Source organism: Pseudomonas sp. G5(2012) (assembly GCF_000408945.1).
GTDB lineage: Bacteria > Pseudomonadota > Gammaproteobacteria > Pseudomonadales > Pseudomonadaceae > Aquipseudomonas > Aquipseudomonas umsongensis.
Map to the genome: position 1 here is coordinate 1 of NZ_APIO01000111.1, position 57,671 is coordinate 57,671.

A 57,671-nucleotide genomic window follows, 5' to 3' on the forward strand; every position below is an offset into this window, starting at 1 on the left:
GGAACGCAGAGCGTCCCTGGCGGCATTCCTTTGCTGCGCGTGGGAACGATCAAACCCAATCTGTCGCATCGACCGGTTGAATTCACAATCAGGAGCGGCCCTTCGTGACACGCAAAAATCGGCCTTGGCAGTTGGTCGCAGGTGCTAACTGAATAAAATACGACCCAGGCAACGCGAGAGTCACTGGGTCTGGTTCGTCGGATAGAGACCGGCAAGCCGCGCTATCACCACGCCAACGTAGAAGACCCCTGAAAATTCCTCGACCATCACCAGTGAGCGGGCGTGGTTGGTCAACGGGAGCACATCACCGAAACCTGTGGTCGTGAGCGTCGTGAGGCTGAAATAGATCAGTTTGAAAAAAGTGCCGGGCTGTTCGAAGTCGAGGTGCGCAGGGCCGAATGAGCCAGCGCTGGAGATCTCGACCAGGGCATAGACGAAGGACCAGACGAAGGCCAGCATGATGTAACCCGCCAGCGCGCCATGCAGCTTGTCGGCTGTGATGGGGCCGCGCTTGAGGATATAGCGAAGCACTCCTGTGAACGAGACAGCAAGAGACGCCGCAAACACTATCCCGGCAACGAAAAGAATCGCGATACTTCCAGCCCACAACGCCGACCATTGAAGACCAACCCCAAGCAACGCCAGGCCCAGTTTGAGGATGAACCCCCGCCGCGTCTGCCTGGTGGCGAAAGCGCCCACGAGCAGCACGATTGAAAACAGAGTGCCGAGCAACGTGCGAGCAACTATGCCGTCCTCAAGAAAGGGAAACAGGAGGATCAATCCTAGTAGGAGCAGCAATAGATAGGTACAGGGTCCTCGCCCTATCACCATCTGACCTAAATCCTCGTCGGATTCGCCTTTATCTTGCGGATTCGTCATAGATGTTTCCCATGGACCGAAGCAACGCTCGAGACCTGTCGCTGCACGGTGGACAATCTGACCTGGCTTTTGGAGGGCCGACAGTGAAATTCTAGTCGCGAATGCCTGTGAGAGGCGTCAGCCTGACAGCTATGGGTTGATGCCTGCGGCTCGACAGAACTCGCCATTCAATCCCGGCAATCTTGTCATTTGCCAAGGCTTAGGGCAGGGTCGATACCAATGACATCTCTGCCAAAGGAGTCACTTCATGTCAAAGCTATATCCCAGTATCGATCCTGAGGGGCTGGTCGAGTACTCAGTGGTCTACACCGACCGCTCGCTCAACCACATGTCGCAGTCGTTTCAAGGCGTGATGAAGAACATTTCCAAGACCCTGAAACAGGTCTACAACGCCCAGGCTGTTGCGGTGGTCCCGGGCAGCGGCACATTCGGCATGGAGGCGGTGGCGCGACAGTTTGCCACCGACCAGCAGTGCCTGGTGATACGCAATGGCTGGTTCAGTTATCGCTGGAGCCAGATCCTTGAGATGGGCAACATCCCGGCAGCCACCACGGTGCTGAAAGCCCGACCGGTCGAGACGGGTCGCCAGGCTGCCTACGCCCCACCCCCTCTGGACGAAGTGCTGGCAGCCATTGCGGCGCAAAAGCCGCAGATTGTCTTCGCCCCCCACGTCGAAACCTCATCCGGGATTATCCTGCCCGACGACTACCTGCGGGCCGTCGGCGACGCCGTGCACGCGGTGGGTGGCCTATTCGTGCTGGACTGCATCGCCTCTGGCACGCTTTGGGTCGATATGCACAAATGCGCCGTCGACCTGCTGATCAGCGCACCGCAGAAAGGCTGGAGCGCGTCCCCTTGCTGCGCCCTGGTGATGTTCAGTTCCCTGGCCCTCGAGCGCATCGAGCAAACGCAAAGCAGCAGCTTCGCCTGCGACCTGAAAAAGTGGCTGCAGATCATGCAGGCCTACGAACAGGGCGGACATGCCTACCACGCGACCATGCCCTGCGATTCCCTGGCGCGATTCAACGAAGTGATGAAAGAGACGCAAGCCTACGGTTTCGACAAGGTCCGCGACGAACAACAGGCGCTGGGCGATCGGGTGCGCGCCATGCTGACCGGCAAAGGCATCAAGAGCGTGGCCGCAGCCGGCTTCCAGGCCCCTGGCGTCGTGGTGAGCTACACCGATGATGCCGACATCAAGAGCGGCAGGAAATTTGCCAACCACGGCCTGCAGATCGCCGCCGGAGTGCCGTTGCAATGCGACGAGCCGGCCGACTTCCAGACCTTCCGCATCGGCCTGTTCGGGCTCGAAAAGCTGAACAATATCGAGCGCACGGTCAATATCCTCGAGCAAGCACTGGACGAAGTGATCGTTAACTAAGCCCTCGCCTTGCCTGCAGCATTTACCGGTTTTGTGAATGCCAGGCAGTCATCCTGCCCTGGGCCCTGCCGGCCCAGGGCGTTGATCTTTGACCAATATGACCCTGTAACCCTGTGACCCTGGGCAGAAATCGGCCAGGAGCAGATTAATCTCGAGAAGCGTTACTTGCCGCTGGCGTCGAGATAAAAGGTGGCCGAGAGCAGGCACTTTGGTCACGACTTCATCTTAAAAACAAGTGTTTTAATGGATCACCCTGACATCCATCTGATACGGTTTATTTTCGACCCCCTGAGCCGTTTTTCATTAAGCAACAGTCTATAAAGTGCAAGCCCGATATACTTTAAAACAACAAAAAGCAGCCAAATGATTTTGGCGCTTGGGCACACTGACGCGCTCAAGAACTTAATTATCCAGGACCAACAATTGAACCCTGTTTCATCAGAAACAAATGGGAAAACTTACTATTCACCCAATGTGGAGAGAGTGCCGTGCGAAAGCTTGGCTTGGGCTTCCTGGTCACTGGCGTTTTTGGGCAACTATCAGTATTCCTATGGACCTACACGTCCACAGGACCCACTTGTCAAAATAACGTCGACAATTCCTACATCCAGCAAAAAGTGACAAAGCTCGAACAACTACTCGATGAAACCAGTCATAAAGTGGCGAAAGAGCTCAGTACAAAACAGTTCGATGAGCTCGCCCCCATTGCGAAAAACGGATTCGATATACCCGATTCAACGGAGGCTGACGCCTTACAGCCGTTGTTCGAAAAACCAGCCGAATCACCCGTACTTACGCTGCCTTCATTGCCCACACCGTCTCACAAATGGACGATTGTGCTCAGCGGCCTGATTACGTTTACCGGCCTGCTCCTGGCACTCTTCGCCCGCAAAAAAACGTTTGACCCGCAATGGCATGTCTTTCGCACCGTGCCAGGATCGCTGATCACGCTGGAACGACCGTGCTTGACTTGCGGCGGCTATATTTCCCACGCTGAAAAACCTGCCTTGGCCACGTCTTCATCCGGCCTGTGGGTGATTGAAATTGCGTTGAACACACCCAGCCGACATCGCGCCAAAGAAGCCATTCAACAGCTGGAGTTGCCGGTAGCGCGTAAAGAACACAACTTTGTAGTCATCGGCCCTTATAAACAGAAGCAGGACGCGGCCCGAGTCATGAAAGAGCTGAGTGAACATCATGGTGTGAGAGGATGGATGATGGCGGGAAATTGACAGCATTCTATTTAGCGCCTCATCGACCTCGAACAATCGGCTACTTATTTCAGGGCACAAGCGAGCATCGCAAAGGACGGTAGAGCCGAACTCGCCCGTGAAGAACTTCCTGACCGCCCATTACAAATTCAATTTGAACTCAGCGAGTCGAACTCCTGACTCGCTGAAAACTGCGAACACTCAGAATAAAACTTGAGTTGCAGCATGAAGAACACATAAATGAGATTGATGACATCCCGAATGAGTGGCAGACCCAATAACGCCTGCAACTATCCAAGCTACTAATCCTCAATATTAAAACCCAACTTCATCGCCGGAAAGATTACCCAAAATACCCACCACCCTCCTCCCGGTTCAAACCGGCGCGTAACAATCCACTACACGCCGATACTGGCTGGGAGAAGCACCAATATGCTGACGGAAAAACCGTGTGAAATGACCTTGCTCGGAGAACCCGAGATTCTCCGACAACAGGCCCAATGTTCCACTGCGCTCACGCTCAAGCCAGGCAAAAGCCCGGCGCATGCGCGCGTCGTTAAGCAGCAGCGTCGGTGTCATGCCGGTATCTTTCTTGAACAGCGCAAAGAAGTGCGCCCGGGACAGACCACAAGCCCGCGCGGCGTTGTCGATCGGGTTCGGATCTTCGAGGTGCTCAAGCAACCAGGCGGTGCCACGGCGCACGCGCGCGTCCCGGAACTCACCCGAGTTTGGCGCCCCTAGTTGCGACAAATGCCGCCAGCTGGAAAAGTCCTCGATCAGTTCGATTAGGAAGTCGAACAGCATGAATTCCAGGCGCTCTTTCGGCACGATCCCGCAGCCATGCGCTTCAGCGACCAGGATGTCGGCCAAGGTGCGATTACGGCTCGACAGCTCGATGCACGACTGGGCAAAAAAGTCCGGCCGACCACTTAGCGCCAACGATTGCTGGGCAGTGGCCAGCCAGGCGGGCTCGATGTAGAGCGCCAGGATCAAGGTGGCACCGGCCCCCGGCTGCGGATCGTAGAAATGCGGCTCCCAGGCGTTGACCAGTACCGCGGTGCGATCGCTGAGCGGAACCCGCCGACCGTTGACGTTGAAGTAAGTGTCCTCGCCCGACACTTTGACCAGCACATGGCATTCGGAATGGGTATGGGTGACCAGCGAATGATCCATATTCAGCAAGGCAACCCGCCCAAACCTGCCGTGGAAAACCCGTTGGGCTATCGACATCAGATTCCTCCGCTCGCTTGAAGCGATATCGTTATTGACCACAATGCAGGATCATCGCGGCATCTACCTGTTTGCGGACCCAGGCGATCACGAAAGGGTTCAGCAGCACCTGGCTGGCCACTATCGCCCGCGAATGACCGAGCGTCTACCTCGACTTTCGCAGCCCCCTCGTTCGTCGGAAAAACCGCCCTATAAGGCATGGCGTTCTTTGCCGTGATAAACGCGCAGGATATCGGCCACAACCGCCAGGGCAATTTCCGCCGGGGCCTTGCTGCCCAGATCGAGCCCGATGGGCATGTGCAAACGGGCGATCTGTTCATCCGTCAGACCACCGATGCGCTTGAGCCGCTCGGCGCGCTTGGCCGAGGTTGCCTGGGACCCCATTGCGCCGATGTAGAACGCCGGGGTGTGCACCGCTTCCATCAGCGCCAGATCATCGATTCGCGGATCGTGGGTCAGCGCCACCACCGCGGTCGCCGCGTGGCAACCTCCCGCGGCAATGAACATCGAGGGCAGCACGCGCTGCATCTCCACGCCTTCGAGCTGGACATGCAGCATCTCTTCCCGGGGGTCGCAGGCGATGACTTCGCAGCCGATGGCGCGGGCGAAACTGGCGCAGACTTCCGCGACCGGCGAGAGCCCTGCCAGAATCAGTCGCAAGGCCGGTCCAACGCTGATACGCACCCTTTCGTCGACGACTTGTACCCGTTCGCTGCCGTGTCCGGTGTCCGGGTCCAGGCGTAAGGCGCCGCTGCTCAGCTCGATGTGACGCAGCAGGCGTCGCTGACCCAGTAACGCCGCTTGCAGACTCTCCAGGTGTGCGATCCATTCGAGACTGGCAGCGCGGTGCTCGACCAGCACGATCAGCACACCCCCACAGGGCAATCGTAGACGGTGGCGTTGCTCGACGCTGTCGCCATAACTGACGATCTGCGCCGGTTCGCGTAATTCACCACGCGTCAGGCTTTCGAGAAACGCCTCTTCGACGCAGCCACCCGACAGCGAGCCGACGTGTTCACCTGCACCATTGGTCACCAGCATCGCACCCGGCGCACGCGGCGCCGAGCCATAGGTGGAGAGCACCGTGCACAGCCACTGGGCCTGTCCGGACCGTGCCCATTGCAGTGCCTGGTCGATCACCTGAACATCGAGATGGCGCATGTTTTCAGTACCTCAAGTAATGCGGGGTGCTGCATGCAGGGTTACGTTTACGGTAACCTGCGAGCAATCCTGTTCAATTGTTGGTTCAACATGTCGCCACAACAATTTTTGCAACTTGGGCCAGTGCAGCTGGAATATCGCCATCTGCCTGGGGCTGACCCATCGCGACCGACGCTGGTGCTGTTGCACGAAGGCCTGGGCAGCGCCAGCCAATGGAAAGACTTTCCCCTGCGCCTGGCCCAGGCGAGCGGTTGCGGTGTGGTCACTTACAGCCGTCAGGGTTATGGGCAATCGAGCCCGGTGACCCTGCCGCGTCCGCTGGACTACCTGAGCAGCGATGGCCCTCGTGAACTGCGGCAATTGCTCGATGCCTTGCAACTGCCGCAAGTGGTCTTGCTCGGTCACAGTGACGGTGCATCCATTGTCCTCGCCTATGCCGCCGCCAACGATCCGCGCGTGTTGGGCAGCATCGCACTGGCGCCTCACGTGATTGTCGAGGCGCAGAGCCTCGATGGTATTCGCCACACCACTGAGGTCTGGCACCAGGGCGAATTGCGCGAACGCCTGGCACGCCACCACGGGACCAATGTCGACGGCGCTTTTCACGGTTGGAGCGACAGTTGGTTGCACCCGGACTTTTCCCTGGTCGATCTCGAAGCGCAGTTGGCTTGTATCGAAAAGCCGCTGCTGGTCATTCAAGGTCGCGAAGACCACTACGCCACACCCGAGCAACTGGTGGTCATCGAGCGACAGGTGCCTGGGCCGTGCCGTTGTGTGTTGCTGGATAACTGCCGACACTTTCCCCAGACCGAAGCAACCGAGCGGACCTTGCAGCTGATCTGCGAATTCCTGGAGCGCCTCCCCGCCTGAATGCACCGAGCGTGACTTAATCATCGACCACCTCATCCAGCGTTGCTACGCGCTCCGGCAGTTCGCGCCAGCGACGCACGACCCCCAGTTCGATATCGAACATGTCCAGCACCCTTCCTACAGTGTGATCGACCATGTCTTCCAGGCTGGTCGGCCTGGCATAGAACGCTGGCACTGGCGGAGCGATCACTGCGCCGAGTTCAGATAACTCGGTCATGCTACGCAGGTGATTGCGGTGCAATGGCGTCTCGCGAACCATCAACACCAGGCGCCGGCGCTCCTTGAGCACCACGTCGGCGGCGCGGGTCAGCAGTGTCGAGGTCACGCCGCTGGCGATCTCCGACAAGCTGCGTATCGAACATGGCGCGATGATCATGCCCATGGTCTTGAACGAGCCGCTGGCAATGGCCGCGCCGATGTCTTGATTGACGTAGCTGACGTCAGCAAGGGTCTTGAGCCGAGACCAGGACATCTCGGTTTCATGGGCCAAAGTAATCAGCGCTGACTTGCTGACCACCAAATGGGTTTCAATCGGCGTGTCGCGCAACAGCTCCAGCAGACGCACGCCATAAACGGCGCCAGAGGCACCGGAAATTCCTACGATCAGCCGCTGCGGCCGGCTACTTCCCGGAGCGCCCATGGTCGCCCTCCTCTATCGGACCTTCTTTGTAGAAATGGATGGTGTCGAGCGCGGTGGTCATGGTTTTGCCGATCATCTCGATGAACAACATTGCCGCCGGGGTCAGTGGTCGACGCGCGTCGTGCACACACACCATGCGCCGGCTGATCCCGGGTGCGGCCAGCGGATAGGCGCGCAACGCGCCTTCGTGCAATCCGCGATGCAGGACGGTTGCCGGCAGCACGCTGACCCAGTCGCTGCGACGCAAGAAGTCCTCGATGACCGCCAGATCATCCACCTCCAACTGCGGGGTGACTTCAACGCCTTGGGCGGCAAGGTGTTGGTCGATCACCCTGCGCAACCCGTGACGACGCGAGGGCAGCACCAGTTTGAACCCCGCCAGACTGGTCAACGGCAATGGCAGCGCTCCGCTGAGGCGATTGGCTGCACCGGTGGCGACCAGTAATTCCTCATCGAAGATGTCGTGGCCGATCAGGTGCTCATACTGGAAGCTTTGGTTGATGACCGCGAAATCCAGCATGCCGGTCAGGACCTTCGCGATCAGTTCCTGGCTGTAGCCCGAGGTGACGCAAAGTTCGACCTGCTGGTGATGCTCGACAAAATGCGCCAGGGTACTGGCCAACGCATTGTTGGCGGCAGACGCGATCAGCCCGGCGCTGATGCGACCGCCAATCTGACCGCTACGGTCGATCAGAGTCTGACGCGCCGCCAGCAGCTGGCCAAGGATCGGCATGAACAAGCGATAAGCCTGATCTCCGGCCTCGGTCGGCGCCATGCCTTTGGAGCTGCGCTCGAACAACGTCTGCCCGAGTTCTTCCTCAAGCCTGGCGATCTGCATCGACAACGCCGGTTGCACGATATTCAAGCGCTGCGCCGCCCGGGTGACGGAACCCTCCTCGTAGAGGCAGGTAAAATACTTCAGATGGCGCAGCTCCATGATCACCCCCGCGTTCGCGCTCAACCAAGCGTGCCGACGTTCTGATAAATGTGTTTGAGCTCGCTGAAATCCAGCAGCGCATCGACGCCATGCAAGCGCCCCAGACCGCTCTTTCGGTAGCCACCGGTTTCCGCCTCGGCGAACAATTTGTTGTGGTCGTTGAGCCACACCGTACCGTTGCGCAGTGCCCGAGCGACACGCCAGGCGCGAGCGCCCTGTTCAGTCCAGACACTCGCGGACAGACCGAACTCGGTATGGTTGGCGCGCGCTACAGCCTCTGTTTCGTCTTCGAAGGACTCCAGCACCAGCAACGGGCCAAAAATTTCTTCCTGGCAAAAGAATGCGCTGCTGTCGCGATGGGCGATCAACGACGGCGCGAGAAATGCGCCTTTGCTGAGTTCACCGTGCGGGCGACCTCCGGTCAGCAGCACTTCGTCACAGCTGTCCAGCGCCTCGCCAATGCGCCGCTCAACGCTGTCCCGGGATTGCCAGTCGATCAGCGGTCCCATGTTCTTCGCTGGATCGAGGCCATTACCCAGGCGGATCTGCCCCAGTGCGGCGCTCAGCGCGGTTTTCATTTCGGCAAAACGGCTGGCATGCACCAGCACGCGCCGGGCGGCAGTGCACTGCTGGCCAGAGATAATGGTGGCCGCCGCTGCCAGTTTCGGCGCGATGGCGGCAATATCGGCATCTTCAAAGACCAGGCAGCAAGATTTCCCGCCCAGTTCCAGCGAGAGCTTCTTCATAGTCGCCGCGCAGTCGCGCATGATGCGCTGGCCTGTCGCTGTCGAGCCGGTGAAGCTGAGCACGTCCACCCGTGGCGAAGCCACCAGATGCGCTGCCCCGGCATGCCCGCTCTCGGCAAATAGATTGACCGCCCCGGCCGGCAGGCCTGGCAATGCGAACAGTGGCTCGAGCATCGCCGCATTGAACAGCGCGGTTTGCGGCGCGGGTTTGATCACCACTGTGCAACCCGCCGCGATCGCTGGCGCCAGAGCACGAACCAGCAGCACCGCCGGGGCATTCCATGGAATGATCAGCCCGGCCACCCCGGCGGGTTCGCGCAGCATGCTGGAGAACTCGCCGGGCGCCACCTCGAGCATGTGCCCCGGGTTGTGCCGGGCCAGGCCGGCATAATAAAGAATCTCGGAAATCGCCCCGCCGATCTCCCCTCGGGACTGCGCCAATGCCTTGCCGTTCTCGCGGGTCAGCAATTGCGCGAGTTGCTCCTGACGCGCCTTCAGGGCGGCAGCCCACTCCAGCAATAGCTGCTGACGCAGGCGTGGATTCTGCGCCCATTGCGGGTTGTTGAAGGCTCGGGCAGCCGCTGCCACCGCTGCTTCAGCTTCGGCCTCGCCGCCGTCGGCAAAGCACCCGATCAGTTCGCCGTTTGCCGGGTCGAGACTGTCGGTCCAACGATCCGCTGAGGTCCATTGTCCATCGATGAAGTGTTGGCTTTGCATGAATCCTCCTTCAATCAATGGGTCACCGAACCGCCGTCGACCACAAGGGTCTGGCCGCTCATGAAATCACTGTCGGTGCAGGACAGAAACAGCAGCGCGCCGATCAGATCCTGTGGCACTGCTTCGCGTTTGATGCAGCGGCTGGCAATGTTGTTGCGCACAATATCCCCGGCCCAGGCGGCATTGGCCTGGACGTTGGCGCTCATGGTCAGGCCGGGCGCCAGGCAGTTGCAGCGGATGCCGGCGTCGCCGACTTCTCGCGCTATCGAGCGTGTCAGGGCAATCACCGCGCCCTTCGACGCGACATAAGCCGCCATCATCGGCGCGCCTTTGAAGGCCGTCGCCGAGGCAATGTTGACGATCTTGCCGTAGCCCTGACGGCGCATCACCGGCATAACCGCCTTCGCGCACTCGAAGGAACCGCGCACATTGACCGCCATGATCCGATCCCATTCCGCCGAGCTGGTCTGCTCGAACGGTTTGAGCTCCAGGGTGGCGAACAACGCGGCGTTGTTGATCAGCACGTGCACACCGCTGAACTGCTCAACGGCTTCCTCGACCATCGCTTGCACGGCAGCACCGTCGGTCACGTCACAAGCGATCGCCAGGGCCGTACCGCCCTTGTTGCGGATCGCGGCAGCGGTTTCGTCAGGCGCGTTCAAATCGCAAAGCACCACCGTCGCACCCTCGGCCGCCAAGGCCTGGGCATAAGTGGCACCGATGCCTTGCGCGGCACCGGTAATGATCGCGACTTTTCCATTCAATCTGCTCATTGCGTTTTCCTTTACTTGAAGTTGCCTTGGGTTTCCGGAATCACCACGCTGCCGATCAGGTAGATCACCGACAGGCCGGCGGCGAAAATCGCCAGCACCATCGGGATCTGCGCGGGACTGCTGCTGAACAGGGACACAAAGGTCGGCATGGTGCCACCGAGGGCGAAACCGATGTTCCAGGACAATCCTGTTCCGCTGGCGCGCAGCTCGGTGCTGAAGCGTTCGTTGAGGAAGATCAGGATCGGCGCGATGATTGCCCCGCCCATGAAGGCGATGCCCACGCAATACAGCGCAGTGCGGGTCAGCGAACCCGGCTCGGCGACACCGAGGAACATCATCGGCAAGCTCACCAGGTTAATCACACCCAGTAGCATGAAGGTCTTCTTGCGACCGATCAGGTCACTCAGGTAACCGAAGGCCAGTGCTCCGACAATGGTTGCCACCGACCCGTACATGAGCATCTGCGAAGTTTGCGTATGGGGCACTTTGGCGACCACGTTGAGCAAGGTCGGCAGATAACCGCAGGCCAGGTAATACGTTGCTCCGCCGCCGAATGTAATCAGCAGATTGACCAGCATCACGCTGCGGTACTCGCGACCAAACAGACGCTTGAGCGGCGACACGACCACTACCTCCGGCCCCTTGGTCTTGCGCGCTTGTTGCAGTTGCTGCCAGACCGGGGTTTCTTCCAGATAGCGGAACATCACCAGCCCGAAAAACGTGCTGAGCAGCCCGCAGAAGAACATGAAGCGCCAGCCCCAGACGTCAAATTCATCCCCGGGGAAAATTTCCGACAACACCAGGTAAGTGAACGACGCCAACAGCGCGCCCATGCCGGCACCGGCACCACCGATCAACCCGGACATCAGGCCGCGATAGCGCGGCGAGATGGATTCGGTGCCGATGGTGTGAGTGGAGGCCACGATGCCGCCAACGAAAATGCCCTGAATCACCCGCAATAGCAGAAACAGTATCGGGGCCAATATGCCGGCCTGATGAATGGTCGGCAGCGCGCCAAACAGTGCCGTGGAAATACCGACGCCAACCATCGACACCATCAACGCTCGCTTGCGGCCGTGCTTGTCGGCATACGCGCCGAAGATTGCCGAACCCAGGGGGCGCACCAGCAGGGCCACGGCGAATGAGGCGTATACCGCGGCCAGCGACAGTGTCGGGGTGTCCGAGGGGAAAAACATGCGGCCGATGATCGGCGCCACGTAGAGCAGAATGAACAGGTCAAACAAATCCAGCGCCCAGCCGAATGTCGAGGCAAATGCCGCCAGTAAGGCCTTGCCCGGTGGAATCTGCGGTGTATCGATAGCGGCGCTGGTTGGCGATGCAGTTGTTGTTGTCGTGGTCATGGTTGCCTCACGCAAGACGTGTCTTGAGTTGGTTGGAACTATCGGAAACAGGCCGCCGAACTCCAGCGGCCACCGGGTTCAATCGTGCATCTGGAGCACGCGCTGCCAGTCCTGCGGGGCCGCGTGCGCCAACTTGTCGAGTTCGACTTCCTGTTGGCCTGGCACCTGGATTCGTTTGAAGCGCATTGTCGGTGCCGACAGCGGCACCGTGGCGTCGTAGCCCATCTTCGAGCCAACACCGTCACGGGTGGACGGGTCGAGCTTCGAGCCCTGGGATTCGTGGATCAGCACCAGGTCGCGATCGGCCTGGAAGCGGGTGGCAATCGCCCACTCGACTTCGGTGGGGTCATGAATGTCCACATCCAGATCCACCACGGTGACATGCTTGATGTCGTAGTGACCGCCCAGCGCACCGAGGATGACGTTCTTGCCCTCACCCTCGGAGCGTTTGTCGATCTGCACATAAAGGTGATAACGACACACTCCGCCCTTGCTCAGATGCACGTCACGCACGCACGGAAAGCTGCGGCGCAAGTGCGCGAGCATGGTCGCTTCGCGCGGGATGCCGCCGAGCAGCAAGTGCTCCAGGCCGCCGCCGACGATGGTGTGAAAAATCGGGTTGTGACGATGGGTCACGGCGTCGACTTCGATCACATGGCGCTCGGCGCGCTCGCCGTAGTACTGCGGAAACTCGCCAAACGGCCCTTCCATTTCCCGCGCCTTGGCCAGCAACCGGCCTTCGATGACGATCTCGGCATCGGCAGGCACGCGAATCTGGTTGGTGACACAGCGCGTCACCGCCAGCGGCCGGCCATGCAGCGCACCGGCAATTTCCAGTTCGTCGTGATCGATCGGCACGATGGCCTGGGACGCCAGCAAGGTCAGCGGATCAGCGCCAATGACCACCGCCACGTCCAGATCCTCTCCCAGCGCCTCGACTTCCTGAAAGAAGGCCAGCGCATGGCGTGGCAGCAGCAGTGCGCCCAGGCGATTTGGGCTGCTCACTTGCAAGCGGTGAATCGAAACGTTCTGTACCCCGGTGCGCGGGTTTCGGGTAATCAGCAGGCCAGCGGTGATGTAAGGGCCGCTGTCGTGCTCGTTGTGGGTGGGAATTGGCAGCAGTTTGTTCAGGTCGATCTCGCGATGCACCACTTGCTGACAAGCTGCATCGCCGACTTCGCGCCACGGCAGCGGATTGAGGCTGGCGGCTTCGAAACGCGCCAACACTTCAGCGGACTCCACGCCCATGGCTTCGGCCATCCACTGCCGGTCGGACAGCAGGCCGGACACCACCGCAATCGAGTGGCCGCCAGGCTGGGGAAACAGTGAAGCGCTCTTGCCGTCCAGGCGATTGGCAATCGCTGCAACGCCGAAACGCAGGTCCACGCCGGGGCGTATCATTGCCAAGCGCTGCTGGCGCTGCAAATGGTCGAGCCAACCACGCAGGCTGGCGCCTGCTGGCAGGTCCCCGGCCATGTCGGCTTCGGGGGTGGAAAGAGTCACAGGCTGCATGGCCTTACCTCGTCATTATTGTTCTGGTGGCATGCCCGGTCACCCGACGGCACGCCCGTTGAAATCGCTGGGGTTCAGCTTCCGGTTGCGCTCGCACCGATGGGTTTGGCGCTGTCGGCTCGCTCGGGCTTGCCACCCCGCAGCAAGTGGCTCAGGGTCATGATCACGAGTGGCGTGGCCAGTGCGATGTAGGCGTTGTCGATGCCGTAGGGATTGCCCGTCAGGAACCAGCCGATGGTGATGATCAGTGACGCGATGATGCTGATGAACGCACCCTGCCGCGTGCCGAATGTCGGCGCGTAAAACACCATCAGCACCAGTACCGCGAGTGAGGCACGCAAGGCCTTGGCGAGGAAAGTCACCACCAGAACGTCGGAGGCGTACAGCGCCAGCGTGATGGGCAGCAGGCCGGCGATGATGGTCGCGGTCCGGGCAAAATTGAGGTTCTTGCGATCATCACGTTGTGGGTTGAAGAACGGTTGATAGAAGTCCTTGAGCAACAACGTGGCGATGCCCATGGTGAGCGCGGCCATGGTGCCGAACAGCGCCCCGGCCAGTCCCGCAACGACGATCCCGGCCATCCATTCGTGCATGTGCCCGAGGATTTGCGGAAAGGCCTGCAACGAGGGAATCTGCGGAAACAGCACCGCACTGCACATCCCCACCATCGCGGCGATCAGGCCGTAGGGAATCAACATCAAGGCACAGTAGAAACTCGCGTGCTGGGCCTTGCGCCCGTCGCTGACGGTATTCACCGCCTGCACCACGTACTGGGTGGCGAACGTCGCGCCGATACCGGCCACCAGCCAGGCGAAAATCTTCGGCCAACCGACGTTACCGACTTCGAACATCGGCGCTGGCAGTCGCGCCACCAACTCGCCCATGCCGCCGACCTGGCTCAAGGCAAAACCCAAGGCGAGGATGATCCCGGCGTACATCATCAATGCGTGCAAGACGTTGGTATAGATCACTGAGCGCATGCCACCGATGCCGACGTACAGCACCGAAACAATACCGACGATGATGATCGCCGACGTCCGCTCGATGCCCAGCAAGGTCGCCAGCACTGCCCCGCCGCTGGCATAGATCGAGACCGCAACGATCGATAGCGCGCAGATCATGATCACTGACGTGGCAAAGCGTACCGGCTCGCCGTAAGTGCGGGCCAGCGCCCCGGAAATGGTGTTCTCGCCGAGGTCCTTGTACTTCTTCGCCAACAGCATGGAGAAGATCACGAAACCGACACCCAGGGCGGCGATGTTCCAGGCAGCGGAAATGCCATAGGTGTAACCCGCCTGGGCCGTACCAATGCTTGCAGTAGTGCCAATGAACTCGGACATCATCAGAAAACCGATCAACACCGCCGGGAAGTCCTTGCCTCCGGTGGTGAAGTTTTTCGCACTTTGTGTAGAGCGTCGAACCCAGAAACTGATCAACGCCAAGACCACCATGTAGGCGGCGACGATGGTTAGTACCAGCCAGCTAGAAGCCATAAGTGGAACTCCGATTTTTATATTTATTGGACGGATTTCGGTGCAGCCGATCTCACCCTAAGAGCCCCGCAACAGGTTTTCCATTAACGAATATTGATGCGCCCTATCAGTTTCAGTGAAGGGGCGGCAGGCCCTGCTCCATAGGGGGGGCACACCGTTGCCGACGCACTCCCGGGCCTGCTCGCCGGCACACATTTATTCGCCGGTGAACACGGCCGCACGCTTGCTGTGAAACGCTTCGACGCCTTCCTTGAAGTCCTTGGAGCTACGCAAGCGGCTGTAGCAGTGACCTTCCATTTCGATCGCGACGGTCAGCGGTGCATCTTCGTTGTCGTTGATCAGTTTTTTTGCCGTGCGCTGAGCCAGCGGCGAGAAGCGACGCAGCTCATCGACCAAGGCATCGACGGTGCTTTCCAGTTCGGTGTCCGGCACGACCTCGGTAGCGATACCCCAGGCATAGGCCTGGTCGCCCGTGATGCGTTTGGCGCGCATCACCATGTGCTTGGTACGGGTGATGCCAATGATTTTCTGCAGGCGTGCGGAGCCACCCGAGCCCGGGATCTGCCCCAGGTTCTGCTCAGGCAAGGCGTAGCGCGTGGTTTGCGACGCAATGCGGAAATCGCAGGCCAGGGACAGTTCGAAACCGACGCCGAAGGTGTAACCACGGTTGGCCACGATCACCGGTTTTTCGCAACGTGCCGGTGCCGCGACGTTCCAGGCCAGCTTGGAAACGTGCTCTGGCGACGCTTCAAGAAAACCCTTGATGTCGCCGCCGCTGGAGAAGTGTTCACCCACCGAGCGCAGCACGATGACGCGCACGTCCTTGTGTGCATCGAGGGCTTCAAAGACCAGGCGCAGCTGATCGCGCTGCCCCATGGAAATGACGTTCAACGGCGCCCGGTTGAGGATGATGTCGGCGCGCTCGCGGGACACATCGACTTCTACCTGGAAGCCATCGAATTGAGTCTCGAGAAATTGCTGGATCGATTGTTGTTGCATGGGAGTGTCCTCTGGATGATTAGCTGATGGCCTTCAAGGCCTGTTCCTGGAATTGGGCCAGCAGCACGCGCCGCAGCACCTTGCCAACGGGAGATTTTGGAATCTGGTCGATGAACTGGTAACGCCGTGGCCGCTTGAATTTGGCCAGGCCCGAAGCAATGCAATGGGCATCGAGGTCGCATTCCGAGACTTCGGCGCGCAGCTTGATGAACGCGGCAATGATCTTGCCCCACTGCTCGTCGGGCAGGCCGACCACCACCACTTCTTCCACTGCCGGGTGCAGGGAGAGCATGTTTTCGATTTCCGCCGGGCTGACGTTTTCGCCGCCGGTGATGATCAAGTCATCGACCCGACCCGTAACGAACAGATCGCCCTCCAGATCGAAGTAGCCGATGTCACCGGTGAAATACCATCCGTCACGCAACGCCTTGGCGGTCGCTTCGGGGCGGTTGAGGTAGCCTTCGAACGCCTCGTCACTCGCCAGGTCGGCGATGATCTGGCCCTCCTCCAACGGATTGGCCTGCACGTCTGCCGTTTCTGCATCGAGCGGCACCACGCGCACTCGCTGGTTCATTGCACTACGCCCTGACGAACCGGGTTTGCGGCTGGCTTGCTGGTCGATGGTGAAGGTGTAGATTTCCGAGCTGCCGTAATGATTGACGAACAATTGCGGCTGGAACGCCGCCTCGACGCGACGCATCAAGCCGTCGCTCATCGGCGCACCGGCAAAGCCGATTTTCTCCACGCTGGCGACTCGCTCGCGGGCGAAGGCCGGGTGTTCGATGAGCATGTGGTAGAGCGTCGGCACCAGGTACAGGTTGCTGACTTTTTCCCGCTCGATGGCCTGCAGCGTGGCTTCGACGTCGAACTTCGGCACACAGACAAAATGTCCGTCGATCAGCGCCATGGACAACAACGAACGCACGCCCATCGTGTGATAAAGCGGCATGACTCCCAGCGTGCACTCGCTCTGGCGATAGAGGTTCTGCGCTACGTGGGCAACCGCCGCGGCGCGTTCGCAACGGTGGCGACGCAGCACGCCCTTGGGCTTGCTGGTGGTGCCGGAGGTGTACAGCAGCAGTGAAAAGTCTTCGGCGTTGGCCTGCAGAATGATTGCCGCAGGCGTCTGCGAACACAGTTCCTCGAAACTCAGGTCGGAGTCGGCGGCACGCAGACCGGCGGCGATCCGTGGCAGCCTTGTGGCGGCGCTGCAACCGGCTACGGCGGCCACGGTCGCGTCGTCGTAGGCCAACGCGCGGATTTGCGCATCTTCGATGCAGTAGCCCAGCTCATCGGCAGTCGAACGCCAGTTCAACGGGGTCATGACGACGCCCGCAAACTGACAGGCCCAATGCAGGGTCGCCATTTGCCAGCGGTTCTGCATCGCTACCAGCATTCGGTCGCCGCGTTGCAGCCCCAGGCGTTGCAGGCCCCTGGCTGCGCTCTGGATATCGACGAACCAGTCTTCATAGGTTTTCTTCAATGCACCGTCACTGACCGCCACGGCGTGCGGTCGGCGTTCAACGGCTGCGAGGAAGCTGCGTCCGAGATCGAACATTTTTGTTATACCCCTTTGTTCGTTTGGCGCTGGGCGGCGACTTCGAGCACGGCCTGGACGATGCCGGTGTAGCCCGTGCAGCGACATAGATGCCCCGAAAGCATGTCGCGTACCTGGGTCTCGTCCGGGTTGGGTACCCGTTCGAGGAAATCCACGCAGGACATGAGAATGCCCGCAGTGCAAAAGCCGCACTGCAAGGCGTGATGACGGCGAAAAGCTTGTTGCAGGTCGCTCAGTGTGTCGTCGTCGGCCAGGGACTCGACGGTCTCGATACGCCGCTCGTGCCCCTGAACCGCGAGCATCAGGCAGGAACGCATGGCGACTCCGTCCACCAGCACCGTGCAGGCACCGCAGACACCGTGTTCGCATCCAACATGGACACCCGTGGCACCGAGGTCGTGGCGCAGGAAATCGCAGAGTTGGGTGCGCGGCTCGGCCAGCGCTTCGCGGGAGCGGCCGTTGAGTTCCAGGCGAATCGGAAAGGTTTGGTCGGCAGTTACACGCATGTCAGGCTCCTTCGATCAGCTGATGACCCAGCTCGCGAATCAGTTGGCGGCGATAGGCAGCACTGGCCTGCACGTCGTCTTGTGCATCGAGCGACCAGGCGGTTTGATTGAGCGCGTCGGGCAGCGCCGCACCACGTGGCAGACTGCGACGTTGCGGACGGTCGGCGACCCCGCCGATGCCGAGTTCGACCTGGTCCGTGCCGATGGCCGCGGCCAGGGAAACAATGGCGAAGTCACCGTGGCGCATGGCGATTTCACGGAAGCGATAGGTGATGCCTTCGCGCTTGAGCGGAAAGCGCACCTCGACGACCAGTTCATCCGCACGCTTGTCGGTGGTGAGAATGCCCTGGAAGAAGTCGGCAGCCTTGACGATGCGCTTGCCTTTTTTCGACTCCAGGACGATCTCGCCGCCCAGCGTCACCAGGCACAGCGGCAACTCGGCGCTGGGGTCGGCGTGAGCCACCGAACCGCAGACGGTGCCGCGATTACGCGTCTGGAAGTGACCGATCCAGGGCATTGCCAGTGCCAATAAAGGCACCTCGTCCATCAGGGTCGAACGCGCCAGCAACTGCGCCTGTCGTACCCCGGCACCGACCGCCAGGCAATCCTTGCGCAGTTCGATATAGGCCAGGTCAGCCACATGATTGATATCGATCAGCAACTTGGGTTGAGCCAGGCGCATGTTCAGCACTGCCATCAGCGATTGGCCACCGGCAATGATGCGAGCTTCCTGGCCGTACTCGGCGAGCAACTCAACCACCTGACGACGGGTGTCAGCCCGAACGTAATCGAAAGCCGCCGGTTTCATTGCGCACCTCCCTTGCCAAACAGCGCGCCGAGCGAGGCACGCAGCCGCGCCCACCAACCGGTGGAGATGGCTTGGCCGCTGACCCGTTGCGACAGGCGAGTAAATATTTGTCCGATGATCACTTTCGAGGCCCCTTGCAACATTCGGCCGCCGACTGCGGCGACTTTGCCGCTGACCGCCACCTGGTATTGGTACTCCAGACGTGTGTGGCCATTTTCCAGTTCAACGAAACGCACCTGGGCCTGGCCTTGGGCCGATCCCATGGAGCTGCTGCCGGATCCCGACAGACGCAACGAATGCGGCGGGTCCAGATCACTCAGGGCAACCTTGGCCTCGAAGCGCGCGCGGATCATGCCGACGCCGACGGTGACGTCTGCGCGGTAACGGTTTTCGCCTTCGAGCACGAGGTCGTGGCAACCGGGAATGATCGCTGCCAGCGTCTGCGGGTCGAGCAAGGTATCGAACACCTGTTGCGGCGAGGCAGGAATCACCACCGAGTCGTTGGCCCGCAGTGCCGGTCCACCGGCGGCTGCGTCGAGGTTGTCATCGACTTCCATACCGGCGGGCCGTGGCGGTTCGTCGATGCCAATGAGCGTGCGTACTTTCGATGGCGTCAGTGGCAGACGGATGTCCGAGCGACCGAGAGCGTCGGCCACCGCGTTGGCGATGCACACCGGCGTGCTCATATTGTTGCCCTCGCCTACCCCCTTGGCGCCCAATGGGGTAAATGGCGATGGCGTTTCCATGTGCAGGATCACCGGTTCGATCACTTCCGGTGCGGTCGGCACCAGGTAATCGGCGAAGGTCCCGGAGAGGAAGCTGCCGTCCTCGCCATAGGCGAACTCTTCCATCAGCGCCGCGCCGAGGCCCTGGGTGAAGCCACCACGAATCTGGCCATCGACCAGTGCCGGGTTGAGCAGGCGGCCGGCGTCATGGCAGGTGACGTAGCGATCGATGTGGATCTCGCCGGTCATGCGGTCGATTTCCAGGCCACAGATGTCGAAGACAAAGCCGTAGCACAGTGAGCTATTGACCTGATCCTGGTCGTCCGGCGCCACCAGTTGCGGCGGGCTCCAGAAGGCGGTTTCGCGCAGGCCGCCGCTTTCACCCTCCGGCAGCAGGCCCGGCGACCAGTGGGTCGCACCGGCAATCCGATGGAATGGCGCCACCGCCCCGCCATTGACCACAAAAATCTTGCCACCGGCGAAACGAATATCTTCGGGGCTGGCCTGCAATTGCTCGGCGGCAATCGCGGCGAGGCGATCGCGGATCTTCAGCGCGGCCTTGTAGACGGCACCGGCCACAGCGCCGGCGAAGCGGCTGGAATAGTTGCCCGAGGCAATCGACCAGGCGTCCTTCTGGGTATCCAGTTCGACGTTGACCACGATGGATTCCAGCGCCACCCCCAGCACTTCGGCGACGACCTGAGCGACAGTGGTTTGATGGCCCTGCCCCTGCGGTGCCGAGGACACGTGCACACTGACGTCACCCAATGGGCCGACGTTGATGGTTGCGGTGGCGACAGCACCGTTTTTCGGACCGGCCTTGCGCCGCTCTTCGGGTGTCATCGCGGTAGTGATGTAGCCCATGTTGGAAATCGAGGGTTCGATCACGGCGGCATAACCAATGCCATAGATTCGGCCTTCGGCACGGGCCTGATCACGACGCTTGAGCAACTCGTCGAGTCCTCCGTCGGCCGCCGCCAAGGCAATGCCTGCCTGGTAATTGCCGGAGTCGAGCAACGCACCGGCGGCCGCGCGATAAGGGAAGGCATCGGCCGGCACCAGGTTACGGCGGATCACATCCAACGGATCGAGCTGCAACTGCACGGCGATGTGTTGCAGCAGCCGCTCCAGGGCGAAATACACCTGCGGGCCACCGAAACCACGGTTCAGGCCGGAAGGGGTTTTGTTGGTCAACACCACTCGGTTGCGCACTTGCAAATTGCGGATCGCGTAGGCCCCCGTGAGGTTGCCGTGCATACGGTAGAAAGTCGCCGGTTCAGGCGCTCTCAGGTAGGCACCACAGTCGTCGATCTGGTCATAACGCAACGCGGTGATACGGCCATCGGCTTCTACCGCCGCTTCAATCTCGGTCACCCGATTGGTCGCAGAAGAAGCCCCTTGAAGATGTTCCAGACGGTCCTCGACCCACTTCACCGGTGCGCCGACTTTGCGTGACGCCAGGCCCATCATCACGACGTAAGGGAACACGCCTTGCTTGATGCCAAAGCTGCCGCCGGAATCTTTCGGTGTGCGCAAACGCAAGCGGTTGCCAGGCACATTCAGTGCCCGGGCCATGACCGTGTGCAACGCATAGGGGCCCTGGAAATTGGCCAGCACGTCATAGATGCCAGTGGCGCGCTCGTACTGAGCCAGCACCACATAGCATTCAATGGGTGTGCAGGAACTGCGCGGAAACTTCACTTTGAGCGAGACCTTGTGCGGCGCCTGCTCGAACGCCTGTTCCGGCTCGCCATAGCGAAAGTGCCGTTCGTTGACCACGTTGCTGCCGACCGCTTCGTGCAGGATCGGCGCCTGTTCGGCGGTGGCCAGTTCAGGATCGATGATCGGCGACAGCCGCTCGTATTCAACGCGCACACCTTCGATGGCGTCCTCCGCCAGATAGCGGCTCTCAGCGATCACCACGGCCACCGGCTCTCCGACATAACGCACCTTGTCGACGGCGACGCACCAGTGCTCCATCGGCTGACGTACACCTACCGGGAAAGGCAGCGCCCAGCGTTTGACGTCTTCGCCGACCAGCACGCCGTGCACGCCTTTCATCAGCAGCGCTTTGGAGAAGTCCACCGAGATGATCCGTGCATGAGCGTGGGGAGAACGGATGATCGCCGCGTGTAGCGTTCCCGGAGGAATGGCAGCGTCATCGGCATAGCAGCCGAGGCCGCGCAACAATGCGGCGTCCTCGACCCGGGCCTGGCGGGCGCCGATGTGGCCGGTCTGGCTTTCGGTAGCAGGTTGGAAACTAGTCATTTTTTCGCGGCTCTTGTTGTTTTGCAGCGCGATAGCGTTAGAGCCGAGTGTGTGAGAAAGGCGCAGGGAGCGCCTTGCCTGGGGAGAGGGAGTTCTGCGCTGGGGTCTGAAAATTTGCCTTAGCGTCTGATTTTCAGCTTGGGACCCGACAGAACTGCCGGTCGGGGGATGGGGAAGCGGAATGGCTCAGGAAAGCTTCGATTTCTGCATAGGGCATCGGTTTGGCAAAGTGATACCCCTGAAGAACATCGCAGCGACTGCCCTTCAGGAAATCCACCTGGAACGCAGTTTCCACGCCTTCGGCGACCACCGTCAGGCTGAGGTGATGGGCCATGGAAATAATGCCTTGGGTGATCGCTGCATCGTGATGGTCGGTGGCGATTTCCTGGATAAACGAACGGTCAATCTTGATCTTGTCGATGGGCAAACGCTTGAGGTAGCTGAGGCTGGAAAAACCGGTGCCGAAATCATCCAGCGCAAGGCGCACCCCCAACGCCCTGAGCCGGTGCAACGTCTCGATCGCCTGTTCAGCGTTATGCAACAGAATCGACTCGGTGATCTCCAGCTCCAGCTGCTCACGCCCCAGACCATATTTCTCCAGGGCGGCTTGGACACACTGGACGAAATTGCCACGCTGAAAATGCATCGGCGAAATATTCACCGCCATCGAGATGCCCGTGATGCCCTGCTCGCTTAGCTGGCGCAGCTGCGCGCAGGCCGTATCGAGCACCCAAAGGCTCAGCGGGATGATCTGACCACTGTCCTCTGCCACCGGCACAAAAACCGCGGGTGAGATAAATCCTTTTTCCGGATGCTCCCAGCGCAGTAACGCTTCGATCCCGACCACCCGTCCCGTGCGCGCGTCTATCTGCGGTTGATAATGCAGCTTGAACGACTGGGTTTCGATAGCCTTTTGCAGGTCATTGCGCAGGCTCGCATGCTCACAAACGCGCTGATTCAGATCGCTGGTGTACCACTGAAAGTTGTTGCGCCCGTGCTGCTTGGCCTTGTACATGGCCATGTCAGCCTGCTGGATCAGCTGCATCGGCTGCTCGATGTAGCCATCGCTCAGGGTGATGCCGACACTTGCACTCACATGCAGGTCAATACCCTGGATGCAGTAGGGTCTGGCAATGCAGGCCATCAAGCGCTCGGCCACCGGTACAACGTCCTCATCACGAAGCAGGTCCGGCAGCAGCACGATAAATTCATCACCGCCCATGCGCACGATGGTATCGCCGGGACGAACCTGCTGGGTCATGCGCTGCACCACCTCGATCAGCACCTGATCGCCGAAGTAGTGCCCGATCGAATCGTTGATGGATTTGAATCCATCCAGATCGATGCACATTACCGCCAGACGACGCTTGCGCCGACGACTGATGTGACAATCCAGAATCAGCCGGTCTTCAAGCGAAACACGATTAAGCAAACCGGTCAGCCGGTCATGGCTGGCGTTGAAGCTCAGTTGGCGCTCGTAATGCTTCTGCTCGCTGATGTCCCGGGCTATGCCAAACACCCCGACGATCTCGCCGTTGACCATGATCGGCAGGTTAGAGATGTCCAGGGTCAGCAGTTTTTCACTCTCGTCGAATACCCGTGCCTCGAAACGTTGAGGTTCTCCGGCGCGGGCTGCGGAAAAATGCTGGGAGACCCGTTGCAGGTCTTCTTCGAGCACCAGATGGGAAAAGTGATGGCCAATGAAATCGGTTGCGGTCTGCGGTTTGAGCTTCAGCCCTGCTGGATTCACACTCTGGATGTTGCCGGCCAGATCGAGGGCGAACACCGGGTTGGGGTTGTAGGTGAACAATGAGCGAAAACGTTGTTCGCTGGCCTCCAGGCGCTGGCCGTCACGCTCATGGCGGATCGCAACGACTGCCAATTGGGCTGCAAAGGCCAGTCGTTGAATCTGCGCCTCGTCCGGCGCATTGACGCGGTTCTGGTACAGGGCAAATGTACCCAACACGTTGCCCTGATGGGAGAGCAAAGGCACCGACCAGCAGGAACGCAGGTTATGCCCCAACGCCAGGCTGCGGAAACGCTCCCAGTTTGGGTCCCGGGCGATGTCTTCGGTGACCACCAACTCGCGCCGGAACGCTGCGGTGCCGCAGGTGCCTTCCCGGGGACCAATGGCCATTCCATGAATCGCCTCGCTGTACTCGACCGGCAGGCCGGGCGCCGCGCCGCTCAGCAAGTGTGTGCCCGCGGCATCAGTGAGCAGGATAGAGCAGAAGGTTTCGGGGGCCTGTGCGTCGAGCATCTGGCAAATGGCGCAGAGGATGTCGCCCAGATGATGGTCGGTCGCGATCATGCCGAGAATGTCACGTTGCGACTCGGCAAGTGTCTTGCTGTGAGAGCTAGGACGAGTATTCACGATTGTTCCTGAAGACTCTCGAGGTCGTCCGTCTTCAGAGAGCCTGAAATAGTGGGCGGCCGATCACTGTCCACTAGTGCGTCGGACGCGCACTCTATAGAGCAGCGACTCGCTAAAAAAAGACTCAGATCCAACATAAAAAACCGTATCAGATGACCGCCGTCTGGCTGACTTCGCTTTCTCGACGTGCGGCACTTTCTCGGCCAAGGCGAGGCCGCTGGCGCCAACGCGCACCAAGCGACAGACGGCCGTCCTGCTTACCATCCTGCGATCCTGTGCATTCCTTTGCGACTCAATGAAGTTGCCGTTGCCTCTGTAGTTCCCGCTTCAACCAGATGCTTGCCGGTTCTACACCTTGCGAACATCGAACCTCATAATTGCGTCCACTTATACTGCTTTTAGTGGCTGCAAGATCAATGAAGTCTTCTGCACTGTTCAACATGTTCTTGCCTTCGAGGTAATCCAGCTTCTTCTCCAGGTGCGCCCGAGCGCGGGGACCTGGGTATTCGCTTCCATTGCGCACAAACTGACACTCACTGCGTTCGACAAAATCCAGCAAGGCCTTTATCTCTCGAGTGGTTTGAGGTGTGACTTGAGCCTGCACACCCGTGACGATTGCGACGAGGCTGATACCCGCAGCCATCATCAATTGGCTGATAAGCCGCGCCGTGCCACCTACCCACATCCGCATGATTCATCCTGGTCACGAAAGTAAAATGAAGGGAGTGACCTCCAGTATTTTCTCGCTATAACATTTTCTCCAGCCCGATATTGCTGCTGAGCCACGAACTGAAGCGTCGCCACCACCCCCCCGGCTCAGTGGTCAACGTATGTTGTTTGCCGTCATCCTCGGTGACCCAGACCAGCTGTGTATTTTCCAGCAGGACATGATAACTGAGAGGGGGTGCCATGCCTTCCAGGGCCAGTTCGCGCACCCGTCCGGCGAGTTGCGGGTTATCCACCAACACCCCGACTTCGGTGTTCCACAATAATGAGCGCGAATCGAAGTTGTACGAACCAATGAAAGCTTTCTGCTGGTCGAAAATCATCGCTTTGCTGTGCAGGCTGGAATCGGAACTATTGGAGGATCCGTTGTGAAAAAGGTGTGGTCCGTTGTCGCTGTCTCCATTGTCGCCGGACTGGCGGCGTAATTCGAACAACTGCACACCATGCTTGAGCAAGGTTTTGCGATAAGGGGCATAGCCACCGTGCGCGGCAGGCACATCGGTGGCTTCCAGTGAATTAGTCAGCAAGCTGATCGACACGCCAGCGTCGGCACGACGGGTCAAGTACACCAACCCCGGTTGGCCGGGCACCATGTAGGCAGAAACCAATATCAGCTCCTTGGTGACCCCGTTAAGCTCAGGTGCCAACTGGGTGGTCAACAGCAAGTGCGGGGCTGGTTCGCCCTTCGACAAAACCTTACTCGGTGCATCCCACATCGCCTGGTTCCAGGCCCAGATCAGCTCGCGGCGCCAGACAGGCAGGCGCGGGTGAGTGGTGTAGGTCATCAACTGCTGGTACAGAGCAGGATTCTGTTTACGCGTTTCCTCAAGGGATTCGTCCAGTCGGGTCCGGGTATTTTTCAGGTCCCTGGTTGTTGGCCGGGTCGAGAGAAACTGCTCGATCGGCTTGCTCAGGGCACTGTTCCAGTACTGGTCAAAACTATGACCCAACTGTTCTGCAACCGGGCCGACACTGAGCATGTCGATGTCGGTGAAATTCTTGTTGGGCTCGGCATCGAAATACTCGTCCCCCAAATTGCGCCCTCCGACGATTGCCACGCTGTTGTCCACCACCCACAATTTATTGTGCATGCGCCGGTGTTGCTGCGACAGGTTCAACAGCCGGCCCATTGTTCGCGTCACGACAGTGCTGCGGCCCAAATGCAGTGGATTGAACACGCGGACCTGAATCTGCGGGTGGGCAGCCAGCGTCGCAATGATTCGTTCCAAGTCATCGCTGGTCGTGTCATCGAGCAAAATCCTCACGCGGACTCCCCGGTCGGCGGCGTCGAGCAGCTCGCTCACCAGTATCCGCGTAGTGATACCGTCGTGGACGATGTAATACTGCAAGTCGAGGCTGCTTTGGGCGTTACGGATCAGCTCGGCGCGGGCTGTGAAAGCCTCTGCACTATCGGATAGCAAGCGAAAGCCCGATTGGCCCTGATGGGGGGCTACCTGGGCCTGAATAGAACGACCGAATGCCGAATCTCTCGCAGGCAACGCCTGACTGGGTTCGTGAGGGACATTGAGTGTCGTGCAGCCACCCGATAGCAAGGTGAGTAACAGGAGAGCTGGCAGCGGCTGTTTGATTCTCACGGAACGTACACCGGGTGCTGGCGATCAGGGATGCCGGATCCCGCAGAATGGACAGTGGGTATCCATCAGCATTCGGGTCGTATCGACCTTGCACACTGTTTCTTCGATCTGCAGTGTTGTTTTTGGAGCGTAGTTCATCCGCTGGCAATTGAAGTATTTGCCCCAGGCGAAAAAGATCGCACCGTCAGCAGTCGGTAAGAAAAAAACTGACTGCCAAAGATTATGAAAATGACACCGCGACGCATTTTCGTACTCACTCTCTTCATTCAGAAGCTGGCGTCGAAGCCACAGCAGTGGTTAATCCGATTGCTACTAAGCCTTAGTACTTATCGTGATTAGCTTCGGTGGAAAGTTCCGATACAACAGCAATACTTCACTCTGCTGAAAAAAACCCATTCTAGCGTGGGGCAATAAGTCATGAATGCAGGTGACAGCGACGCGAAGGATTCTCGACTTTCGTTATTCACGCGATGCCTTCGCCAGCCATTACTGCACTTTTTAATCGCCGGCTTTGCACTCTTTATGCTGTTCGCAGGGTTACACCGCTCCACCGTCAACCAAGACCCCCAACGCATTGAAATTACCCCGGACGTTGTTCAGCGCATCGCAATCTCGTGGTTGGCACGATGGCAGCGCCCCGCATCGGAGCAACAGTTGCAGGGCCTGATTGATCAATATGTGAAAGAGGAAATCCTCTATCGCGAAGCATTGAAACTTGGCCTGGATAAAGACGACACCATCATTCGCCGTAGATTGGCGCAAAAAATGGATTTCCTCGCCGAGGATGTAGCGTCGCTTCGTGAACCGGCACCCGGCGAACTTGAGACTTGGTACAACCAACATCAGGTCCAATATGCCCCGCCGCCATTGGCCACCTTTCATCATTTGTTTTTCGGCTTGGACCAACGCGGCGCAGATGCGCAGACCCAGGCTCAGGCCGCGTTAAGCAGGCTGACTGACAAGAACAGTGGAGAAGGCGATGCGTTCATGTTTAAAAACGCCTACACCGAACAATCCCAGGATCAGGTGGCGCGAGTATTTGGTTCAAAGTTCGCCAATTCATTGTTCAAGCAAACGCCGGGGCGTTGGGTGGGGCCTCTAGAGTCGGGTTTTGGCTGGCATCTGGTATGGATAGATGCGCTGGCCAGACCACCGGCATTGCCCTTCGAAACCGTAGCCCAGCAGGTCACGTCCGATTGGTTGTCCGAACAACGCAGCGCATCGAAACGAGCGAGTTTCGATGCGCTGAAAGCGCGCTATGAGGTCGTGGTGACCATGCCGGCTTCCACGGGTGCGATTGTCGCCACACAAACGGAGCGGCCGTGATGAGGCGCACAGCCTGGCTGCTGTTGCTGCTCTGGTTCACGGGGCTGACGGCCATGGCCCACGAGTCGCGCCCCGCATACCTGGAACTCAACGAAACGGCCGTCGGGCGCTACGACGTACTGTGGCGTACGCCGGTGCTTTCAGGCATGCGATTGCCCATTGCGCTCCGGTTTGCCGAAGGTATGCGCACCGTCGTTGAACCCATGGAAAGCGAACTGAACGATTCACTGATCGAGCGCCGGGTCATTGATGCCGGCCCTGCAGAAGTGGCAGGGCAACGTATTGAATTCATCGGCCTGCAAGCGAGCATCACGGATGTGCTGGTGCGTGTCTCGCGCCTGGACGGCAGCCTGACGACCACCCTCGTCCATCCCACACAACCCTGGATAGAGATCGCTGCCACGCCGGGAGCGCACTCGGTGGCCGGAGCGTTTTTGGTCCACGGCATCCAACACATACTGGGCGGTTTCGATCACTTGCTGTTCGTCTTCGGCCTCCTGCTGTTAGTGAGTAACGGCTGGATGCTCGTAAAAACCATCACCGCGTTTACCCTCGCCCACTCCATCACCCTGGCGCTCGCAGCATTGGGTGCGGTGCGGCTTCCCGGCCCGCCTGTGGAAGCGACCATTGCGCTGAGCATTCTGTTGCTGGCAATGGAAATCGCCCGCAAGAACCGTGGTGAAGTCAGTTTCACCGTTCAATGGCCATGGGTCGTGGCGTTCTGTTTTGGCCTGTTGCATGGCTTCGGTTTCGCCGGTGCGCTGGCGGATATCGGCTTGCCGAAGCACGACTTGCCGCTGGCGCTGTTCACCTTCAACGTGGGCGTCGAAATCGGTCAACTGATGTTCGTCGCCTTGGTATTGAGCCTTCGCGCACTGTTGTTGCGTTGTCGACTGCCAGCGCCCGCACGGCTGTATGCCCGACCGATTGCCTCTTATGGGCTGGGTACGCTGGCTGCCTTTTGGTTTTTTGAACGAGTCTCAAGCTTCTGGTCCTGAGTTGCCCCCTGCCACTGTCGTATACCGGAGACGTGGAATATGACCCTCCCAACACACTTCACCGCGCAGTCACTGTTTGGTTGCGCCGTACTTGCCGTCAGCACGCTGTCATTGGCAGAGGGCAACCCGGATCGCGAGGTTTACTTTGGCCAGACGCACTCGCACAGTTCCTGGTCGATCGATGCCTACCTGATCGGCAACCATCAGGTCGATCCCGAACAAGCCTACCAATTCTCACTTGGGATGCCGGTCAAGCATCCGATGGGGTTTGAAGTGCAGCTCAAGGGCCGACCGCTGGATTTCCATGGGGTGACCGATCATTCGGAATATGTGGGCGTGATCGCCCTGGCCAACGATCCGAAATCAGACTTCAGCAAACTGCCCATCGCGCAAAAGCTGATTGTCAAAACCCCGGAAGATTTCAACCGGGTGTTCAAATGGATCGCCGGCAGCTTGAGCCATCCGATCAAGGAGCTGATTGATCCGAAGGTGGCGGGCAACATCTGGCAGCAGAACATCGCCATCGCTGACAAGTACAACAAGCCCGGCCAATTCACCACGTTTGTCGCGTATGAATGGACCTCGGCCCCCAACAATCAAAATATGCACCGTAATGTGTTTTTCCGCGACTCGAAGAAGGTGCCGGACCTGCCCTTTACGGCGCTGGACTCGGATAAGCCGGAGGACTTATGGACCTGGATGGACGATCAACGCAAAAAGGGCAACGAGGTACTGGCGATCTCGCACAATGCCAACCTCAGTAACGGCCTGATGTTTCCGGTGGACGTCGATGAGCGTGGTCGCCCCATTGATGCCGCCTGGGCGCAGACGCGGATGCGCAATGAATCCCTCACCGAAATCCACCAGGTAAAAGGTACTTCCGAAACCCACCCCGAGCTGTCGCCGACCGACGAATTCGCCAATTATGAAATCATGAGTTTCCTGCTTGGCATGGACAACAGCACATCGAAAATCAATGGCAGTTACATCCGGCAAGCCTGGCAAAACGGCATGGCCTTAGAGGAAGCCCGCGGCTACAACCCCTATAAAATGGGGGTGGTCGGCGCCAGCGACTCGCACAACGGGGTGATCCCCTATTCGCAGGACAACAACTTCGGCTCCCACGGTTTCACCGACAGCACCCCGCAAGCGCGTATTTCCGGCAAACAGAACTCGGGGATGGTGGCCTTGCAGACCAGCACGTCCGGTTTAGCCGGCGTGTGGGCTGAAGAAAACACCCGTGAATCGATCTTCGATGCCATGAAGCGTAAAGAAGTCTACGGCACCAGCGGCGTGCGCATCCCGGTGCGCCTGTTTGGTGGCTGGGGCTTCGACAGCAGTTTGTGGAACGAAAAAGACTGGGTGCATGCCGCTTACGCCAAGGGCGTTCCCATGGGCGGCGACTTGCCGGCAAAACCGGGCAAACAAGCACCCTCCTTCGTGGTGTGGGCGGTCAAGGATGCCGACGATGGCAACCTCGACCGAATCCAGATCATCAAGGGCTGGACCAAAAACGGCCAGACCTTCGAGAAGATCCATGACGTCGCTTGGTCAGGTGATCGCCAACCGGACCAGGCTACCGGCAAGATCCCGCCGGTGGGCTCCACGGTCGATGTGTCCAAGGCGACTTACACCAACACCATTGGTGCCACCGAGCTGAAGAAAGTCTGGGTCGATCCGGATTTCGATCCGACCCAGCACGCGTTCTACTATGCCCGCGTGCTACAGATCCCGACCCCGCGCTGGAGCACCTATGACGCGGCCAAGTTACAAGTGCCGCCGCCGGCAGACGTCTCGGCCACTGTCCAGGAACGCGCGTGGACCTCGCCGATCTGGTACACGCCGACGACTGAGGACAGCAAGGCTATCGCCGGCGGAAAAACCATCGACCAGCTGAAGACCGAAGGTGCCAAGGCACTCACCAACGAGCAGTTGCAAGCCTACGTGGTGGGCAAGACCATCAAGGTGCGCAACACGGTCACTGGCCAGACGTTCGAGATCGTCTATGGCACCGACGGCCAACGCCTGATCACCAGCGTCGATGGTAAGCCGCCAGCGGAAGGGGAATACCTGAACATGCTGCATGACGGCCAGTTTGGCGTGCCGGCCAAGTATGAAATCAAGGACGGGCATCTGGTGACAACACTTGACGGCACACCCTTCGAGGCCACGGTATTCGAGCAAAACGGCAAATATATGGCGGCTCGCAGCAACGAGTTCGGTTATGTGAATTATGAGGTCGATGAGGTCAAGTAGCGGCCGAGGCCCGCACCGATGCTTTGTGTTGAACAGATCGACCCATTGCTTCTTCAGATTGCCTTAAGGCTTGGCAGGCAGGGTACTGGCTCTTTCGAAGCATCCATCTGTCGAGGCCACCATGACACGCCACTCAACGCCACAGCACTACGGACAACTGTCGATCACCCTGCACTGGCTAATGCTGCTGTTGTTTGTCGGTGTATACGCTTGTATCGAAATCAAGGGGTTGATGCCACGCGGTGGCCATTTGAGGAGTTTTTTTCTGGGGCTGCATGGATTGTTCGGCCTGAGCATCTTCGCCCTCGTCTGGGTTCGTCTGCTCGCACGCCGTCTTGCGCCGCGCCCGCCTATCGCACCGGCTTTGCCCGCCTGGCAAACCGGCATGTCACACTTGATGCATACGATGCTGTACATACTGATGATCGCCACACCCCTATTGGCTTGGCTGCTGCTATCGGCAGAAGGCAAACCGATGCCCTATTTCGGTTTTTTCCTGCCCTCGCCGATAGAAGTTGATCCGTCATTGGCCAAGCAGTTCAAGCACTGGCACGAACTGCTTGGGAGCACCGGTTATTGGTTGATCGGACTGCACGCGGCGACCGGGTTGATTCATCATTACTGGGTGGGTGACAACACGTTGATCCGCATCCTGCCCAGACGTTGATTCAGCGCCAATCCAGGTAGCGAAACAGCTCCTCTTCCTGATCAAAATGCATTCGCACAAGCGTATCCAGCCGAATCAACTGGTGCTGAATCTCATCTGCCGATGCCGTTTCTGGGGCGGCACAGAAGTCACGGCTCATGCGCGCCAGCAGATGGATCAGGCGAAAAATCTCCCGGTGTGCGTGGCTCATGGCTGACATGGGATCCTCGCCTGGCATGCTTTGCGTCAGTTGCGGATACAGTGTGTTTTCGTCTTCACGTTCATGGCGTGCCAGGGTTGTTTGCAGCTTGTTGACCAGCGCCTGCAAATCCGACTGTGCTTGTGCCAATGGACGCCGGGCAAAATCAATGGCCAGTTGATGCAGGTCGCTGAGTACTGAAGACAATGCCTTGTGCTCGTCCTGCAGGTGATCGATCTGTTGCGCTGCCAGCCTTTGTTGGCGCACTCCGCGCAGCGGCCCCAATGCACGCAAGGCGTTGATGATGATCGCCACATCGATGCCCTCTTGCACAACGGCACCGATAAGCGGCGGCAGATAACCCAAAGCCGCCACCACCATGGCCAGCAACGACATGCCCATGCCGACCAGCACACCCTGGCGGGCGATGTGGCGGGTTTGGCGGGCAATGTCCAATGCCTCCACCAGACGATCGAGACGGTCTACCAGCAGCACCACACCCGCGGCTTGTGCAGAAGCCGTGGCACCACTGGCCCCCATGGCCACGCCGACGTTGGCCGCCGCCAACGCGGGGGCATCATTGATGCCATCGCCGACCATCAAGGTGCTGGCGCGCAAACACCCTTCCTGCACCGCTCGCACTTTGTCCTCGGGGATCAGCCCTGCTCGCAGCTCGTCAATCCCGGCGGACAGCGCAACCATTTCGGCGGTTTCCAGGCGATCGCCAGTGAGCATGACGATCCTCTCTATGCCCCTGGCGCGCAGGCGGCGCAGGGTTTGCGGCGTTTCTCGACGCACGTTGTCCGAAAACACCAGCAGGCCGGCAAGTTCTCCATCCACGTCAATAAAGCTTCCACTGCACGCCAGGTAATCCATATGGCGCAACATGGCTGCACCCCAATCGGATGCAGGTGCGTCGGCATGAGCAAAAGACAACGTGCCGAAACGCACCCGCCTGCCATCGACCACCCCGCAAAGGCCGGCGCCCGGACTCTCATCCACCTGTCGGGGGATGCTCAGAGGCAATTGACGCTGGCGCGCGGCGTCGACAATGGCCTGGCAGATGGGGTGCGTCGAGGCCTGCGCCAGCGAAGCGGCCAGGCCAAGCAAACGCAAGGGGTCGGCAAGTCCATTGACCTCGATTGATTGCAGACGGGCATGGCCGCTGGTCAGTGTTCCGGTCTTGTCGAGAAACACCTGTTTGACACCGGCCAACGCCTCCAGGGTCGCGCCGTCCTTGATCAGTATTCCGCGCCGCGCCGCCCTCGAAATACCTGACATGATCGAAATCGGTACTGCCAGTATCAACGGACACGGCGTGGCCACCACCAATACCGCCAGCGCTCGCAAGGGATCGCCACTCAGTTGCCAGGCCGCTGCGGCAATCAGCAAAGTCAACGGGATGAAGAACAACGCATAACGGTCGGCCAAGCGCACGAATGGCGCGCGTGAACGTCGCGCCTCCTCGGCCAGCCGAACGATCCCGGCATAGGTGCTCTGTGCGGCCGTTCGCGTGGCGCTCAGCAGGAGGGGTGCACCGACATTGGAAACACCACTGTGCAGTTGCTCGCCTTCTCGACGAGTGACGGGCAACGATTCGCCGCTGAGTGCCGATTCATCCAGTTCGGCGGTGGGGCTCAGCAGGCGCCCGTCGACCGGTACCACCTCCCCCAGGCGCACCAGCAATGTTTGATTGGGCTGGATCTGTTCTACGGGGATCTCGCGCAACCCGCCCGCCTCCTGCAACCAGGCAAAACGTGGCGCCCGGTCGATGAGGGCACGAAGCTCACGTTCGGCGCGTTGGCTGGTAAAAAACTCCAGGGTACGTCCGCTTGCGAGCATCAAGGCAATCACCGCTGCCACCAGTGTCTGCGCAAAGGCCAGGGCGGCGGTGATCGACAGCAACGCGATCATGTCTACACCGGCCTCGCGCCGGGCCAGACGCCTGACGATCTCGACCAACAGTACCAAGGCCATCACCACGCTTCCTGCGGCCCAGCACATCGACGCCCAGTCCGGTCTTTGCCAAAGGTGTGCAACACCCCCCGCCAGCAGCGTCATGGCGCTGAGCAGGAGCAGCGCGGGATCCAGCCATTTACTGAACATGGAGGTGATTTCCTCGAAGGGCAATTCACGTTGTCGAAGCAAAAACGCCCGCGGCCCATTGAGGTAAAGCTTAGGTCTCGATTGTCTATCGTGTCCGTTTTGGTTGATGGACAGAGGCCTTGGCCAGTGACGAGGTGACAGCGGTATCGGAGCAAACCGTTTTTGCCCTCTTTCTGATTTATATCAAGCGAGTTTTGGGCATTCCCATGGACATTAGAGTCAGCGTTCGCACCATCGCATGGGGTGAATGACGCTGGCTTTGAAAGGTCAGCGCCGGGTTGATTTTTTCAGGGCGGACGGGTGTACGGACTGTTTTGAGCCTGCCCTTTAACCAAGAGGAGTCGTGAAAAATGAGCAATTCCGTGAAAAAAATGCCGATCCAGACCGAAGACAAATCAAGCCAGCATCCAGCGACCTCAGACTTTTGGCGGCCCCTGGAAAAACTGCGGCAACAGGTCGATCACCTGTTCGACGAGTTCAATCGCGGTTCTGGGCTATCGCCCTTCAGCCGTGGGTTGTTTGATGTCGAGCCCTTCTGGCGGCGCGAACTGAGCGGCCATGGCCTGCCTGCCGTGGACATCACCGAGAAAGACAAGAGCTTCGAAATCACTGCCGAACTCCCCGGCATGGATCAAAAGAACATCGAGCTCAAACTGTCCAACGGCAACCTGATCATCAAGGGGGAAAAGAAAGAGGACAAGGAGGAGAAAAGTAAGGGCTATCATCTTAGCGAACGTCACTATGGTTCCTTCGAGCGCACGTTCAGCCTGCCCAAAGGGGTCGATGCCGAGAAGATCGAAGCGAGTTTCAGCAAAGGCGTGCTGAGCATCTCGTTGCCGAAAAAGCCCGAAGCCATGAAGGCGGACAAGGTCGTGCCGATCAAGGCCGATTGACCGCGTACCTGCCCCCTGCCGGGAAACCGGCCGGGGGGTTTGCTCTTCGGACGCTTGACCACGCCCCTTGTACGCCAGTGCATCAGGATTGGCGTAAGCTGAGCGTGAATACACCTTCATCCGGCGGTTGCCTCCGAGGTCACGGTACATGCGCTTTCTTTTCGAAGTTTCAGGTAAGGCGCATTTCCTATCCCGCCTCCAAGGAGCCGCTGCATGCTGACCCTGCCCCCGCTTCTTTTTGCCCTCAAAGGCACTGAAATCTACGCCGGCCGCGTCGCTCAACGGCTTGGTTGCCAACTGGCACGCCACGAAGAGCGTGACTACGAAGACGGCGAACATAAATGCCGCCCACTGGATCCGGTTGGCGGTCGTGACGTCGTGGTGTTCCATTCCTTGTATGGGGATGGCCAACAGAGCGCAAACGATAAGCTGTGTCGCTTGCTGTTCTTCTGCGGTGCGCTCAAGGATGCCGACGCTCGTCATGTGCAAGTGGTGACGCCCTACTTGTGCTACGGGCGCAAGGATCGCCGCAACCAGCCTCAGGACCCGACCATAACGCGTTATGTAGCCGCCCTTATTGAAGCCAGTGGCGTGGATCGCCTGATCGCCCTGGACGTGCACAATCCGGCAGCGTTTGACAACGCCTTCCGCATTCCAACCAGGAACCTGCAGTGCACCGAATTGTTCGCCGGGCATTTCGCCGGGCTGGTCGGCGACGCCGAAGTGGTTGCGGTCTCCCCCGACTCAGGGGGTAGCAAGCGCGCCGAGCAGTTTCGTCAAGCCCTGGAACGACAACTGGGGCGTCCGGTTGGCAGTGCCCTGATGGAAAAGCACCGCGATCACGCCACGCTGACGGGCACTCTGTTGATCGGTGAAGTCTCAGGCAAGACAGCCATTGTTTTCGACGACCTGATCAGCACGGGTGAAACGCTGACGCATGCCGGCCTCGCCTGCCAAACGGCGGGTGCCGCCCGACTGTTCGCAGCCGCTACCCATGGTTTGTTTACCGCAGGCAGTCGGCTGTTCGACCGGCCTCTTTTTGAACACATTGCGATCGCTGACTCCGTGCCGCCGTTTCGCCTGCCACCTGACTGCGCCACGCGTCACCTGCAGATACTCGACAGCACGACCCTGACCGCCGCCTTGCTGGCGGAAAATGCTGCCTTTGATCCTGCCTGAGCATTTGCCCGCCCCACCAGGCGAGCGGAACCCCGAGACGACTTCAAACCGCCAGTACGCTGCAGGGCACTTGATACAGGATATGTTCGGTCGTACTGCCCAGAGGGTGCTCCAGGCCTTGGTACTGGGCTCTGCCCATCACAATCACATCCACATGATTCTGGCTGGCGAATTCACTGAGTGCCGTGACGGGGTGACCCAAGACGAAATGCCGGCGGTCGGCGGGCACACCGTATTGCCTGGCGAATGCAAGAAACGACTTTTCCAACGCTTTGCGCACCCCTTTACTCAACGCTGACAACTTCAAGCTGTCGCTCAACTCTTCCAGGTAGTCTTCTGACATTTCATGGGCATAGAGCAGGTGCAATTCGGTATCACACTGGATGGCCAGGCTGGAGGCCTGTTGAATGATGCGGCCATTGAGTTCGCTGTGCCCGGATTCGCCAGCCGACACGTCCACTGCCGCCACCACCTTGCGGGGCAAGGCGTGACCGGCCCCGCCTACCAGATAAACCGGTACTGGACACTGGTGCAGCAGGCGCCAGTCCAGCGAGTTGAAGAGCGCGCGTTTGAGCACGGATTCATGTTGGATTTCCTTGATCAACAGGTCGGGCTGTAATTCTGCGACGTAATCCAGAATGCCTTGCTTCATTTCATCAGCCCAGGCCACCTCGCTGGTCACGTCGATTCCTTTGCCGCGCAGTATTTTTTCCTGATCCTTGAGCCAATCGCGATGGTCCTGCAGGTAACGTTCCCGGGCCTTTTCCCGGTCGCTATCTTCGAGCAGCGACAACAATTTCAACGATGGAACCAGGGCCGCGATATGCAACCTTGCGCCACTGGCCCGGGCCAATGCCGCAGCATGGGTGATGGCCGGAGAATGACCCAAGGCAAGGTGGATGATGAGTAACAACCGTCGATACTGGCTCATGATTCGACTCCGGGTGTGAGGTCGACGCTATCGCGATACTCCGGCACCGACACCGACCACCCAAGTTCCAGGCTGATACGGCGGCGCAGCGCATCCGATGCGTTTGGCTCGCCATGCACCACAAATGTGTGCTTGGGCGGGCGCTTGAAGCCACGCAACCACTGCATGATTTCATCGGCGTCAGCATGCGCCGACAGCGTTTGCATCGGCACCACCTCAGCGTTTATCGGCACCTCCTTGCCATGGATACGCACCGTTCGAGAGCCCGCTACAATTTGTGCCCCCCGAGTGCCACCGGCCTGAAAGCCCGGCATCAACAGCGTGTTAAGCGGATTGGGAGCCAGCGCCTTGAGGTGGTGGACAACGCGCCCGCCGGTCGCCATGCCGCTGGCGGCGATAATGACCGCCGGGGTGCGTTGCTGATCAAGCGCTCTCGAATCCTCGACCGTGCGGACGAATTGCGCCACATGGCACATACCCTCGCAGTCCTCCAGGGATAATCTGTGCTCGCTGCGAAACCGCTGGTACAGGCCCGTGACGTCGGTGGCCATCGGGCTGTTCAGGTAGATGGGAATATCAGGAATCGCACGTTGGCGTTTCAATTGATAAAGGTGGTACATCAGCAATTGGGCGCGTCCCACCGCGAACGATGGCACCAGCGTAATACCCCGGCGCAACGCGGTACGGTTGATGACCTCAGCCAATTGCTGTTGCGGCGATTCGTCTGGATGTCTACGGTCGCCGTAAGTCGACTCCACCAGCAGGTAATCCGCCTGTTCGACGGTTTGCGCAGCGAACATCAAAGGATCGTCAGGTCTGCCCAAATCCCCTGAAAACACCAAGGTCTGGCCATCGGCAATCACTTCCACCGTCGCTGCCCCCAGAATGTGCCCGGCGCCCCGCAGCTCAATGGTCATGTCAGGGACAATCTGGACACTGTGGTTCAGCTCCACCGGCCGTAACAACTTCAGTGCATGCTCAGCATCTTGCTCGGTGTAAAGCGCCAATGCCGGGCTGTGCTTTGAAAAGCCATGCCGGTTGGCGAACTCAGCCTCTTCTTCCTGCAACCGGCCACTGTCCAGCAGCAGGATTTTCACCAGCTCACAGGTCGCTGGCGTGGCATAGACCGGGCCGCGATAACCATTGCGCACCAGTACGGGCAGATAGCCGCTGTGGTCAAGATGGGCATGGGTCAACACAATGGCGTCGAGGTCGTTGACCGGAAGCTGGAACGGGTCGCGGTTGTGTAATCGCAGTTGCTTGTAGCCCTGGAACAGACCGCAATCGATCAACACATGTTGGTTACGATGTTCCAGCAAGTACTTGCTGCCCGTGACCGTGCCCGCGGCACCCAGAAATGTGATTCGCATGGCCGTTTCCTTGCGCTTGCAGGGGAGCGCTATTGATCGCGCCTTTTGCACCCAGGCAAGTTGATTTTTATCAACTGTGAGCGACAGTGCCCCTTTCAGTCCGGTGGGGGTGATGGCTTGACGATCATCAAACTGCACGGGGCCCTGTTCAATACACGCTCAGCAGTACTGCCAATGAACGGGTCTTTGCCGTAGTGATAAACGGTGCCCAACACCACCACGTCGAATGCATTCTGTTGCGCGAAAAGCACGATGACCTTGTGGGGGATACCGGTCAGCGAGTGTCGGCACGTTTCTTTTATGCAATAGCGCTCAGCAAGCGCTTCGAAGGCTTCTTGCTGCGCATCTTCGATCGCGTCCCTCAAACTGTCATCAAGACTGTCTATCGGCACACTCAATGGTGCATCGCTTATTACAGACCAATGGCTGACGTTGAGTACGTGCAGCGTTGCACCACTGCTTGCCGCCAACGTAGACGCCACATCGAGTATTCGGTCATTGAGGCCCTGCGTCAGTTCTTCCAGATGGGACAGATCGATCGCCGCGAGGATTTTCAACGGCTTGGGGTGCGCGGCACTGGTCACCAGGTGCAAGTGCGCAGGACATGCGCGCAGCAAGTGCCAGTCCAAAGGTCGATGAAAGGCCCGGTCGAGTGCCGGCACGTAATGAGTATCCTTGATCACCAGATCCGGATGAAAGTCATTCACGTACTCAAGCACGTGCGTCAGGCTCGATCTGGCCCAGACTACTTCGGTGGTCACCTGCATGCCGATGCATCGTTTGAAGCGGGCTTGCTGCTCCAGCCACTGCCGATGCACTTGCAGATACCCTTCCCGCGCCTGGGCCATCGCATCATGGTCGAGCAGACCCGCCACCGCCAGTGCCGGGACATAATCGAACGCGACAATATGCAAAAAGGCACCGGTCGCACAGGCCAGTGCATACGCACGCTCAAACGCCGGGGTAAGGGTCATTTCGCCGGGGGCTATCAACAGAATGCGTTTGAGTTTGAGCATCACGTGCCTCTCCCTGAAACGTTTACTGCAAATGCAGTGACCCAAGTATCGGGCGGTACACATTGGGAGCACTGATTTTTGTCAAACAAATCGCTGGCCGTACGCCCTTCCCGTGCTCATGGAGAGATTGTTGATTTACCTCAACCATTTTCCTGCGCCCAGGCGTAGAAAAATACTGACCGGCCATCATCGTTCGTCCCTGGTCGATGCCACGACGCAGAGCCACGCCCATGAAAAAGAATCACCAATGGAACCTGTCTTACTTCGCGATAGCGTTTGTCGTGCTGACCCTGGTTCAAATTCTGTTTTTAGAACGCAATGTCGTGCAAAGCATTCCGTACAGTCAGTTTGTGCAATTGCTCAGCGAGCAGAAGGTCAGCGATCTACGGGTCGAGAAAGATCAGATCAGCGGCAAACTGCAAGAGCCTATCAACGGGCATAACCAGTTTTCCACGGTGCGGGTGGATCCGGCGTTAGCGGCTGAACTGGGTCGTTCGGGCGTCGGATTCACCGGGGTCAACGAAAACACGTTGCTCAATGGCCTGCTGGGCTTGCTGCTGCCTTTTGTCCTGATCATGGTGATCTGGCATTTCCTGTTTCGCGGGCTGGCGGAAAAGCAAGGTGTCGGAGGATTGATGAGCATCGGCAAGTCCCGGGCCAAGGTATTTGTGCAGCGCGAGACCGGCGTGACCTTTGCCGATGTGGCCGGCATCGATGAGGCCAAGGCCGAACTGGTGGAAATCGTCTCTTTCCTCAAGGACAAAGCCAAATACTCACGCCTGGGGGCGCATATCCCCAAAGGCACTTTGTTGGTCGGCCCTCCGGGAACCGGCAAGACCCTGGTGGCCAAAGCCATCGCCGGTGAAGCCGGCGTGCCTTTTTTCTCGATATCGGGGTCCGAGTTTGTCGAAATGTTCGTGGGCGTAGGCGCCGCCCGAGTGCATGACCTGTTCGAACAGGCGCGCCAGGCGGCACCTTGCATCATCTTCATCGACGAACTGGATGCACTGGGCAAAATGCGCGGCGTCGGTGCGTTTGGTGGCAATGACGAAAAAGAGCAGACCCTTAATCAATTACTGTCAGAACTGGACGGGTTCGATCCCCGTGAGGGCGTCGTGCTGCTGGCCGCGACTAACCGGCCAGAGATTCTCGACCCGGCGCTGCTGCGGGCCGGACGGATCGATCGGCAGGTGCTGATCGATCGCCCCGATCGAAAAGGCCGCCAGGCAATCCTCAAGGTCCATCTGCAAAAAATCACTGTGGAACCCGCGATCAATGCCGAACAGATTGCCGACCTCACCACCGGCTTTACCGGTGCTGACTTGGCCAATCTGGTCAACGAGGCCGCCATCGTCGCCACCCGTCGTGGAGCGCAAGCGGTCGGTCTCGACGACTTCACGGCCGCCGTGGAACGCATCGTTGCCGGGATTGAACGCAAGAGCAGTGTGCTGCGCCCCGAGGAACGCCAGGTGGTGGCGTATCATGAGATGGGGCATGCCCTGGCTGCCAGCAGTCTTCCGGCCATGGATCCGGTGCACAAAGTGTCTATCGTGCCTCGCGCGATTGGCTCGCTGGGGTATACCCTGCAGCGTCCAACCGAAGATCACTTCCTGATCAGTTGCCAGATGCTCAAGGACCGGATCGTTGTCCTGATGGCCGGGCGCGCTGCCGAATACCTCGCTTATGGCCAGATTTCCACTGGAGCTGCCGATGACCTGGCCCACGCAACAGATATCGCCCGGCAATTGATCACCCGGTTTGGCATGAGCGCCGAGCTCGGACAGTCCGTGCTGGAGCGACAAAACACCACGTACCTGGGTGAACGCATGCCGGCGCAGGGTGATAAAGACTATTCGGAACAGACAGCCAGGGAAGTCGACCTGGGTATTCGCGCCCTGCTCGATGAAGCCTATGGACGAGCCAAGGCTTTGCTCGAAAGTCGTCGAGCCGATCTGGACGCCGGTGCCCATCTGTTGCTTGAAAAGGAAACCTTGTCGCCTGAAGACTTTCCAGCGCTCATACCTGTACAGCGTCCTCCCGATTCATCTTAAATACCCCGTAAAAATGGAGTCTTGCCATGCTGGCAGTCACGCTGATCAATACGCTGGTGGTCATCATCGTTGTAGTGATCCATTACGAATGTCTGTTGCGCTTGAACGATTGGCTGCCTCGGCTCAAGCTGTGGAGCCGCTTCAGAATTGTCGTCGGGGTATTTGGTGCCCTGCTGGCCCATGCGGTAGAGGTCTGGTGCTTCGCGCTGGTTTATTACCTGATGGTGCACTCCGGCCAATGGGGCGGCCTGACGGGCAACTTCGACGGTACGCTGATGGACTGCGTTTACTTTTCCTTCACGACCTACACGACGATCGGCTTCGGCGATATTTCACCGGTGGGCAACCTCAAGTATTTGACCGGCTTGCAGGCCCTGACCGGGTTGGTGCTGATCACGTGGACCGCATCCTTTCTGTTTCTTGAAATGCAGAAGTACTGGAAGCGCAAGTAATGGTTTTGTCGCCGACATCCAGTCAGTTGGTTACTCTCGGTGTCCATTGCCAGTTGAGGATTTCGGGCATGTCCTGTCCATGCTCAATGAGGTAGAGCTTGTGTTTTTCCAGGATCGACCAATAGCGTGAGCGCGCGTGTTGCAACTGATCGTGCAACCGGGGTACCCGCTCGATGACGTCCAGCGCCAGCCGAAAACGATCCAGGTTGTTGAGCACTGCCATGTCGAACGGCGTCGTGGTCGCGCCCTCCTCAATGAAGCCCCGCACATGAAAATTCTCATGATTGGTGCGCTTGTAAATCAACCGGTGAATCAGCGCGGGATAGCCATGGAAGGCGAAGATGACCGGTTTGTCGACGGTAAACAGTTCGTTGAATGCCGTGTCCGGTAAACCATGGGGATGCTGGAAGGAAGGCTGAAGCACCATCAAGTCGACGACATTGATCACCCTCACCCGCAAATCCGGTACGTACTCACGCAACAAGGTCACTGCGGCCAGGGTTTCCAGGGTTGGCACGTCGCCGGCGCAGGCCATCACGACGTCCGGGTCGTCGTCCTCGTGGCAGGCCCAGCCCCATCGGCCGATACCCGCCTGGCAATGGCGCAGGGCAGCGTCGATTTCCAGCCACTGCCATTCCGGTTGTTTACCGGCGACGATGACGTTGATGTAGTCGCGGCTTTTGAGACAGTGGTCAGCCACCGAGAGCAGGCAATTGGCGTCGGGCGGCAGGTAGATGCGCACCACGTCCGATTTTTTGTTCGCCACCAGATCGATGAAGCCCGGGTCCTGGTGGGAGAACCCATTATGGTCCTGGCGCCAGACATGGGAGGTCAGCAGAAAATTCAGCGAGGCGATCGGTTTACGCCATGGCACCTCGGCGGCGGTTTTCAACCATTTGGCATGCTGGTTGACCATCGAATCGACGATGTGGATAAAGGCCTCGTAACAGGACAGCAATCCATGGCGTCCCGTCAGCAGATACCCTTCAAGCCAACCCTCGCAGACTTGTTCACTGAGAATTTCCATCACACGGCCATCGGCCGCCAGATTGAGGTCCTCAAGCTCCAGCGGGTCCATCCACGCCTTGGCGCTGACGTCATAGACCGCATCGAGTCGGTTCGAGGCGGTTTCATCCGGGCCAAACAACCGAAAGTTGCTGGCGCCCAGGTTGTTTTTCATGACGTCGCGCAGGTAGGTGCCCATGACCCGTGTCGCTTCGGCCCGCAGGGTGCCGGGGGCGTTGCACTTAACCGCATAGTCGGTAAAACGCGGCAGGTTCAAGGGGCGCAACAAGAGGCCGCCATTGGCATGGGGATTGGCGCTCATGCGCCGCTGTCCGGTGGGCGCCAGGGCGGCCAGCTCGGGGAGCAAGGTGCCGTTGGCATCGAACAATTCATCAGGCCGGTAACTGTTGAGCCATTCCTCCAGCTGGCGCAGGTGCAGCGCCTGGCGGAAATCGGCCAGAGGGACCTGATGTGCCCGCCAAGTCCCCTCGACCCGATGACCGTCGACAAACTTCGGCCCGGTCCAGCCCTTGGGCGTGCGCAGTACCAGCATCGGCCAGAGTTGGCGCTCCGATGGCTCATTCTGCGGATGCTGGCGCGCAACGCGCTGAATCTCGGCAATCTTGAGCGTTATCGTGTCCAGTGTCCTGGCCAGCGCCTGATGCACCGCCATGGGGTCATCGCCTTCGACAAAAGAGGGATCGTAGCCATAGCCATACATCAGCGCCGACAGCTCGTCCTCGCTGATTCTGGAGAGCACCGTGGGGTTGGCGATTTTGTAGCCGTTCAGATGCAGGATTGGCAGCACCGCGCCGTCACGCGCGGGGTTGAGGAACTTGTTGGAGTGCCAACTGGCCGCCAGCGTCCCCGTTTCGGCCTCGCCATCACCGATCACGCAAGCGACGATCAAGTCGGGGTTATCGAACGCCGCACCGTAGGCATGGGCCAGGCTATACCCCAGTTCGCCGCCCTCATGAATCGACCCTGGTATTTGCGCCGATACATGGCTGGAAATGCCATACGGCCAGGAAAACTGCCGAAACAGACGGACCAGGCCATTACTGTTGCGCTCCACCGAGGGATAGCACTCGGTAAAAGTGCCTTCCAGATAAGTCTGAGCCACCACCGCCGGCCCGCCATGGCCGGGACCGGCGATGAACAAGATGTTCAGGTCGTACTGGTTGATCAACCGGTTGAGGTGCGTGTAGATCAGGTTCAATCCCGGCGTCGTGCCCCAATGGCCCAGTAACCGTGGCTTGATGTGCGCCAGGGCCAGGGGCTCCTTCAGCAACGGGTTGTCCTTGAGATAAATCTGCCCGACCGCCAGGTAATTGGACGCCCGCCAATAGGCATCCAGCCCTTCCAGTTGCTCGGTACTCAGACAGTCGCTCATCGCAATTCTCCAGTCGTATCCCGTACACCGATCAATAGGTTGATTCTGTGGGTCTGCAAGCGTTCAGACTTGATTTACCTCAAGTTTCAACGCCGCTCTGATTCTTATCTGTAACAAAGCCGGATCAGGGTCCATTCGTCTGATCACTCAGTTCCAGGCGTCTATTCTCAACGCCCAGCGGCAATAGACACTATTCTCAATAGGCTGATATCGAGGGCTTCCACGTGACTGAAACTCGATCGTATCGCGATCAACATCTCAAAACGGCGTGCTCCAGTTGCAGCGTATTGGAGCTGTGTCTGCCGTTAGGCTTGACCGGTGAGGAAATCGAGCGCCTGGACACGCTGATCATTCAACGGCTCAAGGTCAAGAAAGGCTCGGCACTCTACCGCGCAGGCGATCCATTGCGTTCGCTGTATGCCGTGCGATTGGGTTCATTCAAGACCAGCGTGCTTTCAATCGACGGTCGCGAGCAGGTCACCGGGTTTCAGATTCCAGGTGAAATGCTCGGCCTGGACGCCATCAGCACAGAACAGCATACCTGCGATGCGGTTGCCCTGGAGGACAGCGAGGTCTGCCCCATCCATTTTGCCCACCTGGAAAAACTTGCCCGAGAGTTGCCTTCATTGCAGCACAACCTGAACAAAATCCTCAGCCGGGAAATCGTGCGTGATCACGACATGATGATGATGCTGGGCAACATGAACTCGGATGAACGGTTGGCCGCTTTTTTGCTGAATATGTCGCAACGCTTGAACTCCCGTGGTTATTCGTCGCGCAATTTCGTGCTGAAAATGCGCCGGGAGGAAATCGGTTCTTATCTGGGCCTGCGCCTTGAAACCGTCTGTCGGGGCATCGCTCACCTGCGTGACCAAGGTTTGGTGGAAATAACCGGCCGCGACGTCAACATTCAGAACATGGATGGACTCAAGCAACTGATAGTGGGCTGTCATCGTCACCTGAGTTGAAACCTGCCGCCTGGAGTGTGTTCATGCGTGCCATGGTCCTGCATCGCCCCGGCCAGTCACTGCAATTGCAAGAGCGCCCCATTCCCACGCCCGACTCACAGCAGCTGCTGATCAAGGTCCTGGCGTGCGGCGTGTGCCGCACCGATCTGCATCTGGTGGATGGCGAATTGCCACAAGCGCGGCTGCCACGCGTGCCGGGGCATGAAATTGTCGGCGAAGTCACGGCCGTCGGTGCCGACGTCGCTGCCGAGTGGATCGGCCGGCGGGTAGGCGTGCCCTGGCTGGGCTGGACCTGCGGGCACTGCGTGTTCTGCCGTTCGGGACGAGAAAACCTCTGCGATAAGGCCCGGTTCACCGGCTGCCATCTGGACGGAGGGTATGCCGAGTACACCGTAGCCGACGCACGTTTTTGCTTCCCGATCCCTGAGTCACTTTCCAACACCCAGGCCGCACCGCTGCTGTGCGCCGGACTGATTGGCTTTCGGGCCCTGCAAATGGCCCGAGGCGCCCACCATCTGGGCCTCTATGGTTTTGGCGCGGCAGCACACTTGGCCATTCAGATCGCCCGTGGACGTAAACAGAAGGTGTATGCCTTCACCCGTCCAGACGACAGCGAAGGCCAGGCTTATGCCCGGTCGCTGGGTGCCGAATGGGCCGGGCCCTCGGATCAGCCTCCGCCGCATCTGCTCGATGCCAGCCTGATTTTCGCCCCGGTTGGTGCCTTGGTGCCACTGGCACTGGCGGTCACCGTCAAGGGAGGCTGCGTGATTTGCGCCGGCATCCATATGAGTGACATTCCCGCCTTTCCCTATCGGCTGTTGTGGGGCGAGCGCAGCGTTCGATCGGTCGCCAACCTGACCCGTGAAGATGGCACAGCGTTTTTCGAGGCACTGCAGCACACGCCCGTTCACTCTGACGTCACCTGTTTTGCCCTGGACGATGCCAATCAAGCGCTGGAACGGTTGCGGAGCGGGCAGTTCAACGGCGCAATCGTACTCATACCCTGACGCGCTGCCTGACCGCCAGGATGCTCCCTGGCACCGAGTACAGCGCCCGCTCGGTATTGCTGCCGATCAGCCGGTCGATCCCAACCCGATGCACAGTGCCCATCACCACCACGTCAGCCAAATACTCCTCGACGAACTCACTGATCACCGGCACAGGCAACCCCATGACGAAATGGCGTCGTTCCGGCGGCACGCCGTAGCGCTCCGCCAATGTCACGAACGCCTGGTGCAAGGACTGACGCAGCTCCTCGATAACGTCCACGCCCCACCCTCCCCCGGCCAGTGGCGCATCGCTGTTGAAGAGGGGTGACAGGTCATAGGCGTATAGCAGGTGTAACGGCGCGTCGCATTGCAAGGCCAGGGCATTGGCGGTCTGGATGATGGTGTCATTCAAGCCGCTGATTTGAGTCGCTGGATCGAAGGGGTCCACGGCTGCCACGATTCGATGCGGCAAGCTGTAGCGGACATGGTTGACCAAGTGCACGGGGACCGGGCACTCACGCAACAGGTGGCAATCGAGTGGCGTGATGAATACTCGCTTGAGCACCGGTTCAAGGCTGACATCCTTGATCAGCAAATCGGGCTTCAGATCCTCGACCGTTTTCAGTATGTCCAGCAACGGATGGGTGGTGAAGACGGCTTTGACTGTCACATCCAGCCCCATATCGTTGAGCCGATCGAGCTCTTCGGCCTCCCAGCGGCGGTAGCGACGCATATAGCGTTGATGCTCTGTGTCGTCGACTTTCTCGGCCCACAAATGAACCACTGGCACCGGTTCGGCAAACACCCGTACATCCAGGACTGCGCCGGCGGCCTTGGCCAGCGCGACGGCACGCTGTTCGGCGGGAGAGCGTTGCAGGTTTTGATCGACGATCAGCAGCAACCGTTGATATTGACTCATCACACACCTCCATTCGATCCCGGTCATCACTCGCCGGCATGCTTCAACACTGCGCCCTGATCCCTCTCGCGTGCTTGATGTAAATCAACCCGCACGCACTGACACGCCTGACGCCTGTCTCTGATCCAGATCAAATTCCAACCTGGACAGCAGGGTAAAAAGAACTCGAGCGCGGATTTTTTGCCGCCCGCACGTCCTTGAAACTGCACTGGAGGAATACCCCATGCTCACTGTCAAAGACCACAATGATCGGGCTGCAGCCGCCTATGCCGCCGTCGATGGCCAATACTGGATTGAAGCACTCAGGGACGGCCGCCACGTGTTGATCCGGCCACTGACGGAACAGGACCGCGACCGTGAATATGACTTCATCAAGCGGCTGTCTCCCGAATCCAGGCACATGCGTTTTCTCGCACAGATCAACGAGCCCGGCACGACGATGCTCAACCAATTGATGGACACCGACAACAAACAGCGCGTGGCCTATATCGCCCTGGTCCACGATAACGGGCAACTGATCGAGGTTGGCGTCAGTCGTTATGCGGCCACCGGGGAACATGAATGCGAATGCGCCGTCACGGTCGCCGATCTGTGGACGCACCTGGGCCTGGGCACATTGCTGATGACGCATTTGATCGAGGCCGCCCGCCGCAACGGCTTTCGCCAGATGTATTCCGTGGACGCCGCCAGTAATGCGCCCATGCGCGACCTGGCCAAGGCACTTGGCTTCGAGACGCAGTGTGATCCCGACGACAGCCGCCAGGTCATCCATCGTCTTCACCTGTAGAAAAGTCGCCCCGCGATGTCTCGGCCAACGGCGCATCGCGGGGCGTTCCCCACATCAGGATTGCAGCATTTGTCGCGGCTTGATCGCCAATACACTGCACGGTGCCTGATGCAGCAGGTGCTCGGCCGTGGTGCCCAGCAACTTGCTCAAACCCTTGTGCTGCACCGTGCCCATGACAATGACATCGGTGCGGTGTTCGGCGGCAAACTCACAGATACTGGGCACGGGCGCGCCTTCCCTGAAGAAACGATGCTGCACAGGCACGCCGTGGCGTTCAGCGATGGCCGCAAACGCCTCCTGCTGAGCCGTTCCCAACATTTCATACACCCCGTTAGCCAGTTGCAATGCGCCAAAGCCCATGTCCTGGGCATATACAACCGTCCAGTCATACACATGCAGCAGGTCAAGATCGGCATCGCAGATCGCGGCCAGTTTCGCCGCTGCGTCGATAATGTGGTCGTTGAACACGCGGTCCTGATCCTCATCGCGCATTACATCGATGATGGCCAGCACATGACGCGGCCGCGGATTAAGCGGGGTGGTCACCAGATGCACGGGCACCGGGCAATCACGCAGCAGTTGCCAATCCAGCGGCGTGAAAAACACGCGCTTGAGCGCCGATTCTTCCTGGGCGTCCTTGATGATCAGCGTCAGTGGCATCTCGTTGATAAAATTGAGGATCTCTGCATAAGGATCCTGTACCCACACCACCTCGCTGGTGACCTCGACGCCATGCTTGCTCATCAATCCGGCCTGATCCGCGAGCCATTGCCGATGAGTTTGCAGATAGCCATCCCGGGCCAGGCTGAATTGCTCCGGGGCAAACAACCCGGCTACCGCCAACGCCTGTGAGTAGTCGAACGCCACGATGTGCAACGGCAAATGCATCGCCTGCGCCAACGCCGCGGCCCGGTCGAACGCCGGGGTATGCTTCATGGTTGAAGGGGCGATCAGGAGTAAACGTTGAGTCTGCGACATGGGGCACCTCGGCGCGCGGCCATTTCAATCCGGTAGTAGATGCTCAGATTGATCGATTGTTGTTGCGCCCCCTTGATATTTGTCAGTGATACGCACGATGTCCGTCAGTTCAGGCTCATCCCCGCCCACATTGCCAGTGTCAGCAACACCTGGCCCGGAATCACGTAGGCGGCGAAACGACGTCCGCCGCTGACCCACGCCACCACGCATTTGCTGACTGAGTTGCTGCTGATCGCTATCAACAGGGGCCCGACGATAGCGTCGAACGGTAAACGGCCGGACTTGGCCAACGTGGCAATCGACGCCGTCGAGGAATGTGCATCGGCAAAACCCGAGATCGTGGCGGTGAGCATGACCCCCAGCTGGCCAAAATGGCTAAGCATCATGGATGAAACAAAGGTGATACCGGTCATGGCCAACGTGACGATCAGGGCCAGCTTGAGGTTGAACGCACCTCCGACCTTGATCGGCTGGTTGGCGCCGGCCGTCGGCTTGGGGAGCATCAGGCACAAGCCATATAACGCTGCCGCGACAGCACCGCCGATCAGGGGCCCCCACATGTGGCGCAGCAGACCGGTGTCGACCGCCCCCAGGATCAGGCCGACCTGGGTAACGGTGGCCATGTTGGACAGGATCGCGGCCGCGCTCAGGAGCTTTATGTCGTCGGGCTGCCGGGCGACGAGATGGCCCATGGCGGCGATCGTCACGGCGCTGGAGGCAAACCCGGAGGCAATGGCGCTGATGGGGTAACCGTAGCGGATACCCAGGGTACGCACTGCAATATGCCCAATCGCCCCCACTGCCATCAGCAACACGGTCAGTGTGCAAATGGTGCGCAAATTGATCGCAGCGTAGGGCCCGATAAAACGATCCGGCGCCAAGGGCAGCACGACCAGCGCAGCGGTCAGCAGGATCAGGCCGTCACCCAGCTCGGCATCGGTCAATTGACTGCGGGCGAAGTAGTGCAACTTCTGTCGATAGGCCAACAATCCCGCAATGGCCACGCCAATGGCAATCGCCAGCGTCGGCCGGGTGCCACACAGTCCACCCAGTATCAGGACACTGAGCAGGGCCACTTCACTGGTCACACCGGGATCGTCGCCAACGCTGCGCCAGTACGCTACGGTGAAGAGCACGCCGAGGATGATCGCGACGATGCTTATCAGCAGGTTGCCACCGAGCTGCATCGCCACATAACCCAGCAATGCAGTGATCGCATAGGTGCGCAAACCGGCACACGCACGGTTCTCCTCCTGTCCTTTGTGCCGTTCGCGCTCAAGGCCGATGAGCATGCCAATTCCCAGCGCAGCAGCGGCACCCGCCATCCCGAAGGTTTCATTCATTGGGTTGTCACCTGCACAAGCCCGGCCCCGTGCTGGCCCACGTCCTGCTGACTACACGAGATCGGTGCGAGCCTGCGGTATTCGGCTGGCACGGGCTGCCGAGTCTCGAGCATTCGGCCAGGCATGGGGGGCTTCGATACGTGCCTTGAGCTGATCAACGAATGCCTGCGCTTGCGCCAGGCTATTGAAGTTCACTTCCAGGGCATCAATGCACACGCCCCAGCAATGGCTGGCGGGTTTCTCCGTGATATCAATGAACATAAATACCTCCATCCGACAACGAGAATCACCCCGTGCGCAATCGGGCACAAATTGGCAACGGCGTCCGGCACCAGCACGCAATCCAAAGACTGCACCGCAGTGACAGGAGAAGGATTGATAATGGTCAACTAATTCTTCACTGGACGCGGCTTTGGGCAACCGCACGTCGAGCGATAGCGTCCGTCCCCCTCTCATTTGACAAAGATCAAGTCCACCCTCCCGGCCGCAAGCACCATGATTGCAAGGTTCAACTGCCCAAGGCCTCGGTTATTTGGGGCAAGCCAACGCGCGATTACCGACCGGAGATCCGTCATGTCTGATCAATCACGTTTCATGCTGATCGTTTCACCGTTGATGGAAAACAGCCCTGCCTTCGACCGGGCCGCCGCATTGGCCAAGGCCTCGGACGCGGCACTGCACATCGTAGCGTTCGATTACCTCGAAGGGCTGGCGACGGCTGGAATGGTCAACGAACAGGCGCTGGAACAGATGCGGCTGGGTTATGTCGAGCGCCATCGCCAATGGCTTGAAGACCAGGCTAGACCGCTGCGCAAAATTGGCGTTCACGTCACCACGGAAGTGGTCTGGGTGGTGAAGCCCTTGCAGGAAATCCTCATCCATCTCAAGGAACAGCCGATGGCCGTATTGATCAAGGCGCTCGAACATGAATCCCTGCTGTCACGCCTGATGTTTACCCCATTGGATATCCACCTGTTGCGTGAATGCAAGGTGCCGCTGCATTTTGTCAGCCATATGCACCATGCTTTGCCGCGCAAAATCGTCGCTGCAGTCGACCCTTTTCATCGTGATGACCAATATGAAGGTTTCAACGACAGTATTTTGCACGAGGCGTCAAAACTGGCCGCCATTTGCAACGCCGAGCTCGACGTGGTCTACGCCCACGATCTTTCATCCATCAGCGCAGATGAATTTGGCTTCAGTAATGGTTCGGCATTTTTTTCTTCGAGCAAGGCCAAAACCCTTTTCGATGCGCAAGCTGAAGCGTTCCGCGAGCTTTCTCAGCGCAACGGTATTGGGCCGGAGCGCCAGCACATGATCATGGGCAATCCGGCCAAGGTGCTTTCCAGCTATGTCGGGGCCTATGACACTGATGTCATTGTCATGGGGCGCGTCGGCCACGGCGCCATGGAGCGTTTGGTTGGCAGCACTGTGGAACATCTGCTGTACAAGATGCCCTGCAGCGTGTGGGTGATTTCACCCGAAGACATCTGAAGGATGGATCTTTGCCGATCAGAAGAAACACCTGACGGGAGAAAGAGGAATGAGCGCTCAACCGATTAAAGCCGCCCACCTGCTTCTTGTCTGCCTGCTTTCCCTGGTATCCGCCGTCGCGGGAGCCGACACGCTTGAACGGGTGCGCAACAGTCACTCGGTAGTGCTGGGGTATGTGCCTGACTTCGCACCGTTCAGTACCCAGGACGGTGATAAGGCCAGCGGATATGCGATCGATCTCTGTCAGGGCATCTTCAACGCACTGAAAACCGAGTTGAACCTGCCTTCACTACAAGTTCGTTATCAGCCCGTTGGATTGGGCGAAGAAACCAGCGCCGTGAGCACTGGAAAAGTCGACATTCTCTGCACCCCGACGCCGGCAACACTGGAACGTCGGAAAACAGTCAGCTACTCCATTCCTGTCTACACGGCCGGCCTATCGGCCGTGGTCAACAAAAAGGCGCCTAATGCGCTACTCAGGGTGCTGAAAGGCGACGTGGTCAAAACCGGCCCAACCTGGCGTACAGACGTCAATCGCGCATTGGCCAACATGACGTATGCCACGATTGCTGGCGGCGTCACCGAGCAGTGGATCAATCAACAGATACGATCCCTGGGCGTGGTCGCCACACTCGTCACGGTGCAAGACGCGGCCGCGGGCCTCAAGCGTGTTGCCGATGGCAAGGCAGATGTTTTCTTCGCTGAACGCACAATGCTCAAACATGAGCTCACCGACCAATACGTCACCGGAAATCTCGTATTGCTTGATCGCATCTTTGAGTACTCAACGACCTCGATGATGCTCGATCGTGATGATGAAAACTTCCGACTGTTAGTTGATAGCGCGCTAAGCGAGATGTATCGCAGTGGTGAGATTGAGCGCCAATATGACAAACACCTGGGAGGCGTCAGTGATACCTCCCGAATGTTTTTCAACCTCTATGCCCTTCCTTGATGACGACAGGGGTCAAGGGGAAGCTCACGGCGGCGGGAGCTTTCCAGCCAGCGGGTGTTTAACAGGCGCGTCCAAGCCACAGACGCGCCAGGTTAACTGTCTAACGCGCCATCGCCATTACGGCTTCGTCCCCGGCAGCAGTTCAAAGTCCGGGGTGAATGGGGTCATGGCGGCCATCAGTTGGGCGAACGGTTTGCGATCGCCTTCAAAGGTTGCCTTGCCGTCCGCGACGAGCTGATCGAAGCTGGTCTGCCTGGCCATCACGCCTTCAAGCGCCGAGCGATCGAGGGTGAGGGTCAGGTCGGGTTTTTTTGCCTGCTGGCCCTTGATGCTGGTCAGCGTTGAATTGCTCAGCTCCACCACGAATTGTTCGCCATTGTCCGGGGTCTTGAGGTTCAGGACGAAATGCAAGTCCGCAACCTTGCTGCCATCCAGGCTGATGCCGAGATATTCGAGCCACAACTCCGTGCTCATGGCGCGGATAAAGTCCGGCCCGCCAGATCTTGGCGCCCGGCCCTTGGGCATGCCGTTGCGCAACTCATAGGCCGCCGCCAAGAAGCTGTTGCGCACGCCGGCACTTTCCTTCTGATAGCCCACCTGCTCATAGACGTCCGCCAGCAGGTCCTTGGCCTGGGTGTTTTGCGGCTCGGCGTACACCAGCTTATTGAGAATCTCATAGGCTTCACGGTATTTGCCTTGATCGTACAAGGCTTTGCCCTTGGCCATGATCTTTGCAGCCCCGCCCATCATTTCAACGTACAGCGGAGCCGAATCCTTCGGTGACAGCGGCATCAGCGTGGCCGGGTTGGCATCCCAATAACCCAGGTAGCGGTTGATTACCGCGCGGCTGTTGTGTTCTTCCGAGCCGTGATAGCTATGCGTCGCCCAAGTGTTCTTGAGGCTCTCGGGCAACTTGTAGACATTGTGGATCTCGTTGATGGTGACGCCCTGGTTCGCCGCATGCAGGACGGCGTTGTTCAGGTTGGCATAGGCGTCGCGTTGCGCGCGCATCACTTCCTGGATTCGTTCATTGCCCCAGCGCGGCCAATTGTGCGCGGCAAGCATCACATCCGCCTGCTGGCCGTAGCGATACAGGGCGTTGTTGATGTTCTTCGACCACACCAGCGGATCGCGCACCAAGGCACCGCGCAGGGTGTAGATGTTGTGAATGGTGCCGGTGACGTTCTCGGCCGCCCAGAACGCCTTGAACTGCGGGAACCAGGTATTCATTTCCGACGGTGCTTCGGTGCCTGGCGTGTTCTGGAACTCCATTTGCACCCCGTCGATGGTCACGCTTTCGAAATCCTTTTCGATGTATCGATTAGGTTCGATCAAGCCGATGTTGCCGGAGGCGGCGTTTTTGCCGATCGCCATGTCGACATGACCGTAGGGACTGCGTGGCAACAGCAGGCCGTATTGAAAGAACGCGCGTCGATTCATGGCATTGCCGGCGTATACGTTTTCAGCGACCGCATGCTCCATGAAGCCCACGGGGGCGATCAGCGCGACCTTGCCGCTGCGCACGTCCGCTTCCTCGACTACGCCACGGACACCGCCAAAGTGGTCCGCATGGGAGTGAGAAATCACCACGGCCACGACCGGGCGCTTGCCCAGTTTTTCATTGATGAAATCCAGCGCCGCCCTAGCGGTTTCCTTCGAGGTCAGGGTGTCGAAAACGATCCAGCCGGTGTCGCCCTTGATGAACGTGATATTGGCCAGGTCAAAGCCGCGGATCTGATAGATCCTGTCCGGAACCACTTCATACAGACCATAGGCCATGTTGAGCACGGCCTGCCGTTGCAACGAGGGATTGACCGTGTCGAAGTCCTTGCCCGCGAGCAGGAAATCGTAGCTGCCCATGTTCCAGGCGACGTTCCCTGCATCGGCCATGATCTTGTTGTAGGCCGGCGCTGCGATGAAGCCTTTCCTGGCTTCTTCAAAATCGCGCTTGTCTGCAAAAGGAAGCGTGTTGCGCACACCTTTCTGAAATTCGACGGTGTAGGTCGAGGGCGGTTTGCCCTTGTTGTCGAAATGGTTATCGACATGCTCAATCGCGGCCGGTACGGCAGTTGTCTGAGCAGCAAAAATGCTGGGGTTGAAGCCCGTGGACAGTGCGATGGCCAGCGCGCAACTGAGGGTCTTGTTGTTCATGAAATGTTCCTTCGCCAGAGTATCGATGCCTTGATGGCGCGGGTTTGCTCTTGTTCGTCTTGACCCGCCCGGCAAGGAATAGCATATTCATTTGATTACGAAAAATTCCGTTTTACTTGATATCGATAACATTTAGGTTATGACATGACCCCGCGCCGCCTACGCCAATTCCTGGCATTGATCGAACATGCCCATTTCGGCCAGGCGGCCAAAGCGTTGGGCGTTTCGCAACCTGCGCTCAGTAAAAGTATCCAGCTGCTGGAGCAGGAGCTTGGCGTTACGCTGTTCGATCGACGCAGCGATGGTGTGACCCTGACGGCGTTCGGCCAGGTGCTGCAGGGCAAAAGCCAGCGCTTGTTGATGGCCGAAGAGGACCTTCGGCGAGACATCGCCCTGCTGGCGGATGGCGACATCGGCACACTCAAGGTGGCCTTGGGGCCGTACCCCAGTGTCATCAGCGGCTATCGCGCCATTGCTCGCTTGCACGCCCGCCATCCCAACCTCAAGGTGACGGCCCATGTTGCCGGTTGGCGAGAAGTTGCGCAGCAGGTCGCCAACGGTGTGGTGGATCTGGGGATCGCTGAAATCAGTGCGTTGCAAGGCGAAAAAGAATTCAATTGCGAGCTGTTGGGTGAACATCAGGGACGCCTGTTTTGCCGACCCGGGCATCCGCTGCTGACGCAACGCACTCTGAAGCGCGCGCAAACACTCGATTACCCTTGGGTGGCATCGCGTATTCCGTCGCGCCTGGCCGGCCTTCTGCCGCGCGCGGCGTTAGGCTGCGCCGGCGCCTATGACACAGTGACTGGCGATTTTGTGCCGGCGATTGAAATTGACGTGCCCATGCAGATCGTCCAATTCGTGGTGAACAGCAACGCGCTGGCAATCGGCACGTTGACGGCCTTTGAGCGCGAGTTGCTGGCGGGTGAAATCATACCGCTGCCGCTCCACGATCAGGCGTCGTATATGCATTACGGTTTTATCTCCCTCAAGGAACGCTCGCTGCCGCCCGCCGTCGAGGCTTACATGCGCGAAGTGCGGGCGGTGGAAGAGGACGTCACGCGGCGGGAACGGGAACTGGCCGCGTTGATGATGAGGTAGCGCAAAATCAGTAATTGAAGTCATGCGCCAACTCTTTTTGCATCCACTGCGCCAAGGCCCACCCCGATCGTTTCCATCAGATGGGTATGGCCCCTGAGGGCTTCGCGCCGCGCCTATGACTTCATCTGCATAGCGATTGCCAAGGAGAACCTCAACGTCAAGATACTTAAGCGTGAAGCCCACATTCGCAAAGTCTGGCATGACAGGATCCAATTCGAGGTCGCGGGTGAAGCTGACAAAACCGTAATCTTCAGCTCAGTCTTCTGAAAGGTCGCCCCCCTTACCCTCTTCATCAAACGTGGCAACATCTCCTGATTGCTCCGTCATCCGACTGACAGGGAACACAGCGTCATGCGACCTGAAACTTCTAGACGAACCTTTGTGAAGGGGCTCGCCGCCACCGGGATTCTCGGCGGCCTCGGGCTATGGCGCACACCTGTCTGGGCGATTACCAGCCCGGGCGAGGCGAATGTCCTGGCCGGTACCGACTTTGACCTGTTCATCGGCGAAACCCCGGTCAACATCACCGGCAACCGGCGCACCGCGATGACCATCAATGGCGGTATTCCCGGCCCCCTGCTGCGCTGGCGCGAAGGCGACACGGTTACGCTGCGGGTGAGGAACAAACTCAATGCCGATACCTCCATTCACTGGCACGGCATCTTGTTGCCGGCCAACATGGACGGCGTACCGGGGCTGAGTTTTCACGGCATCGAACCCGGTGGGATGTATGTCTATCAATTCAAGGTCAGGCAGAACGGCACGTACTGGTATCACAGTCATTCGGGGCTTCAGGAGCAGTCAGGCGTCTACGGCCCGCTGGTGATTGATGCGAAGGAGCCGGAGCCGTTTGAGTACGACCGCGATTATGTGGTGATGCTGACCGACTGGACCGACGAAGACGCGGTCGGCTTGATGAAGACGTTGAAAAAACAGTCAGATTACTACAACTACAACAAGCGCACCGTGGGCGACTTCATCCACGACGTCAGCGAGAAAGGCTGGGGCTCCACCGTCGCAGATCGAAAGATGTGGGCCGAAATGAAGATGAATCCCACAGACCTGGCCGACGTCAGCGGCGCGACTTACACCTATTTGTTGAACGGCCAGGCGCCTGACATGAACTGGACCGGTGTATTCCGTCCCGGAGAGAAACTGCGCCTGCGCTTTATCAACGGCTCCGCCATGACCTACTTCGACGTACGCATTCCCGGCCTGAAAATGACGGTGGTCGCAGCGGACGGCCTGCATGTCAAACCGGTGAGCGTCGACGAGTTTCGCATCGCGGTGGCAGAGACGTTCGATGTGATCGTCGAGCCGACCCAGGATGCCTACACCCTGTTTGCCCAGTCGATGGATCGTACCGGCTACGCCCGCGGCACGCTGGCGGCGAAGGTGGGTTTGTCCGCGCCGATCCCTGCCCTAGACCCGAGACCACTGGTGACCATGGATGACATGGGCATGGGCGGTATGGATCACGGCAGCATGGGCGGCGACATGGCGGGCATGGATCACAGTCAGATGACCGGCATGGACCACAGCTCAATGCAAGGCATGGCCGGCATGGATCACAGCGGCATGACCGGCATGGGCGAAATGCAGTCCCATCCCGCGACCGAAAACAACAATCCGCTGGTGGACATGCAAGCCATGACCACTTCACCCAAACTCGATGACCCTGGCCTCGGCCTGCGT

46 protein-coding genes and 1 pseudogene (1 of these 47 running past the window's edge) are annotated in these 57,671 nt (G+C 59.1%); 19 read left to right on the plus strand and 28 right to left on the minus strand.

All coding sequences use genetic code 11. The annotated features are described in order from the left end of the window. Nucleotides 1-180: 180 nt before the first annotated feature. Nucleotides 181-879 (minus strand): ion channel, encoded by a 699-nt coding sequence (locus PG5_RS27120; RefSeq protein WP_020800278.1) that lies wholly within the window; start codon nt 877-879, stop codon nt 181-183. Between the two features lie 247 nt (nt 880-1,126). Here PG5_RS27120 and PG5_RS27125 point away from each other — a divergent pair, with 247 nt between their 5' ends. Both PG5_RS27125 and PG5_RS27130 read left to right on the plus strand, forming a co-directional pair. Continuing rightward, nucleotides 1,127-2,260 carry an aminotransferase class V-fold PLP-dependent enzyme gene (locus PG5_RS27125; protein ID WP_020800279.1) on the plus strand — a complete coding sequence of 378 codons (1,134 nt, stop codon included), beginning with the start codon at nt 1,127-1,129 and terminating at the stop codon, nt 2,258-2,260. Nucleotides 2,261-2,748: 488 nt separating this feature from the next. Continuing rightward, nucleotides 2,749-3,492, plus strand: a complete 744-nt coding sequence (locus PG5_RS27130) for an SPOR domain-containing protein (RefSeq protein WP_020800280.1) — start codon at nt 2,749-2,751, stop codon at nt 3,490-3,492. Between the two features lie 354 nt (nt 3,493-3,846). Here PG5_RS27130 and PG5_RS27135 read toward each other — a convergent pair whose 3' ends face one another. Continuing rightward, nucleotides 3,847-4,701, minus strand: a complete 855-nt coding sequence (locus PG5_RS27135; RefSeq protein WP_020800282.1) for an AraC family transcriptional regulator — start codon at nt 4,699-4,701, stop codon at nt 3,847-3,849. Nucleotides 4,702-4,890: 189 nt separating this feature from the next. Then, on the minus strand, nt 4,891-5,862 hold the full coding sequence (locus PG5_RS27140; RefSeq protein ID WP_020800283.1) for an XdhC family protein: 972 nt from the start codon (nt 5,860-5,862) through the stop codon (nt 4,891-4,893). A gap of 90 nt (nt 5,863-5,952) precedes the next feature. Between PG5_RS27140 and PG5_RS27145 the strand changes: the two genes are divergently transcribed. Further along, nucleotides 5,953-6,732, plus strand: a complete 780-nt coding sequence (locus tag PG5_RS27145) for an alpha/beta fold hydrolase (RefSeq protein WP_042955794.1) — start codon at nt 5,953-5,955, stop codon at nt 6,730-6,732. A gap of 16 nt (nt 6,733-6,748) precedes the next feature. Here PG5_RS27145 and PG5_RS27150 read toward each other — a convergent pair whose 3' ends face one another. The 15 genes from PG5_RS27150 to PG5_RS27220 all read right to left on the minus strand — a co-directional run bounded on the left by PG5_RS27150 (nt 6,749) and on the right by PG5_RS27220 (nt 26,470). Beyond that, on the minus strand, nt 6,749-7,372 hold the full coding sequence (locus PG5_RS27150) for a UbiX family flavin prenyltransferase (protein ID WP_020800285.1): 624 nt from the start codon (nt 7,370-7,372) through the stop codon (nt 6,749-6,751). Next, entirely contained in the window at nt 7,353-8,309 is a 957-nt protein-coding gene (locus tag PG5_RS27155; RefSeq protein ID WP_020800286.1) for a LysR family transcriptional regulator, read from the minus strand. Before PG5_RS27155 ends, PG5_RS27150 begins: the two co-directional genes overlap by 20 nt. 20 nt (nt 8,310-8,329) lie before the next feature. After that, complete coding sequence (locus PG5_RS27160; RefSeq protein ID WP_020800287.1) at nt 8,330-9,772, minus strand: aldehyde dehydrogenase family protein; 1,443 nt, start codon at nt 9,770-9,772, stop codon at nt 8,330-8,332. Nucleotides 9,773-9,786: 14 nt separating this feature from the next. Then, nucleotides 9,787-10,545 carry an SDR family NAD(P)-dependent oxidoreductase gene (locus PG5_RS27165; protein ID WP_020800288.1) on the minus strand — a complete coding sequence of 253 codons (759 nt, stop codon included), beginning with the start codon at nt 10,543-10,545 and terminating at the stop codon, nt 9,787-9,789. Between the two features lie 11 nt (nt 10,546-10,556). After that, a complete protein-coding gene (locus PG5_RS27170) occupies nt 10,557-11,906 on the minus strand; it encodes an MFS transporter (RefSeq protein ID WP_020800289.1) in 1,350 nt (449 codons plus the stop codon). A 78-nt stretch (nt 11,907-11,984) separates the two neighbouring features. Then, on the minus strand, nt 11,985-13,418 hold the full coding sequence (locus PG5_RS27175) for a UbiD family decarboxylase (RefSeq protein ID WP_020800290.1): 1,434 nt from the start codon (nt 13,416-13,418) through the stop codon (nt 11,985-11,987). Between the two features lie 74 nt (nt 13,419-13,492). Further along, entirely contained in the window at nt 13,493-14,911 is a 1,419-nt protein-coding gene (locus tag PG5_RS27180; RefSeq protein WP_020800291.1) for a sodium:solute symporter family protein, read from the minus strand. 195 nt (nt 14,912-15,106) lie between these two features. Next, entirely contained in the window at nt 15,107-15,910 is an 804-nt protein-coding gene (locus PG5_RS27185) for an enoyl-CoA hydratase/isomerase family protein (protein ID WP_020800292.1), read from the minus strand. Nucleotides 15,911-15,929: 19 nt separating this feature from the next. Continuing rightward, on the minus strand, nt 15,930-17,468 hold the full coding sequence (locus PG5_RS27190; RefSeq protein WP_020800293.1) for an AMP-binding protein: 1,539 nt from the start codon (nt 17,466-17,468) through the stop codon (nt 15,930-15,932). 5 nt (nt 17,469-17,473) lie between these two features. After that, nucleotides 17,474-17,974, minus strand: coding sequence for a (2Fe-2S)-binding protein (locus PG5_RS27195; RefSeq protein ID WP_008060977.1), 501 nt, complete (start codon nt 17,972-17,974; stop codon nt 17,474-17,476). Nucleotide 17,975: 1 nt separating this feature from the next. Next, nucleotides 17,976-18,782 carry a xanthine dehydrogenase family protein subunit M gene (locus tag PG5_RS27200; RefSeq protein WP_020800294.1) on the minus strand — a complete coding sequence of 269 codons (807 nt, stop codon included), beginning with the start codon at nt 18,780-18,782 and terminating at the stop codon, nt 17,976-17,978. After that, entirely contained in the window at nt 18,779-21,775 is a 2,997-nt protein-coding gene (locus PG5_RS27205) for a molybdopterin cofactor-binding domain-containing protein (protein WP_020800295.1), read from the minus strand. Before PG5_RS27205 ends, PG5_RS27200 begins: the two co-directional genes overlap by 4 nt. A 133-nt stretch (nt 21,776-21,908) precedes the next feature. Beyond that, nucleotides 21,909-24,149 (minus strand): bifunctional diguanylate cyclase/phosphodiesterase, encoded by a 2,241-nt coding sequence (locus tag PG5_RS27210; RefSeq protein WP_020800296.1) that lies wholly within the window; start codon nt 24,147-24,149, stop codon nt 21,909-21,911. Nucleotides 24,150-24,441: 292 nt separating this feature from the next. Next, entirely contained in the window at nt 24,442-24,840 is a 399-nt protein-coding gene (locus tag PG5_RS27215; protein WP_020800297.1) for a DUF5329 domain-containing protein, read from the minus strand. 55 nt (nt 24,841-24,895) lie between these two features. Then, entirely contained in the window at nt 24,896-26,470 is a 1,575-nt protein-coding gene (locus PG5_RS27220; RefSeq protein ID WP_020800298.1) for a phospholipase D family protein, read from the minus strand. Nucleotides 26,471-26,887: 417 nt separating this feature from the next. Here PG5_RS27220 and PG5_RS27225 point away from each other — a divergent pair, with 417 nt between their 5' ends. From PG5_RS27225 to PG5_RS27240, 4 genes are all read left to right on the plus strand, one after another. Then, nucleotides 26,888-27,796 carry a peptidyl-prolyl cis-trans isomerase gene (locus tag PG5_RS27225; RefSeq protein WP_042955790.1) on the plus strand — a complete coding sequence of 303 codons (909 nt, stop codon included), beginning with the start codon at nt 26,888-26,890 and terminating at the stop codon, nt 27,794-27,796. Continuing rightward, a complete protein-coding gene (locus PG5_RS27230; protein WP_020800300.1) occupies nt 27,796-28,794 on the plus strand; it encodes a HupE/UreJ family protein in 999 nt (332 codons plus the stop codon). Before PG5_RS27225 ends, PG5_RS27230 begins: the two co-directional genes overlap by 1 nt. Nucleotides 28,795-28,833: 39 nt before the next feature. Further along, nucleotides 28,834-31,050: a DUF3604 domain-containing protein gene (locus PG5_RS27235; RefSeq protein ID WP_020800301.1), complete on the plus strand. Its 2,217-nt coding sequence runs from the start codon at nt 28,834-28,836 to the stop codon at nt 31,048-31,050. Nucleotides 31,051-31,171: 121 nt separating this feature from the next. Beyond that, complete coding sequence (locus PG5_RS27240) at nt 31,172-31,717, plus strand: cytochrome b (RefSeq protein WP_020800302.1); 546 nt, start codon at nt 31,172-31,174, stop codon at nt 31,715-31,717. A gap of 1 nt (nt 31,718) precedes the next feature. Here the strand turns inward: PG5_RS27240 and PG5_RS27245 are convergent, their stop codons facing one another. Beyond that, the gene (locus PG5_RS27245) at nt 31,719-34,001 is read right to left on the minus strand and encodes a heavy metal translocating P-type ATPase (RefSeq protein WP_020800303.1); all 2,283 of its coding nucleotides are present in this window, start codon (nt 33,999-34,001) and stop codon (nt 31,719-31,721) included. Between the two features lie 350 nt (nt 34,002-34,351). On the opposite strand from PG5_RS27245, the gene PG5_RS27250 reads away from it, so the two are divergent. Continuing rightward, a complete protein-coding gene (locus PG5_RS27250; protein WP_020800305.1) occupies nt 34,352-34,894 on the plus strand; it encodes an Hsp20/alpha crystallin family protein in 543 nt (180 codons plus the stop codon). A 213-nt stretch (nt 34,895-35,107) separates the two neighbouring features. Then, nucleotides 35,108-36,073 (plus strand): ribose-phosphate pyrophosphokinase, encoded by a 966-nt coding sequence (locus PG5_RS27255; protein WP_020800306.1) that lies wholly within the window; start codon nt 35,108-35,110, stop codon nt 36,071-36,073. A 43-nt stretch (nt 36,074-36,116) separates the two neighbouring features. On the opposite strand, the gene PG5_RS27260 is transcribed toward PG5_RS27255, so the two are convergent. The 3 genes from PG5_RS27260 to PG5_RS27270 all read right to left on the minus strand — a co-directional run bounded on the left by PG5_RS27260 (nt 36,117) and on the right by PG5_RS27270 (nt 39,390). Further along, nucleotides 36,117-37,004, minus strand: coding sequence for a universal stress protein (locus PG5_RS27260; protein WP_020800307.1), 888 nt, complete (start codon nt 37,002-37,004; stop codon nt 36,117-36,119). Beyond that, a complete protein-coding gene (locus PG5_RS27265) occupies nt 37,001-38,374 on the minus strand; it encodes an MBL fold metallo-hydrolase RNA specificity domain-containing protein (protein ID WP_020800308.1) in 1,374 nt (457 codons plus the stop codon). The genes PG5_RS27260 and PG5_RS27265 overlap by 4 nt, the downstream gene beginning before the upstream one ends. Before the next feature lie 95 nt (nt 38,375-38,469). After that, entirely contained in the window at nt 38,470-39,390 is a 921-nt protein-coding gene (locus PG5_RS27270; RefSeq protein ID WP_020800309.1) for a universal stress protein, read from the minus strand. 230 nt (nt 39,391-39,620) lie between these two features. On the opposite strand from PG5_RS27270, the gene ftsH reads away from it, so the two are divergent. Both ftsH and PG5_RS27280 read left to right on the plus strand, forming a co-directional pair. Continuing rightward, the gene (gene ftsH / locus PG5_RS27275; protein WP_020800310.1) at nt 39,621-41,441 is read left to right on the plus strand and encodes an ATP-dependent zinc metalloprotease FtsH; all 1,821 of its coding nucleotides are present in this window, start codon (nt 39,621-39,623) and stop codon (nt 41,439-41,441) included. A 26-nt stretch (nt 41,442-41,467) separates the two neighbouring features. Beyond that, the gene (locus PG5_RS27280; RefSeq protein WP_020800311.1) at nt 41,468-41,893 is read left to right on the plus strand and encodes a potassium channel family protein; all 426 of its coding nucleotides are present in this window, start codon (nt 41,468-41,470) and stop codon (nt 41,891-41,893) included. 22 nt (nt 41,894-41,915) lie between these two features. On the opposite strand, the gene PG5_RS27285 is transcribed toward PG5_RS27280, so the two are convergent. Then, nucleotides 41,916-44,291 (minus strand): phosphoketolase, encoded by a 2,376-nt coding sequence (locus PG5_RS27285; RefSeq protein WP_020800312.1) that lies wholly within the window; start codon nt 44,289-44,291, stop codon nt 41,916-41,918. A gap of 224 nt (nt 44,292-44,515) precedes the next feature. Between PG5_RS27285 and fnr the strand changes: the two genes are divergently transcribed. Both fnr and PG5_RS27295 read left to right on the plus strand, forming a co-directional pair. Then, nucleotides 44,516-45,259 (plus strand): fumarate/nitrate reduction transcriptional regulator Fnr, encoded by a 744-nt coding sequence (gene fnr, locus PG5_RS27290; protein ID WP_042955791.1) that lies wholly within the window; start codon nt 44,516-44,518, stop codon nt 45,257-45,259. A 23-nt stretch (nt 45,260-45,282) separates the two neighbouring features. Then, entirely contained in the window at nt 45,283-46,266 is a 984-nt protein-coding gene (locus PG5_RS27295; RefSeq protein ID WP_020800314.1) for a zinc-dependent alcohol dehydrogenase family protein, read from the plus strand. Here the strand turns inward: PG5_RS27295 and PG5_RS27300 are convergent. Beyond that, complete coding sequence (locus PG5_RS27300; RefSeq protein WP_020800315.1) at nt 46,256-47,167, minus strand: universal stress protein; 912 nt, start codon at nt 47,165-47,167, stop codon at nt 46,256-46,258. The two genes, PG5_RS27295 and PG5_RS27300, sit on opposite strands and share 11 nt — an antisense overlap. A gap of 223 nt (nt 47,168-47,390) precedes the next feature. Between PG5_RS27300 and PG5_RS27305 the strand changes: the two genes are divergently transcribed. Next, the gene (locus tag PG5_RS27305) at nt 47,391-47,954 is read left to right on the plus strand and encodes a GNAT family N-acetyltransferase (RefSeq protein ID WP_020800316.1); all 564 of its coding nucleotides are present in this window, start codon (nt 47,391-47,393) and stop codon (nt 47,952-47,954) included. 54 nt (nt 47,955-48,008) lie between these two features. Here the strand turns inward: PG5_RS27305 and PG5_RS27310 are convergent, their stop codons facing one another. The 3 genes from PG5_RS27310 to PG5_RS27320 form a co-directional block, all read right to left on the minus strand. Beyond that, nucleotides 48,009-48,932: a universal stress protein gene (locus PG5_RS27310; protein WP_020800317.1), complete on the minus strand. Its 924-nt coding sequence runs from the start codon at nt 48,930-48,932 to the stop codon at nt 48,009-48,011. Nucleotides 48,933-49,036: 104 nt separating this feature from the next. Continuing rightward, the gene (locus PG5_RS27315) at nt 49,037-50,275 is read right to left on the minus strand and encodes a DUF4010 domain-containing protein (RefSeq protein ID WP_020800318.1); all 1,239 of its coding nucleotides are present in this window, start codon (nt 50,273-50,275) and stop codon (nt 49,037-49,039) included. Between the two features lie 51 nt (nt 50,276-50,326). Further along, nucleotides 50,327-50,536, minus strand: a complete 210-nt coding sequence (locus PG5_RS27320; RefSeq protein ID WP_020800319.1) for a hypothetical protein — start codon at nt 50,534-50,536, stop codon at nt 50,327-50,329. A 312-nt stretch (nt 50,537-50,848) separates the two neighbouring features. Here PG5_RS27320 and PG5_RS27325 point away from each other — a divergent pair, with 312 nt between their 5' ends. Together PG5_RS27325 and PG5_RS27330 are read left to right on the plus strand one after the other, a co-directional pair. Further along, nucleotides 50,849-51,769: a universal stress protein gene (locus tag PG5_RS27325; RefSeq protein WP_020800320.1), complete on the plus strand. Its 921-nt coding sequence runs from the start codon at nt 50,849-50,851 to the stop codon at nt 51,767-51,769. A gap of 49 nt (nt 51,770-51,818) precedes the next feature. After that, nucleotides 51,819-52,724 carry an amino acid ABC transporter substrate-binding protein gene (locus PG5_RS27330; protein ID WP_020800321.1) on the plus strand — a complete coding sequence of 302 codons (906 nt, stop codon included), beginning with the start codon at nt 51,819-51,821 and terminating at the stop codon, nt 52,722-52,724. A 117-nt stretch (nt 52,725-52,841) separates the two neighbouring features. On the opposite strand, the gene PG5_RS27335 is transcribed toward PG5_RS27330, so the two are convergent. Beyond that, on the minus strand, nt 52,842-54,875 hold the full coding sequence (locus PG5_RS27335) for an alkyl/aryl-sulfatase (RefSeq protein ID WP_020800322.1): 2,034 nt from the start codon (nt 54,873-54,875) through the stop codon (nt 52,842-52,844). A gap of 144 nt (nt 54,876-55,019) precedes the next feature. Between PG5_RS27335 and PG5_RS27340 the strand changes: the two genes are divergently transcribed. The 3 genes and pseudogenes from PG5_RS27340 to PG5_RS27350 form a co-directional block, all read left to right on the plus strand. Then, on the plus strand, nt 55,020-55,976 hold the full coding sequence (locus PG5_RS27340) for a LysR family transcriptional regulator (protein ID WP_020800323.1): 957 nt from the start codon (nt 55,020-55,022) through the stop codon (nt 55,974-55,976). A gap of 50 nt (nt 55,977-56,026) precedes the next feature. Further along, a pseudogene (locus PG5_RS34355) lies at nt 56,027-56,144 on the plus strand (transketolase family protein); the annotation flags it as partial. A 183-nt stretch (nt 56,145-56,327) separates the two neighbouring features. Beyond that, nucleotides 56,328-57,671: the 5' portion of a copper resistance system multicopper oxidase gene (locus PG5_RS27350; RefSeq protein ID WP_033044952.1), read on the plus strand. Its footprint extends 426 nt past the window's final position; only the first 1,344 of its 1,770 coding nucleotides appear in the window; its start codon is at nt 56,328-56,330; the stop codon falls past the right edge of the window.

Coding starts and splice junctions, on each gene's coding strand:
- PG5_RS27120 (WP_020800278.1), bottom strand. CDS start 879: ATGACGAATCCGCAAGATAAAGGCGAATCCGACGAGGATTTAGGTCAG.
- PG5_RS27125 (WP_020800279.1), top strand. CDS start 1,127: ATGTCAAAGCTATATCCCAGTATCGATCCTGAGGGGCTGGTCGAGTAC.
- PG5_RS27135 (WP_020800282.1), bottom strand. CDS start 4,701: ATGTCGATAGCCCAACGGGTTTTCCACGGCAGGTTTGGGCGGGTTGCC.
- PG5_RS27140 (WP_020800283.1), bottom strand. CDS start 5,862: ATGCGCCATCTCGATGTTCAGGTGATCGACCAGGCACTGCAATGGGCA.
- PG5_RS27145 (WP_042955794.1), top strand. CDS start 5,953: ATGTCGCCACAACAATTTTTGCAACTTGGGCCAGTGCAGCTGGAATAT.
- PG5_RS27150 (WP_020800285.1), bottom strand. CDS start 7,372: ATGGGCGCTCCGGGAAGTAGCCGGCCGCAGCGGCTGATCGTAGGAATT.
- PG5_RS27155 (WP_020800286.1), bottom strand. CDS start 8,309: ATGGAGCTGCGCCATCTGAAGTATTTTACCTGCCTCTACGAGGAGGGT.
- PG5_RS27160 (WP_020800287.1), bottom strand. CDS start 9,772: ATGCAAAGCCAACACTTCATCGATGGACAATGGACCTCAGCGGATCGT.
- PG5_RS27165 (WP_020800288.1), bottom strand. CDS start 10,545: ATGAGCAGATTGAATGGAAAAGTCGCGATCATTACCGGTGCCGCGCAA.
- PG5_RS27170 (WP_020800289.1), bottom strand. CDS start 11,906: ATGACCACGACAACAACAACTGCATCGCCAACCAGCGCCGCTATCGAT.
- PG5_RS27175 (WP_020800290.1), bottom strand. CDS start 13,418: ATGCAGCCTGTGACTCTTTCCACCCCCGAAGCCGACATGGCCGGGGAC.
- PG5_RS27180 (WP_020800291.1), bottom strand. CDS start 14,911: ATGGCTTCTAGCTGGCTGGTACTAACCATCGTCGCCGCCTACATGGTG.
- PG5_RS27185 (WP_020800292.1), bottom strand. CDS start 15,910: ATGCAACAACAATCGATCCAGCAATTTCTCGAGACTCAATTCGATGGC.
- PG5_RS27190 (WP_020800293.1), bottom strand. CDS start 17,468: ATGTTCGATCTCGGACGCAGCTTCCTCGCAGCCGTTGAACGCCGACCG.
- PG5_RS27195 (WP_008060977.1), bottom strand. CDS start 17,974: ATGCGTGTAACTGCCGACCAAACCTTTCCGATTCGCCTGGAACTCAAC.
- PG5_RS27200 (WP_020800294.1), bottom strand. CDS start 18,782: ATGAAACCGGCGGCTTTCGATTACGTTCGGGCTGACACCCGTCGTCAG.
- PG5_RS27205 (WP_020800295.1), bottom strand. CDS start 21,775: ATGACTAGTTTCCAACCTGCTACCGAAAGCCAGACCGGCCACATCGGC.
- PG5_RS27215 (WP_020800297.1), bottom strand. CDS start 24,840: ATGCGGATGTGGGTAGGTGGCACGGCGCGGCTTATCAGCCAATTGATG.
- PG5_RS27225 (WP_042955790.1), top strand. CDS start 26,888: ATGAATGCAGGTGACAGCGACGCGAAGGATTCTCGACTTTCGTTATTC.
- PG5_RS27230 (WP_020800300.1), top strand. CDS start 27,796: ATGAGGCGCACAGCCTGGCTGCTGTTGCTGCTCTGGTTCACGGGGCTG.
- PG5_RS27235 (WP_020800301.1), top strand. CDS start 28,834: ATGACCCTCCCAACACACTTCACCGCGCAGTCACTGTTTGGTTGCGCC.
- PG5_RS27240 (WP_020800302.1), top strand. CDS start 31,172: ATGACACGCCACTCAACGCCACAGCACTACGGACAACTGTCGATCACC.
- PG5_RS27245 (WP_020800303.1), bottom strand. CDS start 34,001: ATGTTCAGTAAATGGCTGGATCCCGCGCTGCTCCTGCTCAGCGCCATG.
- PG5_RS27250 (WP_020800305.1), top strand. CDS start 34,352: ATGAGCAATTCCGTGAAAAAAATGCCGATCCAGACCGAAGACAAATCA.
- PG5_RS27255 (WP_020800306.1), top strand. CDS start 35,108: ATGCTGACCCTGCCCCCGCTTCTTTTTGCCCTCAAAGGCACTGAAATC.
- PG5_RS27260 (WP_020800307.1), bottom strand. CDS start 37,004: ATGAGCCAGTATCGACGGTTGTTACTCATCATCCACCTTGCCTTGGGT.
- PG5_RS27265 (WP_020800308.1), bottom strand. CDS start 38,374: ATGCGAATCACATTTCTGGGTGCCGCGGGCACGGTCACGGGCAGCAAG.
- PG5_RS27270 (WP_020800309.1), bottom strand. CDS start 39,390: ATGCTCAAACTCAAACGCATTCTGTTGATAGCCCCCGGCGAAATGACC.
- ftsH (WP_020800310.1), top strand. CDS start 39,621: ATGAAAAAGAATCACCAATGGAACCTGTCTTACTTCGCGATAGCGTTT.
- PG5_RS27280 (WP_020800311.1), top strand. CDS start 41,468: ATGCTGGCAGTCACGCTGATCAATACGCTGGTGGTCATCATCGTTGTA.
- PG5_RS27285 (WP_020800312.1), bottom strand. CDS start 44,291: ATGAGCGACTGTCTGAGTACCGAGCAACTGGAAGGGCTGGATGCCTAT.
- PG5_RS27295 (WP_020800314.1), top strand. CDS start 45,283: ATGCGTGCCATGGTCCTGCATCGCCCCGGCCAGTCACTGCAATTGCAA.
- PG5_RS27300 (WP_020800315.1), bottom strand. CDS start 47,167: ATGAGTCAATATCAACGGTTGCTGCTGATCGTCGATCAAAACCTGCAA.
- PG5_RS27305 (WP_020800316.1), top strand. CDS start 47,391: ATGCTCACTGTCAAAGACCACAATGATCGGGCTGCAGCCGCCTATGCC.
- PG5_RS27310 (WP_020800317.1), bottom strand. CDS start 48,932: ATGTCGCAGACTCAACGTTTACTCCTGATCGCCCCTTCAACCATGAAG.
- PG5_RS27315 (WP_020800318.1), bottom strand. CDS start 50,275: ATGAATGAAACCTTCGGGATGGCGGGTGCCGCTGCTGCGCTGGGAATT.
- PG5_RS27320 (WP_020800319.1), bottom strand. CDS start 50,536: ATGTTCATTGATATCACGGAGAAACCCGCCAGCCATTGCTGGGGCGTG.
- PG5_RS27325 (WP_020800320.1), top strand. CDS start 50,849: ATGTCTGATCAATCACGTTTCATGCTGATCGTTTCACCGTTGATGGAA.
- PG5_RS27330 (WP_020800321.1), top strand. CDS start 51,819: ATGAGCGCTCAACCGATTAAAGCCGCCCACCTGCTTCTTGTCTGCCTG.
- PG5_RS27335 (WP_020800322.1), bottom strand. CDS start 54,875: ATGAACAACAAGACCCTCAGTTGCGCGCTGGCCATCGCACTGTCCACG.
- PG5_RS27340 (WP_020800323.1), top strand. CDS start 55,020: ATGACCCCGCGCCGCCTACGCCAATTCCTGGCATTGATCGAACATGCC.